The organism is Haloplanus salinarum (genome assembly GCF_009762275.1).
Taxonomy (GTDB): domain Archaea; phylum Halobacteriota; class Halobacteria; order Halobacteriales; family Haloferacaceae; genus Haloplanus; species Haloplanus salinarum.
Window position 1 is genome coordinate 3,118,955 of the sequence record NZ_CP034345.1, and the last position, 57,314, is coordinate 3,176,268.

General features: G+C 65.4%; 51 protein-coding genes (2 of these 51 running past the window's edge). 23 read left to right on the forward strand and 28 right to left on the reverse strand.

Annotated elements, in window-relative coordinates; all coding sequences use genetic code 11:
- A protein-coding gene (locus EI982_RS17350) for a nitrous oxide reductase accessory protein NosL (protein WP_157690883.1) crosses the window boundary here: on the reverse strand, positions 1-391 show its 5' portion. Its footprint begins 185 nt before the window's first position; only the first 391 of its 576 coding nucleotides appear in the window; it begins with the start codon at positions 389-391; the stop codon falls past the left edge of the window.
- A gap of 131 nt (positions 392-522) precedes the next feature.
- The gene (gene sod, locus EI982_RS17355) at positions 523-1,122 is read right to left on the reverse strand and encodes a superoxide dismutase [Mn] (protein WP_157690884.1); all 600 of its coding nucleotides are present in this window, start codon (positions 1,120-1,122) and stop codon (positions 523-525) included.
- 130 nt (positions 1,123-1,252) lie between these two features.
- Here sod and EI982_RS17360 point away from each other — a divergent pair, with 130 nt between their 5' ends.
- The gene (locus tag EI982_RS17360) at positions 1,253-2,422 is read left to right on the forward strand and encodes an MFS transporter (protein WP_157690885.1); all 1,170 of its coding nucleotides are present in this window, start codon (positions 1,253-1,255) and stop codon (positions 2,420-2,422) included.
- Positions 2,423-2,432: 10 nt separating this feature from the next.
- On the opposite strand, the gene EI982_RS17365 is transcribed toward EI982_RS17360, so the two are convergent.
- Complete coding sequence (locus EI982_RS17365; protein WP_157691271.1) at positions 2,433-3,038, reverse strand: DJ-1/PfpI family protein; 606 nt, start codon at positions 3,036-3,038, stop codon at positions 2,433-2,435.
- A 104-nt stretch (positions 3,039-3,142) separates the two neighbouring features.
- On the opposite strand from EI982_RS17365, the gene EI982_RS17370 reads away from it, so the two are divergent.
- Positions 3,143-4,366: an HD domain-containing protein gene (locus EI982_RS17370; protein ID WP_157690886.1), complete on the forward strand. Its 1,224-nt coding sequence runs from the start codon at positions 3,143-3,145 to the stop codon at positions 4,364-4,366.
- A 31-nt stretch (positions 4,367-4,397) separates the two neighbouring features.
- Entirely contained in the window at positions 4,398-5,411 is a 1,014-nt protein-coding gene (locus EI982_RS17375; RefSeq protein WP_157690887.1) for an amidohydrolase family protein, read from the forward strand.
- A gap of 38 nt (positions 5,412-5,449) precedes the next feature.
- Here EI982_RS17375 and EI982_RS17380 read toward each other — a convergent pair whose 3' ends face one another.
- Positions 5,450-6,232: a DUF7847 domain-containing protein gene (locus EI982_RS17380; protein WP_157690888.1), complete on the reverse strand. Its 783-nt coding sequence runs from the start codon at positions 6,230-6,232 to the stop codon at positions 5,450-5,452.
- 134 nt (positions 6,233-6,366) lie between these two features.
- Here EI982_RS17380 and EI982_RS17385 point away from each other — a divergent pair, with 134 nt between their 5' ends.
- A complete protein-coding gene (locus EI982_RS17385; protein ID WP_157690889.1) occupies positions 6,367-6,825 on the forward strand; it encodes a universal stress protein in 459 nt (152 codons plus the stop codon).
- Here the strand turns inward: EI982_RS17385 and EI982_RS17390 are convergent.
- Together EI982_RS17390 and EI982_RS17395 are read right to left on the reverse strand one after the other, a co-directional pair.
- Positions 6,822-7,754 (reverse strand): biotin--[acetyl-CoA-carboxylase] ligase, encoded by a 933-nt coding sequence (locus tag EI982_RS17390; RefSeq protein WP_157690890.1) that lies wholly within the window; start codon positions 7,752-7,754, stop codon positions 6,822-6,824. The two genes, EI982_RS17385 and EI982_RS17390, sit on opposite strands and share 4 nt — an antisense overlap.
- Entirely contained in the window at positions 7,751-9,589 is a 1,839-nt protein-coding gene (locus EI982_RS17395) for an acetyl-CoA carboxylase biotin carboxylase subunit (protein ID WP_157690891.1), read from the reverse strand. The genes EI982_RS17390 and EI982_RS17395 overlap by 4 nt, the downstream gene beginning before the upstream one ends.
- Before the next feature lie 235 nt (positions 9,590-9,824).
- Here EI982_RS17395 and asd point away from each other — a divergent pair, with 235 nt between their 5' ends.
- Positions 9,825-10,859, forward strand: coding sequence for an aspartate-semialdehyde dehydrogenase (gene asd / locus EI982_RS17400; protein WP_157690892.1), 1,035 nt, complete (start codon positions 9,825-9,827; stop codon positions 10,857-10,859).
- On the opposite strand, the gene EI982_RS17405 is transcribed toward asd, so the two are convergent.
- Positions 10,860-11,045: a hypothetical protein gene (locus EI982_RS17405; RefSeq protein ID WP_233255255.1), complete on the reverse strand. Its 186-nt coding sequence runs from the start codon at positions 11,043-11,045 to the stop codon at positions 10,860-10,862.
- 77 nt (positions 11,046-11,122) lie between these two features.
- Between EI982_RS17405 and EI982_RS17410 the strand changes: the two genes are divergently transcribed.
- On the forward strand, positions 11,123-11,740 hold the full coding sequence (locus EI982_RS17410; RefSeq protein WP_157690894.1) for a CFI-box extended C-terminal domain-containing protein: 618 nt from the start codon (positions 11,123-11,125) through the stop codon (positions 11,738-11,740).
- Here EI982_RS17410 and EI982_RS17415 read toward each other — a convergent pair.
- From EI982_RS17415 to EI982_RS17435, 5 genes are all read right to left on the reverse strand, one after another.
- Positions 11,733-12,302, reverse strand: a complete 570-nt coding sequence (locus EI982_RS17415) for a hypothetical protein (protein WP_157690895.1) — start codon at positions 12,300-12,302, stop codon at positions 11,733-11,735. The genes EI982_RS17410 and EI982_RS17415 overlap by 8 nt on opposite strands.
- The gene (locus tag EI982_RS17420) at positions 12,292-12,729 is read right to left on the reverse strand and encodes a hypothetical protein (RefSeq protein WP_157690896.1); all 438 of its coding nucleotides are present in this window, start codon (positions 12,727-12,729) and stop codon (positions 12,292-12,294) included. The genes EI982_RS17415 and EI982_RS17420 overlap by 11 nt, the downstream gene beginning before the upstream one ends.
- A gap of 54 nt (positions 12,730-12,783) precedes the next feature.
- On the reverse strand, positions 12,784-14,517 hold the full coding sequence (locus EI982_RS17425) for an Nramp family divalent metal transporter (RefSeq protein WP_157690897.1): 1,734 nt from the start codon (positions 14,515-14,517) through the stop codon (positions 12,784-12,786).
- A 213-nt stretch (positions 14,518-14,730) separates the two neighbouring features.
- Positions 14,731-15,114: a cyclophilin-like fold protein gene (locus tag EI982_RS17430; protein WP_157690898.1), complete on the reverse strand. Its 384-nt coding sequence runs from the start codon at positions 15,112-15,114 to the stop codon at positions 14,731-14,733.
- Positions 15,114-18,122, reverse strand: a complete 3,009-nt coding sequence (locus EI982_RS17435) for an FAD-binding and (Fe-S)-binding domain-containing protein (RefSeq protein WP_157690899.1) — start codon at positions 18,120-18,122, stop codon at positions 15,114-15,116. Before EI982_RS17435 ends, EI982_RS17430 begins: the two co-directional genes overlap by 1 nt.
- A 242-nt stretch (positions 18,123-18,364) precedes the next feature.
- Here EI982_RS17435 and EI982_RS17440 point away from each other — a divergent pair, with 242 nt between their 5' ends.
- The 3 genes from EI982_RS17440 to EI982_RS17450 all read left to right on the forward strand — a co-directional run bounded on the left by EI982_RS17440 (position 18,365) and on the right by EI982_RS17450 (position 20,072).
- Positions 18,365-18,733, forward strand: a complete 369-nt coding sequence (locus EI982_RS17440) for a VOC family protein (RefSeq protein ID WP_157690900.1) — start codon at positions 18,365-18,367, stop codon at positions 18,731-18,733.
- Positions 18,734-18,798: 65 nt separating this feature from the next.
- Entirely contained in the window at positions 18,799-19,491 is a 693-nt protein-coding gene (locus EI982_RS17445) for a DsbA family protein (RefSeq protein ID WP_157690901.1), read from the forward strand.
- 44 nt (positions 19,492-19,535) lie between these two features.
- A complete protein-coding gene (locus tag EI982_RS17450; RefSeq protein WP_199243830.1) occupies positions 19,536-20,072 on the forward strand; it encodes a hypothetical protein in 537 nt (178 codons plus the stop codon).
- Between the two features lie 108 nt (positions 20,073-20,180).
- Here EI982_RS17450 and EI982_RS17455 read toward each other — a convergent pair whose 3' ends face one another.
- On the reverse strand, positions 20,181-21,095 hold the full coding sequence (locus EI982_RS17455; RefSeq protein ID WP_157690903.1) for an HpcH/HpaI aldolase/citrate lyase family protein: 915 nt from the start codon (positions 21,093-21,095) through the stop codon (positions 20,181-20,183).
- Positions 21,096-21,277: 182 nt separating this feature from the next.
- Between EI982_RS17455 and gatE the strand changes: the two genes are divergently transcribed.
- Positions 21,278-23,146 carry a Glu-tRNA(Gln) amidotransferase subunit GatE gene (gatE, locus tag EI982_RS17460; RefSeq protein WP_157690904.1) on the forward strand — a complete coding sequence of 623 codons (1,869 nt, stop codon included), beginning with the start codon at positions 21,278-21,280 and terminating at the stop codon, positions 23,144-23,146.
- A 21-nt stretch (positions 23,147-23,167) separates the two neighbouring features.
- Here gatE and EI982_RS17465 read toward each other — a convergent pair whose 3' ends face one another.
- From EI982_RS17465 to EI982_RS17475, 3 genes are all read right to left on the reverse strand, one after another.
- Entirely contained in the window at positions 23,168-25,381 is a 2,214-nt protein-coding gene (locus tag EI982_RS17465) for a PAS domain-containing protein (RefSeq protein ID WP_157690905.1), read from the reverse strand.
- Between the two features lie 71 nt (positions 25,382-25,452).
- Positions 25,453-26,091, reverse strand: a complete 639-nt coding sequence (locus tag EI982_RS17470) for a DUF7504 family protein (protein WP_157690906.1) — start codon at positions 26,089-26,091, stop codon at positions 25,453-25,455.
- The gene (locus EI982_RS17475) at positions 26,084-26,965 is read right to left on the reverse strand and encodes a GAF domain-containing protein (RefSeq protein WP_157690907.1); all 882 of its coding nucleotides are present in this window, start codon (positions 26,963-26,965) and stop codon (positions 26,084-26,086) included. Before EI982_RS17475 ends, EI982_RS17470 begins: the two co-directional genes overlap by 8 nt.
- 234 nt (positions 26,966-27,199) lie before the next feature.
- On the opposite strand from EI982_RS17475, the gene fabG reads away from it, so the two are divergent.
- Genes fabG through EI982_RS17510 form a run of 7 tightly spaced genes read left to right on the forward strand, consistent with a single transcriptional unit; the run spans position 27,200 to position 33,820 of the window.
- Positions 27,200-27,982: a 3-oxoacyl-[acyl-carrier-protein] reductase gene (gene fabG, locus EI982_RS17480; RefSeq protein WP_157690908.1), complete on the forward strand. Its 783-nt coding sequence runs from the start codon at positions 27,200-27,202 to the stop codon at positions 27,980-27,982.
- Positions 27,983-28,024: 42 nt separating this feature from the next.
- A complete protein-coding gene (locus tag EI982_RS17485; protein WP_157690909.1) occupies positions 28,025-28,591 on the forward strand; it encodes an NADPH-dependent FMN reductase in 567 nt (188 codons plus the stop codon).
- Positions 28,592-28,630: 39 nt separating this feature from the next.
- Positions 28,631-29,224 (forward strand): YIP1 family protein, encoded by a 594-nt coding sequence (locus EI982_RS17490; protein WP_157690910.1) that lies wholly within the window; start codon positions 28,631-28,633, stop codon positions 29,222-29,224.
- 53 nt (positions 29,225-29,277) lie between these two features.
- Positions 29,278-31,329: a DHH family phosphoesterase gene (locus tag EI982_RS17495; protein ID WP_157690911.1), complete on the forward strand. Its 2,052-nt coding sequence runs from the start codon at positions 29,278-29,280 to the stop codon at positions 31,327-31,329.
- A gap of 48 nt (positions 31,330-31,377) precedes the next feature.
- Positions 31,378-33,057, forward strand: a complete 1,680-nt coding sequence (locus EI982_RS17500; RefSeq protein ID WP_157690912.1) for a tRNA uridine(34) 5-carboxymethylaminomethyl modification radical SAM/GNAT enzyme Elp3 — start codon at positions 31,378-31,380, stop codon at positions 33,055-33,057.
- Positions 33,058-33,249: a hypothetical protein gene (locus EI982_RS17505; protein WP_157690913.1), complete on the forward strand. Its 192-nt coding sequence runs from the start codon at positions 33,058-33,060 to the stop codon at positions 33,247-33,249.
- A 34-nt stretch (positions 33,250-33,283) separates the two neighbouring features.
- Positions 33,284-33,820: an acyltransferase gene (locus EI982_RS17510; RefSeq protein WP_157690914.1), complete on the forward strand. Its 537-nt coding sequence runs from the start codon at positions 33,284-33,286 to the stop codon at positions 33,818-33,820.
- A gap of 61 nt (positions 33,821-33,881) precedes the next feature.
- On the opposite strand, the gene EI982_RS17515 is transcribed toward EI982_RS17510, so the two are convergent.
- The 7 genes from EI982_RS17515 to aglJ all read right to left on the reverse strand — a co-directional run bounded on the left by EI982_RS17515 (position 33,882) and on the right by aglJ (position 40,308).
- Complete coding sequence (locus EI982_RS17515) at positions 33,882-34,664, reverse strand: mechanosensitive ion channel domain-containing protein (RefSeq protein WP_157690915.1); 783 nt, start codon at positions 34,662-34,664, stop codon at positions 33,882-33,884.
- Position 34,665: 1 nt separating this feature from the next.
- Entirely contained in the window at positions 34,666-35,475 is an 810-nt protein-coding gene (gene dacZ, locus EI982_RS17520) for a diadenylate cyclase DacZ (RefSeq protein ID WP_157690916.1), read from the reverse strand.
- Between the two features lie 118 nt (positions 35,476-35,593).
- Complete coding sequence (gene purD / locus EI982_RS17525; protein WP_157690917.1) at positions 35,594-36,910, reverse strand: phosphoribosylamine--glycine ligase; 1,317 nt, start codon at positions 36,908-36,910, stop codon at positions 35,594-35,596.
- A 56-nt stretch (positions 36,911-36,966) separates the two neighbouring features.
- Positions 36,967-38,175 (reverse strand): MFS transporter, encoded by a 1,209-nt coding sequence (locus tag EI982_RS17530; protein ID WP_157690918.1) that lies wholly within the window; start codon positions 38,173-38,175, stop codon positions 36,967-36,969.
- Between the two features lie 43 nt (positions 38,176-38,218).
- Positions 38,219-38,824 (reverse strand): winged helix-turn-helix transcriptional regulator, encoded by a 606-nt coding sequence (locus tag EI982_RS17535; RefSeq protein WP_157690919.1) that lies wholly within the window; start codon positions 38,822-38,824, stop codon positions 38,219-38,221.
- A 67-nt stretch (positions 38,825-38,891) separates the two neighbouring features.
- Positions 38,892-39,242, reverse strand: a complete 351-nt coding sequence (locus EI982_RS17540; protein WP_157690920.1) for a hypothetical protein — start codon at positions 39,240-39,242, stop codon at positions 38,892-38,894.
- Between the two features lie 154 nt (positions 39,243-39,396).
- Positions 39,397-40,308, reverse strand: coding sequence for an S-layer glycoprotein N-glycosyltransferase AglJ (gene aglJ, locus EI982_RS17545; RefSeq protein ID WP_394352054.1), 912 nt, complete (start codon positions 40,306-40,308; stop codon positions 39,397-39,399).
- 1,562 nt (positions 40,309-41,870) lie between these two features.
- Between aglJ and EI982_RS19195 the strand changes: the two genes are divergently transcribed.
- Together EI982_RS19195 and EI982_RS17555 are read left to right on the forward strand one after the other, a co-directional pair.
- Positions 41,871-42,284 carry a helix-turn-helix domain-containing protein gene (locus EI982_RS19195; protein WP_394352067.1) on the forward strand — a complete coding sequence of 138 codons (414 nt, stop codon included), beginning with the start codon at positions 41,871-41,873 and terminating at the stop codon, positions 42,282-42,284.
- 2,612 nt (positions 42,285-44,896) lie between these two features.
- Positions 44,897-46,069 (forward strand): hypothetical protein, encoded by a 1,173-nt coding sequence (locus EI982_RS17555; RefSeq protein ID WP_157690922.1) that lies wholly within the window; start codon positions 44,897-44,899, stop codon positions 46,067-46,069.
- A gap of 682 nt (positions 46,070-46,751) precedes the next feature.
- Here the strand turns inward: EI982_RS17555 and EI982_RS17560 are convergent.
- Together EI982_RS17560 and EI982_RS17565 are read right to left on the reverse strand one after the other, a co-directional pair.
- Complete coding sequence (locus EI982_RS17560; protein WP_157690923.1) at positions 46,752-47,870, reverse strand: transposase; 1,119 nt, start codon at positions 47,868-47,870, stop codon at positions 46,752-46,754.
- Between the two features lie 125 nt (positions 47,871-47,995).
- On the reverse strand, positions 47,996-48,340 hold the full coding sequence (locus EI982_RS17565) for a helix-turn-helix domain-containing protein (RefSeq protein ID WP_157690924.1): 345 nt from the start codon (positions 48,338-48,340) through the stop codon (positions 47,996-47,998).
- A 93-nt stretch (positions 48,341-48,433) separates the two neighbouring features.
- Here EI982_RS17565 and EI982_RS17570 point away from each other — a divergent pair, with 93 nt between their 5' ends.
- Positions 48,434-48,751 carry a hypothetical protein gene (locus tag EI982_RS17570; protein WP_157690925.1) on the forward strand — a complete coding sequence of 106 codons (318 nt, stop codon included), beginning with the start codon at positions 48,434-48,436 and terminating at the stop codon, positions 48,749-48,751.
- A gap of 185 nt (positions 48,752-48,936) precedes the next feature.
- The gene (locus EI982_RS17575; protein ID WP_157690926.1) at positions 48,937-49,635 is read left to right on the forward strand and encodes a flagellin; all 699 of its coding nucleotides are present in this window, start codon (positions 48,937-48,939) and stop codon (positions 49,633-49,635) included.
- Positions 49,636-50,213: 578 nt separating this feature from the next.
- Here the strand turns inward: EI982_RS17575 and EI982_RS18855 are convergent.
- Complete coding sequence (locus EI982_RS18855; protein WP_233255257.1) at positions 50,214-50,906, reverse strand: hypothetical protein; 693 nt, start codon at positions 50,904-50,906, stop codon at positions 50,214-50,216.
- Positions 50,907-52,602: 1,696 nt separating this feature from the next.
- Between EI982_RS18855 and EI982_RS17590 the strand changes: the two genes are divergently transcribed.
- The gene (locus EI982_RS17590) at positions 52,603-53,823 is read left to right on the forward strand and encodes an orc1/cdc6 family replication initiation protein (protein ID WP_157690928.1); all 1,221 of its coding nucleotides are present in this window, start codon (positions 52,603-52,605) and stop codon (positions 53,821-53,823) included.
- 947 nt (positions 53,824-54,770) lie between these two features.
- Here the strand turns inward: EI982_RS17590 and aglF are convergent.
- Both aglF and EI982_RS17600 read right to left on the reverse strand, forming a co-directional pair.
- Entirely contained in the window at positions 54,771-55,574 is an 804-nt protein-coding gene (gene aglF / locus EI982_RS17595; protein ID WP_157690929.1) for a UTP--glucose-1-phosphate uridylyltransferase AglF, read from the reverse strand.
- 39 nt (positions 55,575-55,613) lie between these two features.
- Positions 55,614-56,999 (reverse strand): oligosaccharide flippase family protein, encoded by a 1,386-nt coding sequence (locus tag EI982_RS17600; RefSeq protein WP_233255258.1) that lies wholly within the window; start codon positions 56,997-56,999, stop codon positions 55,614-55,616.
- Positions 57,000-57,312: 313 nt separating this feature from the next.
- Here EI982_RS17600 and EI982_RS17605 point away from each other — a divergent pair, with 313 nt between their 5' ends.
- Positions 57,313-57,314, forward strand: a 2-nt sliver of a protein-coding gene (locus tag EI982_RS17605) for a hypothetical protein (RefSeq protein ID WP_157690930.1). 829 nt of this gene lie beyond the right edge of the window; a 2-nt sliver of its 831-nt coding sequence is all that appears in the window; only part of the start codon is in view: it crosses the right edge, with 2 bases visible at positions 57,313-57,314; its stop codon lies beyond the right edge, outside the window.

Below are 57,314 nucleotides of genomic sequence, written 5' to 3' on the forward strand. Positions count from 1 at the left end.
CGAACCACGCCGACCGTGCGCCGATCAACTCCGTCGTCTCGTGGTCGTGGACCCAGAGCCCCGCGAACGTCGCGCCCTCGTGGGCCGGCTCGAAGTTGCCGGGGTCGACGTAGTAGGCAGCCAGACAGCCCGACGAGCAGAAGAAGACGCGGTCGCCAGCCTCGACGGTCAACTGGGCGTTGTAGTCCGGGAACTTCGCGGGCATCATGTTACAGACGCCACACGACGCGTCCTCGGGAACGGGCGCGGAATCGGTGAGGGCGGCCGTCGAGTCCGTCGTCGTGGGCGTCGGTTCGGCTGTGTCGTCCGTCCCGCCGGTACAGCCGGCGAGAGCCGCTGTCAGCGTGCCTGCGGTGACGACGAGGCGCCGTCGCGTAACCGATCGTGTCATACTGGTTCGAACGTTGTCATCCGGCTTGTGCTGTTTGGTTAGGTCGTCGAAACTGACGGCGTGGTATCGCCACTGGCTGGGTGGGGGCGAAAAAAATCGGATCGGCCGAGTCGTCGCGTTGCGGCTACCGCTTACTCGAACAGTTCGACGGCCTGCTCGAAGCGGGCGCTCGGTTCCTCCCAGTCGACGACCTCGAAGAAGTTGTCGACGAAGTCGCCGCGGGCCGGGCCGTAGTCGTGGTAGTAGGAGTGCTCCCAGACGTCGAGCGCGAGGATGGGATGGGAACCCCAGAGGGCGCCCTCGTCGTGGTTGTCGACCACGACGTTGCGAAGCTGGTTCGAGAAGCTGTCGTATACGAGCAGGGCCCAACCACTGGCGTTGCCGGCGGCGGCCTCGAATTCGCCCTTCCAGGCCTCGTAGGAGCCGAAGTCCTCCTCGATCCGGTCGGCGAGGGCGCCGCTCGGCTCGTCGCCTCCCTCCGGCGACATGCTGTTCCAGAACAGGTCGTGGAGGATGTGCCCCGACCCGTTGTGGGTGACGTTCCGGATGGCGCCCGCCGAGGAGCCGAAGTCGCCCGCCTCGCGGTTCTCCTCGAGGGTCTCCTCGGCGCTGTTCCAGCCGTTGACGTAGCCCTGATGGTGGGTGTCGTGATGCCAGGTCAGCACCTGTTCGGAGATGTGCGGCTCCAGTGCGTCGTAATCGTACGGAAGTGGGTCGAGTTCGTAGCTCATTGGAATAACCTCCACACAGATGATGTATCGGGACGCTGTTAAGCTTTGAGGAAACGCACGCTAACACGCCACACGGGCGTTCGAGCGGATGAACAGACCCTTGTAACGGGGTGGTCGACGGGGGAGTACGATGCGTGGTTGGCGTGGCGTCGGACTGGTGAGCGGGTGGCAGACGGTCGCTAGCCTCTGTTTCTACGCCATCTTCGCCGCGACGGCCTTCCTCCGGACGGAGTTCACGCTCTCGCGAACCCTCGTCGGCGTCACCATCACCGCGACGATGCTCGGCTACACCCTCCTGTTGTTCGTGATGGGGGCGCTGGTCGACGGCTACGGCGAGCGGCCGGTCATGATCGCCGGCCTCCTCGCGCTCGGCGCCGGCGCGGTCGGGGTGGGGGTCGCGCCCACCTATCCGGCGCTCCTGGTCGCGTTGCTGGTGATCGGCGGCGCCTACGCGGCCGCCATGCCCGCGACCAACCGCGCCATCCTCGCCGTCGCGCCGCCCGGTCGCCGGAACCTGGCCATGAGCCTCAAACAGGTCGGCGTGACCGTCGGGAGCGGGCTGGGGGCCGTGCTGGTGACGTGGGTGGCCGCCACGCGCTTCGGGTGGCGCGGGGGCTTTTTCGTCGCCGCCGCTGCGGCCGCCCTCGTCGCCGTCGCCTTCGGCTACTGGTATCGCGGCGACGGCGGTCACGGCTCGCCCGGCCTCCCCGACGTCCGTGGGCTGCTCGCCCGCCCCGACTACCGCACGCTCGCGGCGGCCGGCTTCTTCTACGGCGGCACCATCTTCACCACCACCGCCTACGTCGTCCTCTATCTCACCGAATCGGTGGCCGTCGCCGCCGGCCTCGCGGGGACGACCCTCGCGCTGGTCCAGTTGACCGGGAGCGTCGGCCGGATCGGCGGCGGCGTCCTCGTCGACCGCCTCCCCGCCGGCGACGCCCGGGCGAGCGCGCTCGTCCTCTGTGGCCAGTCGCTCGCCGGCGCGGCCTGTCTCGTCGCCGTCACCCTCGTCGAGGGGCCGCTCGTCGCCGCCGCCGGCTTCGCCGCCCTCGGTCTCTTCCTGTTCGGGATCCCCGCCACCTACTACGCCTGCATGACTGCGCTCGTTCCCGCTGACCGGGTTGGCGAGGCGACCGCCGGCGGCCAGCTCACGATCAACGTCGGCGGACTGGTCGCCCCGCCGGCGTTCGGCTACCTGGTCGACACCGCCGGCTACGCCGCCGGGTGGTACGCGCTCGCGGCCGGGGGCGGTCTCGCCGCGCTCCTGATCGGGTGGTTGCTCCGGTTGACCGAGGCCTGACGGGGCCGACTCACGACGTCCAGCGCTCGCCCCGTCGCTCGTACTCCAGTCCCTCCGCGACCCCCTCGGCCGTCTCGCGGTCCGCGAACCGCTCGATCAGGTGGAGCGCCAGATCCAACCCCGAAGTGATCCCGCCGGCGGTCACCACGTCGCCGTCGTCGACGACGCGGGCGTCGACGACGCGCGCCTCGGTCGCCCGCAGGTCGTCGAGCGCGCCGCTGTGGGTGACGGCCGGCCGCCCGTCGAGCAGGCCGGCGCGGGCGAGCAACATTCCGCCGGTACAGACGGCCGCCAGCGTCGCGCCCGCGTCGTGGGCCCGGGCGAGCGCGTCCGGAATGGCGCCGCGTTCGGCCTCCGCCCACGCCCCCTGCTCGCGGCGGTCGTTCCACCCGCCACCGGGGACGACGACCAGATCCGGCGGGTCGTCGACGGCCAGTCGCCCGTCGGGCTCGATCCGGAGGCCGTGGGACGCCGTGATCCGCTCCCGTTCGTCCAGCGTCACGAGCGACGTCTCGAAGGGTGCGCCCGCGTCGGCCGCCATCCCGAAGGCCTCGAAGGGACCGACCCCGTCCAGTTCGTCGAACCCGTCGTAGACGAGTATCGCCACGGTCGTCATGGCCGGATGGACGCGCTGAACGACCATAGAGTCCCGGGCCGGTTCGTCCGCCTCCGTCGGCGTCCGGCCCCGAGTATATATCCGAGGCCGCCGAACCCGTCGGTATGGCGACGATCAAGGATAGCGTCCACGACCACATCGAGGTGACGGGCGTGGCCGAGGACCTGCTGGACACGCCGGCCATGCAACGGCTCCGGCGGGTCCGCCAGCTCGGGACCGTCTCCCTGGTCTATCCGTCGGCCAACCACACCCGCTTCGAACACAGCCTCGGCGTCTACCACCTCGCGAGCGAGGCGCTCGGTCACCTCGGGGTCGCGGGGCGCACGGCCGAACGGGTGCGTGCCGCCGCCCTCCTGCACGACGTGGGACATCCCCCGTTCAGCCACAACGTCGAACGCCTCCTCTACCGGCGGACGGGCAAGCTCCACGACGACGTGGACGACCTCGTCACGAGCGGCCGGGTGGGGGCCGTCCTCCGGGACCACGACCTCGAGCCCGCCGCCGTCGCCGACCTGATCGCCGGCGACGGCCGGTACGGCCAACTCGTCTCCGGCGAACTCGACGTCGACCGCATGGACTACCTCGTCCGCGACGCCCACCACACGGGTGTGCCGTACGGCACTATCGACCACGGCCGGCTGGTCCGGGAGCTCACCTTCCGGGACGGCGAACTCGTCATCGCGGAGGGGAACGTCCAGACCGCCGAGAGCCTCCTGCTCGCCCGGGCGCTGATGAACCCGACGGTGTACCAGCACCACGTCGCGCGCATCGGGAAGGCGATGCTCCGGCGGGCGACCGAACGACTCCTCGACGACACCGGCCACGACCCGGAGCGCGTGCGCCGCTTCGACGACGCCGACCTGCTGGTGACGCTCCGGCGGACCGACGCGACGGCCGACCTGGCCGACCGCCTCTCGACTCGCGACCTCTACAAGCGGGCCGTGTGGGCCGAACTCGACGACGTGCCCGCGTCGCTCCGCGAGGCGGACCACGATCGGATCCGGGACCTGGAGCGCGAGATGGCGACCGACGCCGACCTGGATCCGGACGCGGTGATCCTCGACGTACCGCCGCCGCCGGGGATCCGCGAATCCTCGTCGCGGGTCGTCGTCAACGGCGAGATCCGGCGACTCGACCGGCAGTCGCCGCTCGTCTCCGCGCTCCGGACCGCGGGTCGCAACCAGTGGCGCCTCGGCGTCTACGCGCCTCCCGGCGCCGTCGACCGGGTCGGCCGGACCGCCGTCCGGACCCTCGGACTCGACATCGACGGCGCGCTCGTCTCGACGGTTCGCCGCGGCCTCGACGCCACGCTCGACGAGTTCGGATAGCTTCAAGGCCCGCGCCCGCCCCACTTCGCACATGCAGGTCGAGGGCACCATCCTCCGGGGGCGCGCGTTCGATCCGGTCGAGGGCCGGATCGTCGTCGAGGATGGCGAAATCGCCGCCGTCGAGGAGTCGGACGTCGAGAGCGACGCCATCGTCTGTCCGGCCTTCGTCAACGCGCACACGCACATCGGCGACTCCATCGCCAAGGAGGCCGGCGCCGGCCTCTCGCTCGACGAACTGGTCGCCCCGCCGGACGGCCTCAAACACCGCCTCCTGCGGGCGGCGAGCGACGCGGAGAAGGTCGCGGCCATGCGCCGCTCCCTCCGGTTCATGGAGCGTTCGGGAACGGCGGCGACCGTCGAGTTCCGGGAGGGCGGCGTCGACGGCGTGCGGGCCGTCCGGGCGGCGCTCGACGGCCTCGACGTCGCGGCGGTCGTCCTCGGCCGGGAGACGGTCGCGGCGATGCACGAGGCCGACGGCTTCGGCGCCAGCGGTGCCCGCGACGCCGACTTCACCGACGAACGGGCCGCCACACGCGAGGCCGGCAAGCCGTTCGGCATCCACGCGGGCGAGCGGGACCCCACCGATCTCGACCCCGCGCTCGACCTCGATCCCACGTTCCTCGTCCACGTCGTCCACCCCGAACCCCACCACCTCGACCGGATCGAACACGCGGGCGTCCCCGTCGTGGTCTGTCCCCGATCGAACCTCGTCACCGGCGTCGGCACCCCGCCCGTCGCCGACCTGCTCGATCGGACGACCGTCGCGCTCGGGACGGACAACGTCATGCTCAACAGCCCGTCGATGTTCCGCGAGATGGCGTTCGCGGCGAAAGTGGGGACCGTCGACGCCCGCGACGTGTTGCGGATGGCGACCGTCAACGGCGCCGAACTCGTGGGCCTGGACTGCGGCCTGATCGAGCCGGGACGCCCGGCGAAACTGCTCGTCCTCGACGGCGACTCCGACAACCTCGCCGGGGCCCGCGATCCGGTTCGGGCCGTCGTCCGGCGCGCGGGCGTCGACGACGTCGACCGGGTCGTGCTGTAGGTCGGGGAGCACCGTCACGGCGGTTTCGCGCCGTTCCGTTACCCGTCCAGGGCGTCGACGCTTCCCGTCGGATCGGTCGCCCCGGATCGCCCGCTCCCGCCGGCGCGTTCGTCACGCACCCGGAGATACGCGGACGCCATGATCCCGTAGAGGAAGACGAAGAGGACGCTACTGAGGGTGTTCGAGACGAGTTCGGCGACGACCGGCGAGCGGGCGAGATCGAGCACCGTTCCGACCGTCCCGACCGCGCCACCGATCAGGCCCGCGAGGATCACGACGACGGCGAGTTTCAGTCGGTGGCCCCGCGAGAGCGCCCAGCTCCGCTTGAGGGCGCCGATCCAGCTCCGATCCTCGACGCCGACCGCGAAGATGAAAAACAGGAAGCAGACCGCGAGGAAGATTCCGGGCAGTAAAAGCAGGATCGACCCGAGCGTCACGGCGACCCCGACGACCAGCCCCCCGACGAGCATCGACAGCGTCGCGCGGCCGAGCCGCCGCGTGCACAGCGTCGGCGGGAACGTCGAAAGCTCCGCCGTCGGACGAGTGAGCGCTCGCGACAGCACGACGAAGTACGCGGAACTGAGGACGATGACGCAGACGAAAAGGACGCCGGCGACGGCTCCGGGGATCGGCAGGGTCAAGCCGAGCAGCGCTTCGAGCTCCCCCGCCGGTCCGGCCGGGAAGATATCCACCACCGCCGTGTTGATTAGCGACTGAGTTAGCAACTGGATGCCGATCAGACCGACGAGCAGGAGGGCGCCGGTCCGGGTCAACACCCGTTCGATACCGTCGATACACGTTCGGCCGAGTTGGAGGGCCATGTGGACGACTCGATTACACGACGACATAACGGTACACTAAGCTCAGACCGCGATTTAACCATCCGGCTCAGGGGTCGTCGCCACGTCCGCGACCGGTGTCAAGAGTTATGTATCGAGGTGTGGTATCAGTGCACATGGTCGCGTACGAACGCATCCTCGTCCCGACCGACGGATCGGACGGCGTCGAGCGAGCCATCGAACACGCCATCGAGGTGGCGACGATCCACGACGCGACCGTTCACGGACTCTACGTGCTCAACTCCGACGCCTACGCGGGGCTGGCGATGGAGTCCTCGTGGGAGAGCGTCGACGGCCTGCTCCGGGAGGATGCGGAGATGGCCGTGGCTCGGGTCCGAGAGATCGCCGTCGAGCGGTCGGAGGCGGACGAGCCGGTGGTCCCCGTCCAAACGGCGGTGGTCGAGGGCAAGCCGAGTCGGGAGATCGTCCGCTACGCGGAGGCGAACGACTGTGGCCTCGTGGTGATGGGCACCCACGGCCGCGGCGGTATCGACCGCCTCCTCCTCGGAAGCGTCGCCGAGGGGGTCATCCGCGCCTCGTCGGTCCCCGTGACGACCGTCCCCGTGGAGGACTAGGCGGGCCGCAGGTGTTCGCAGTCGCCCGCGTGGACGACGCGGTCGCCGTCGTCGGTTCGGACGACCAGCGCCCCTGGGAACTCGACGTCGACGGCCTCGCCCTCGACCGTCCCCCCGGGCGTCTCGACGCGGACCAGTCGGCCGAGCGTGACGGCGTTCTCGCGCCACGCCGGCAGCACGGCGTCGGGGGCGAGGCCGTGGACCGTCTCGACGACCCGCTGGCAGAACCGCCGGCGGTCGACGTCGCCGCCCGCCGCACGGACGCTCGTCGCCCCCGTGGGGAGCGTCGCCCCGTCGACGTCGACGTTCGCACCGATCCCGACGATCAGCCAGGAGATCCGGTCGGCCTCGCCCTCCATCTCGGTCAACACGCCGGCGAGCTTTCGCTCCGACCCGGCGACTAACACGTCGTTGGGCCACTTGATGACCGCGTCGACGCCGGCCTCCCGGCAGGCGCGAGTCACGGCCACCGCCGCCGCGAGGGTGAAGACGGGCGCGTGGGCCGGGGGTCGGTCGGGCCGCCGGAGGAGGCTCGCGTAGACGCCGCCGGGCGGCGAGTCCCAGGAGCGGTCGAGCCGTCCGCGCCCGCCGGTCTGTTCGTCCGCGACGACCAGTCGATCGCTCGCCCCCTCGGCGGCGAGTTCGCGCGCCCGGTCGTTCGTGCTCGGGAGCCGGTCGTGGAACTCGACGGCGTACGGGGTGTCGAGGCCGTAGGCGATGGCGTCGGCGCCGTAGTCGGGGATCGACCGGACGGCGTAGCCGTCGGCGCCGCTCGCCACCTCGAACCCCGCCTCGCGCAGCGCCTCGATCTGTTTCCAGACCGCCGCCCGCGAGACGTCGAGGCGGTCCGCGAGGGCCGGCCCCGACACCGGCCCCTCGGCGGCGGCGAGTTCGTCGAGCAGTCGTCGACGAGTGTCGCGCTCGCTCATTCGAGGACGACCAGCGGGTCGCCCATGTCGACGCTCTCGCCCGCCGAGACCAGCACCTCGGCGACCGTGCCGCCGCTCTCGGCGACCACGTCGTTTTCCATCTTCATCGCTTCGAGGACGAGCACCACGTCGCCGGCCGCCACCTCGTCGCCGGCCGCCACCTCGACCGAGAGGATCGTCCCCTGCATCTCGGCCTCGATGCGCTCGCCGTCGCCGGCGGCCACGCTCCCCTCGCCGTCGTCGGTGGCGGCGTCGGGGCGATCCATCCCACCGCCGCCCGCGGCGTCGCCCGTCCCGGCGTCCGTCGGGAGCGGTGGCGCCCCCCGCTCTTCGAGGTTCACCTCGAAGCGCTTGCCGTTGACCTCGACGGTGAACTCGCGTTCGGTCACCGTCTCGTCGGCGTCGTCCTCCGCGTCGGGGCCCCAGCGCTCGACCGCGCGGTCGATGCGCTCGGGGTCGAGTTCCTCGTCGAGGTAGTTCGTGGTGTGGGTCCCCTCGGTGAACCGCTCGTCGGTCACCATCAGCCGGTGGAAGGGGATGACGGTGTGGATGCCCTCGACGTCGAACTCGCGGAGGGCACGCTCCGAGCGGGCGAGACACTCCTCACGGTCGCCCGCGTGGACGATCAGTTTCGCGATCAGGGAGTCGTAGTCGCCGCCGATCTCGTCGTCCTGGCGCACGGCGTCGTCGACGCGGACGCCGATCCCGCCCGCAGGGTCGTAGGTGTCGAGTCGGCCGGTCGCGGGCGCGAAATCGTTGGCCGCGTTCTCGGTGTTGATGCGGAACTCGATGGCGTGACCGTCGATTTCGACGTCCTCCTGTGCGAAGCCGATCTCCTGGCCCGCGGCGACGCGGAGTTGTTCCTTGACGATGTCGATGCCCGTGATCATCTCGGTGACGGGGTGTTCGACCTGGATGCGCGTGTTGACCTCGAGGAAGTAGAACTCGCCGTCGACGACTTCGTCGTCTGCCCGCGGGTTCTTCGAACCCGCGCTGTCCTCGACGAGGAACTCGACGGTGCCGGCGTTCGTGTAGTCGGTCTCGGCGATGCCCCGGCGGGCGGCCGCCCCGATCCGCTCGCGCAGGTCGTCGGAGAGCGCCGGGCTGGGGCCCTCCTCGACGACCTTCTGGTGGCGACGCTGGAGCGAGCAGTCCCGCTCGCCGAGGTGGCGGACGTTGCCGTGGTGGTCGGCGACGATCTGTACCTCGATGTGCCGTGGCGCGTCGAGATAGCGCTCCAAGTAGATGGAGTCGTTGTCGAAGTAGGCCTCGCCCTCGCGTTTGGCGGCGTCGAACTGTGCCTGGATCTCGTCGGGCCCCTCGACGATCTTCATGCCGCGGCCACCGCCGCCGCCCTCGGCTTTGATCGCCACCGGGTAGCCGTGTTCCTCGGCGAAGGCTTCCACCTCGTCGGGGTCCTCGATGGGATCGGTCGTCCCCGGCACGACGGGGACGCCCGCGGCGTCCATCACGCGCCGGGCCTTCGTCTTCTCGCCCAACCGCTCCATCGCCGACGGCGGCGGTCCGATCCACGTACATTCGCTCTCGACGACCCGCTCCGCGAACGACGCGTTCTCGGCCATGAACCCGTATCCCGGGTGGATGGCGTCGGCGTCGGCCTTCCGGGCCGCCTCCAGCACCGCCTCCTGGTCGAGATACGAGTCCGCCGCCCGGGCCGGCCCCACGTTGTACGCCTCGTCGGCGTAGCGGACGTGCCCGGCGTGTCTGTCCGCCTCGCTGTAGACGGCCACCGTCCGGACCCCCAGCTCCTCGCAGGCGCGCATCACGCGCACCGCGATCTCGCCCCGGTTGGCGACGAGGACTTTGCGGAACATATCCCCCCTTTCAGGCGATTCCCCCGTTAGTGTATCGGTGAACTGACCCGATCGACCCGACACCCCGCCGTTCGCCCCGACGGTTCCGATCCGGAACCGAAACATCCGAAGGGTGGACGATCCGTTGGATCTCCGAGAGATACGTGGCGATAACCGACTGTTCGGTCGATTCGCCGCGTTGGCGCGGTGGCGCCGAATCCAAACGGCCTTATGCGAGTGAACCGCATGGGCTCGTATGTCAGTACGAGTCGGCATCCTCGGTGCGACCGGTGCGGTGGGACAGCGGTTCATCCAGCTTCTCGACGGGCACCCGACGTTCGAACTCGCAGCGCTCACCGCCAGCGAGGACAGCGCGGGCAGACCGTACCGGGAGGCGGCGAAGTGGCGGGTCGACTCCCCAATCCCCGTCGACGTGGCCGAGATGACCGTCCGCGAGACGACGCCCGAGGCGGTGCCGGACGACGTCGACCTTCTCTTTTCGTCGCTCCCCTCCAGCGTCGCCGTCGACGTCGAGGAGGACTTCGCGCGCGACGGCTACGTCATCTCCTCGAACTCCTCGAACGACCGGCTGGCCGAGGACGTCCCGCTGACGATTCCCGAGATCAACCCCGACCACCTCGACCTGATCGAGGTCCAGCGCGACGAGCGCGGCTGGGACGGCGCCCTCGTCAAGAACCCGAACTGCTCGACCATCACGATGATTCCGCCGCTCGCGGCGCTCGATCGGTTCGGCATCGAACGCGTCGACGTCTCCACCCTGCAGGCCGTCTCCGGCGCCGGCTACTCCGGGGTCACCTCCATGGAGATCATCGACAACGCCATCCCCCACATCGGCGGCGAGGAGGACAAGATGGAGACCGAGTCCCGGAAACTGCTCGGCGACTTCGACGGCGCGGCGGTCACCTGGCACGACATGGACGTCGCGGCCTCCTGTAACCGCATCCCAACGCTCGACGGCCACCTGGAGAACGCCTTCGTCGACCTCGCGGACGACCCCGACGTGGACGAAGTTGCGGACGCGATGCGGGAGTTCCCCGGCGTCGACTTGCCGAGCGCGCCGAACCAGCTCATCCACGTCTTCGACGACCCCGAGCGACCCCAGCCCCGGATGGACCGGATGCGCGGTCAGGGGATGCAGATCTGTGTCGGCGGCGTCCAGTCCACCGACCACGGCGTCAAGTTCAACTGCCTCGCTCACAACACCGTCCGCGGCGCCGCCGGCGCCAGCGTCCTGAACGGCGAGTTGCTGGTCGAGAACGGCTACCTCTGATCACTCCAGCAGCCGGGCCTCGGTAAAGGAGAGGTAGGCGAAAAAGGAGAGGGCGAGCAACAACATCCCCGCCTGCATGAACACGCCCTCGTAGATGAACTTCACGACCAGCAGGACGGCGCCGACGATGATCGTCCGAAAGAGGAGGGAACTCAGGAGGACGGTTATCGGCGGCGACACGCTCACGATTGGGCTTCGACCGGCAAAAGGTCGCCGGCCGGCCATCGGACAACGCTCATTACGGTGCCCGTTCGTGTACCCGTATGAGCACTGACGACGGGGCGGGGCCGCCGGCGGACGGGGACGAGGACCTGTCGGAGATGGGCGTCGGCGACGGGCGGGAGAAACACCTCTTGGTGGTGACCGCGGCCGGCAAGCAGTTCGACCACGAGAAGGTCTTCCTCCGGCACACGGAGACGGAGTATCTCGTCTGTGCCGATCCGGACTTCCCGCCCGCCGAGACGACGCGCTATCGGAAGAGCGACCTCCACCGCGCGGAGATCACACAGCACCACTCCAACTGCTTCATCACGACCGCCACCGCCGGCGAGGGGCCCACCCTCGACTCGCTGCGTGGCTTCCGCGCGGACGTGATGGCGCCGACCCGTTCCGGACGGGCGCTCCTCCGCGTCTACGAGGCCGTGAGTCCGCCCATCGCCGCGACGCTCGCTCGCCACCCCGACGCGGGACCGACCCGCGCCGTCCGGTGGCTGGTCGACGCCTGCGGATCGCTGGCCGACCGCCGGGACCGGACCGGTGCCGTCGGCCGGGCCCTGCTGTCCGTGGTCCTGATCGCGCTCTACGTCGTTGGCGTCGTCGTCGCCGCCGCGGGCCACGTCTGGCTCCGCGGCCGGGAACGCGTCGGATCGACGCCTAACTGAAGAACCGCTGGACGTTCTCGCGCGGGGCGAACCCCCAGCCGGATTCGACGACTACCTCGAAGGGTCGGCCCTCGGCGACCTCGCGCAACTCGGCGGCGAGGGCGTCCGTGTCGTCGTTCTCGTGGAGTCGGTAGGCGTTCGATCGGGCCCCCTCGTCGGCCGGGTAGACGGTGAGCTTCGGCCGGCCGAAGCGGCCGCCGCGGTTGAGCACCACGCGGTCGATCCCCTCGTAGTTGAACCAGTAGACGGTGTCGGCCTGCAACAGCACCTCGTCGAGGCCGTGGACCTCGTAAATCTCCTGCATCGCGCTGGCCTCGCGGCGGTGTTTCTTCGTCCCCAGCCCGAACATGGGCGTGATGTAGCTGTACTCGGCGAGGTGAAGCCCGTCGCTCGCGAAGAAGATGTCGGCCATCCGCAGCGGGAAGGAGCCGGCCATCCCGAAGTGGACGTGAAGTTCGGTCTCGATGTCGGTCGTAGGGAGGTCGTCGAACTCGTCGAGGTCGACCTCCAGGTCCGACTCGTCGAGGTCGGCGTCGGGGGCGCCCCCGGCTTCAGACGCCATTCGCACCCTCCCGTTCGGTTCGGTACCCCATGTAGGCAAAGAGGAACGCACCGATGATAAAGAAGGCCCCCGTGAGCGGGTTGACTTCCATGACGACGTAGATGCCGATTGCGAGGCCGACGACGGCCGTCGCGATGGACGCCCGCAGACGCAGCGAGTACGACTCCGTCGACTCGCCGGTTTCGGCGTCGACGTGGTCGCGGCCCACGCGGCGTTCGCCGATGTACGTCGCGATCATCAGTCCGAGGCTCACGACGACGATGGCCGTGCGAGCGCCCGGAGAGAGCTCCGTGCCGTAGGCCCGCCGGAGGAAAAGCGGCACGCCGATGGCGATCAGCCCGCCGAGATAGATGAAGAGGCGATAGGTGACCAGCAACCGCAACAGGGTCCCGAGCGGACGGTCCGGGGACTGCGTCTGGGATGCCATGGTCTCACTTGGCGACGACGGCAATAAAAAACGGTTGGTCGGCGAAGCGGTGCGTTACGACAGGAAGCCGCGCGCGTCTTCCGACCCCTCGACGGTGCCGGAGGCGTTCATCTTCCCGGTCGCGGAGCGATACATCGTGTAGATCTGTACGACGAGCGCGAACACCCACAGCGCGTAGCCGGCCGGGCCGCTCCCGACGACACCGACCGTCGTCTCGAAGGCCGGGAAGTTCAGCCCGTAGGACTCCGGCGAGGTGAGCACGCCACCGATGAGCAGCACGGTGAAGTACCCGAAGAAGCCGGTCGCCCACCACATCGCGATGATGCGGCCCCAGCCGGGCTGGGTGTGTTCGGGCAGTCGCGTCGTGTTCAGGATGGTCACCAAGGCGTTGTACGGCCACATCATCGCGCCGGCGATGGCGGCACCGATGACCAGCAGGATCCACGGCTGCTGGAACTGGGCGACGATGATGAGGATGCCCCACAGCGTGAAGAGCGTGAGCAGGGCGAGGAAGACCCGCGAGAGGTCCCACCCGGCACCGCGGCCGTACCCCTCGAAGATGATGTCCACGCTGTTGCGGACGAAGGCCTCGAGGATGGCGTACTGGGTGCTGAACAGGGCGATGAAGATCACCGCGTACATCAGCTGGGCCTGCAGCGCGCCGAGCTGCGGAATGATCACGTCGAGCCACATGTTGATGGCGCCCTGATCCGTCCCGCTGGCGTACTCGGCGGAGATAGTCATCGCGACCGTCGCGACGATGAGCAGACCGAGGACGAAGGTGAGGAAGTGCTCCTGCTGGGTGACCTTCCACCACTGCTTCCAGCGGAGGAGGTTCTTCTTCGTCGGCTCGAAGGTGAAGCCGCCGTGGACCTCCTCGGGCTCGGAGCCGCGGAGGGGATTCTTGATCCGGCCCTGGTAGGTACCCATGCCGTACCCCTTCTCGCGGGCCCAGATGCCCTGTGCGAGGTTGATATACCCGCCGGCGCCCGCGTACGCGAGGCCGCCGAGGAAGGTTGCGATGTCCATGTCCTGCGGGAGCGCGCCGAAGTTGACGGCCCCGGCAGGGATGTTGGCGAACTGGCCGACCGAGCCGGCGATGAAGGCCAGGATCACCGCGCCGAAGATGGCGACGAACATCAATATCAGTTGGGCCTTCTCGATGGCGTTGTACAGGATCGGTCCGGCCTGGTAGCTGAGCCAGATCAGGATCATCGTCGCGACGCCGATGACGGCCCAGTTCCCGCGGGGAACGATCCCGGTCCAGACGGCCAGTACTTCCGACGCGCCGGCCGCCCAGCCGGGCCACCCGACGTGGAAGAAGCCGGCCACGAGGAAGAACCACGGCCAGAAGCTGTTCATCCGGTCGAACGCCCGGAAGATGCTCTCGCCCGTGGCGATCGTCCAGCGCTGGATCTCCGTGTTGATGAAGAACTGGGTGATGACGCCGACCCAGAAGGCCCAGTACAGGCCCCACCCGTTCTGGGCGACCAGCGTCGGCCAGAACATCGTCTCGCCGCTCCCGAGCGACGCACCGAGCATGATGGCGCTCGGTCCGACGAGGTGGGACACTTTCGGGACCTTCGGCATGTCGTATTTCCGGAAGCCCCATTTGCCGTCCGTACTCGGGTACTCACTCGTCTCGGGTGCCACCTCGAGGTCGTCGTAGTCGACGTCCCGGTACACCGTCGCACGATACTGTTCACCGACTTCGGCGGTCGTGTGGACGTCGTCCTCCGTCAGACCACCGTCGGTTTCGACTCGTTTTTCGTCGTGGGTATCTGTCATTGTCTCCCCTGGTTGGATGGGATCATACTTCGTGGGTCATGCTACCATCGTCTGTGCGATCCATGTTATCCAGGCTTGTCATATCATAAATAATCATCGATGCATGACAGCGGAGTAATGGTTCTATTCGGCAGCCACGCGCAGAAGCCACTCAACGGAGTGTGAGCGGCTCTCGAAGAGGAATATGTGAGACGGGAGGAAGTCGGATTCCTGTCAGTCGTCGGCGACGCGAACCGTCGCGCCGGCACCGCTCGGGAGGACCGACAAGGGAGCGATATCGTCGAGGTGGGCGACGACGTTCACCGGCGACGCGGCCCGCGGCGTCGAATCCGTACTCGCCGGCGTCGGTCCCCAGAACAGACAGAGCGCCGACCCCTGTGGCCAGTAGGCTATCGCTCCGGGTTCGACCGCCACCCGCGGGTCCTCGGCGCCGACGTCGGCCGGGACGCGAAAGTAGAGCTCGTCGCCCCAGCGGGTGGCCCCACCTTCGAGCGGGAACGCGTCGGCCAGCGCTCGGCGCGTCTCGGGGCTCTCGTCGGCCCACGTGGCCCCGACCGCCGTGCCGTCGACCGTGACGGTGAACGTTCCCTCGCTCATCACAGCGCGTCCGCGAGCTTCTCGACCGGGTGTGGCGGATGGTCGTCGTACTCGTCGCCGAGCTGGGAGCGACACGACGCCCCGGGTGCAGTCACCTGATCGCCCGGGCTCTCCTCGACTTCCTCGAACAGCAGGTTCCCCATGGCCTGCGAGATGTCGTAGTGTTCCTCGTGGTAGCCGAAGGAGCCCGCCATCCCACAGCAGGTCGTGTTGAGCGGGTCGACGTCGTAGCCCGCACCCTGCAGGACGCCGAGGGCGTGGTGGTCCTTGTTCGTCGCCTTCTGGTTGCAGTGGCCGTGGTAGGACAGCGACTGCTCGGGCGTGGCGAACTCGACCGACTCGGGCAGTCCGGCCACGTCGGCGTACTCCATGACCCCGTAGGCGGCGTCGGCGACGGCCTCGACGGCCGATCCCGAGAGCAGGTCGCGGTACTCGTCCTGGAACATGACGGCGTCCGAGGGCTCGATGAACACGACCGACCAGCCGTCGTCGACGGCCTCCCGCAGCGCCGAGACGTTCCGCTCGGCGCGCTCGCGGCACAGATCGAGCATCCCCGACGAGAAGGCCGCACGCCCGGAGGGAGCAACGTCCTCGGGGATGCGGACGAAGACGTCCGCCGCCTCGAGCACCTCGATGGCCGCCTTCCCGGCGTCGGGGTAGATGTAGTTCGTGTAGGTGTCGGGGAAGAGCAACACCTGATCCTCCGCGTCGCTCGGGGCCACCTGACAGCGGCCGCGGCGCTCGAACCAGGCTTCGAGGCTCTCGCTCGCGAAGGTGGGCAGTTCGCGCTCGCTCGAGATGCCGATGGCCTCCTCCATCACCTTGCGCGCGCCCGGAATCTTGGGCGCGATGTTGGAGACGGGCGCGAGCATCGAGCCGACCTTCGAGAGCGTGTCGATGTTCGCGAACACCCGCTCGCGGAGGCTGACACCCTCCTCCTGGTGGTACTGGTGTTTGACCTCCGTCTTCAGTTTCGCCATGTCGACGCCGGTCGGGCAGTCGCTCTTACAGCCCTTACAGCCGACACAGAGGTCCATGACCTCCTCCTGGAAGCGATCGGAGTAGATCTCGTCCTCGTCGAGTTCGCCGCTGATCGCCGCCCGGAGCATGTTCGCACGGCCGCGGGTGGTCTGGATCTCCTCCTTGCTGGCCCGGTAGGTCGGACACATGACTTCCGAGTCCGTCTGCCGGCAGGTGCCACAGCCGTTACACAGTTCGACGAGATGGGAGAAGCCACCCTCGTCCTCGAAGTCGAGCGCGGTCTGGGGCTCGACCGACTGGTAGTCCGCGCCGTAGCGCAGGTTCTCGCGCATGTCGGCGTTGACGCCCCGCTCCGAATCGGGACCGATATCCTCCGGCCCCTCGCGGTAGACGACGTTACCCGGGTGCATATGCCAGTCGGGGTCGAACGCCGTCTTCAGTTCCTTGAACGCGGTCCAGAGTTCGTCCCCGTACATCTTGGGGTTGAACTCCGTCCGCGCCATCCCGTCGCCGTGTTCGCCCGAGAACGACCCGTAGTGGTCGAGCACCAGGTCGGTAACGTCCTCGGTGATCGAGTGCATCTTCTCGATGCCCTCCCCGTCCTTGAGGTTGAGGATGGGTCGGATGTGGAGCGTCCCGCTCCCGGCGTGGGCGAAGTAGGCCGCGGAGGTGCCGTGATCCTCCAGGACCTCCTCGAACTCGAAGACGTACTCCGACAGTTCCTCGGGCGGCACCGTCGCGTCCTCGATGAACGGGTACGGCTTGGGGTCGCCTTTCATCCCCATGAGCAGGGGAATAGCGGCCTTGCGGAGTTTCCAGATGTCGGCCTGGTCTTCCTCGGTGTAGGCCTCGATGGCGTGGAAGGCGTCGCCGTTCTCGACGAAGTAGTCGTTCGTCTCCGCGATGGCCGCCTCGAAGTCGTCGACGAGTTCGGAGTCGAACTCCAGCATCAGCGCCGCCTTCGTCCCCTCGGGAATCATCTCGACGTACTGGGCGTACTCCGTCGAGTCGGCGGCGAGTTGGAACACCTCGTCGTCCATCAACTCCACGGCGCCGACGTCGAACTCGAGTGCCTCGGGAACGGCCTGCATCGTCTCGACGAGGTCGTCGAAGCAGTAGAGGACGAGCGCTGTCTCCTCGGGCAGGGTGACCAGCGACACCTCGGCCTCCACGATGACGCCGAGGGTCCCCTCCGCGCCGACGAAGAGCTTCGAGAGGTTGATGACCTCCTCGCCCGCGTCGTTCTCGTAGATGACCTTCTGGAGGTTGTACCCCGACACGGACCGTTTGAGGTCGGGATACTTCTCCTCGATCTCTTCCTCGTGTTCCTCGACGAGGCGGCGAGTCGTCTCGTAGATCCGGGCCTCCAGACCGTCACCGGAAACCTTCTCCTCCCACTCCTCGCCGTCGAGGACGACCTCCTCGGTGTGGATCAGCGACCCGTCCGCCAGCACGACGTCGAGTTCCTCGGTGTAGGCGTCGGTGATGCCGTACCGCACCGAGTGTGCTCCCGTGGAGTTGTTGCCGATGCCGCCGACGACCGTCGAACGGTTCGAGGACGCCGGATCCGGTGCGAACTTCAGACCGTGGTCTTCCAGCCGGTTGTCGAGGTGGTCCTGGACGACGCCGGGCTGGACGACCGCGCGCTGCCCCTCGGGGTCGACGTCGACGATGTCGTCCATGTACCGCGTGAAGTCGACGACGACACAACCCGGCCCGACCGTCTGCCCCCCGAGCGAGGACCCCCCGCCTCGGGGCAGGATCGGCACGCCGTGTTCGGCCGCCGTCTCGACGGTGTGTTGCACGTCGTCGACCGTTTGTGGCAACACGACTCCCGCGGGCTTGGCCTGGTAGATGCTCCCGTCCGTCGCGTAGAGTACCTGCGCGTACTCGTCGAAGGAGACGTCCCCCTGCACGCCTTCGCGGAGGTCTTCGGCCAGTGCCCGATACTCCTCGGCGTCGGGGTGGTCGTGTCCCAGGGAGTCCGCCGAGGTCTCTAATTCCGTTGATCGTTCATCAATGGCCATGCGTCTCACACCGTACTGAGTTGGTATAACTCCTACGCTACGGTCTCTGAGCGCCCCGTCGCCGTCTTGCAGTCTATCTGAACGTGATGTCTGAATAATTGCCGCGACCGACAGAATCCTACACGAACGACCACGCACGATTCCGCGAATCGACACACTGCTTGGGGGCGCGTGGCGGACCCCCGGGTGGTCTGCCCCGTTCAGACATCTTTTTGTCCGCGGCGGGGCGTGTCGGAGACGCGATGAACCTGATTCACGTCTGTCTGAACGTCGCCGACGCGGACGAGTCGATCGAGTTCTACGAGCAGTTCGGCTTCGAGGAGTCGTGGTCGTTCGAGACGCCCGACGGCGAGACGGAGAACCGGTACGTCGCCGACCCCGACGGCGTCGAGATCCAGCTCTCCGAGACCGACGGCGAGACGGAGTTCGAGGCGGGGACCGCCTGGGACCACCTCGCCCTCGGCGTCGACGACGTGGACGAGGTTTTCGAGACGGTCGATCACTACGGCGTCGTCGAGGAACCGGGCGACCAGCCCGCGGCCGGCGCGCGCACCGCCTTCATCGAGGATCCGGACGGGCACGTCGTCGAACTCGTCGCACCGCTGGAATAAGGGGTCGTGCGCCCGCCGCTCACACCCGGCGAAACGTCTTTTCCGCCCGGCGGGTCCGTCCCTGCATGAACGGTTCGGTCCCGGAACGGCTCACGCGTCGTGGCGCCCTCGGAGCGGGACTCTCGCTTTTCGGTGCCGGCTGTCTGGGAACGGGCGGCGGGGCCGGGAACGGAAACGGGGACGAAGCACGTTCGCTCTCCACCCATCCGGTCGGGGCGGATCTGGCCGCCCAGCCCCGTCTCGGCCCCGACCCCGGGTCCGCGACGGCCACCATCGTCGCCTTCGAGGATCCGTCCTGTCCCCGGTGTGCCACCTTCGAGCGGAACACGGTCCCGAAGATCCGGTCGGAGCTCGTCGACCCCGGCGAGGCGACGTTCGTCGCCCGGACCATCCCGGTCGTCTACCCGTGGGGTGAGCCGGCCATCTACGCCCTCGAGGCGACGTTCGCCCGGGACGCGGACGCGTTCTGGACGCTCGCCGCCCACTACTTCGACCGGCAGGACGCCTTCGGCCCGGATAACGTCCTCGACCGGACCGAAGCGTTTCTCGACGCCGAGACCGACGTGGACGCCGCGGGGGTCGTCGCCGACGCCGAGAGCGAGGCCCACGCCGACGCCGTCGAGACGGACCTCGACGCGAGCGAGGCGGCCGACGTGAGCGGGACGCCGACGGTCTTTCTGTTCCGGGACGGCGAGTACCGGACGCGCGCTACCGGCTCCGTCAGCTTCGAGTTCGTGACCGGCGCGCTGGAGCTGTGAGCGTGGCGGTTCGCCTGCCCCTCCGCGCCGACGACTGGCGGCTGATGGGCCGGACGGCACGGCTCGTCCTCGGGGGGCCTCGCTACGCCGCCGTCGCCTTCGGCGCCGCCGCCGTCGCGCTCGTCGGGTTCGTCCTCTCGGGGAACCTCGCGACCGTCCGCGACGCCCTCGTCGGACGGGTGCCGGTCCCGATCCTCGCCGAACTCTTCCCCTTCGTCGGCACCTCGTACGGACCGCTGACGGGGTCGGTCGTCGTGTTGGTCGCCGTCCTCGTCGGCGTCGACGTCGCCCTCGTGGCCTACCACGTGCGCGAACACCGGCTCTCGGCGGAAGGCGGGGGCGGGAGCCTGCTTGGGGTCGTCCTCGGCACCCTCGGGGCCGGGTGTGCGGCCTGTGGCTCGGCCGTGATCGCCGGTCTCCTGTCGCTGTTCGGTGCCGCGGGGCTGGTGACGCTCCTGCCGCTGGACGGCCTGGAGTTCGCCCTGCTCGCGCTGGTGGCGCTGGTGCTCTCGATCCACTGGCTCGCCGAAGGGATGCGCGGCGGCGAGATCCGCGGCTGTCCGGTGGGTGCGAAAGAATAGGCGACGGGACGGGTTCGCAGCCGAGTTATACTGTTTATTGTAAGTCAGTACCGGTGGTTCGCCGAGACGGTCCGGCGAACCACCGGCAACCAGTTACAATAATCCGTATTAGAGGATGCCGGCGGCGCGGGCCTTGGCGACGATCTCCTGAGCCATCTTGTTGGTGGCCTCGTCGACCATCTGGCCGTCGACGGAGACGGCACCCTTGCCCTCCTCCATCGCCTCGGCGTAGGCGTCGACGATGCGCTCGGCGCGTTCGGCGACCTCCGGATCGGGCGCGAACACTTCGTTGCCGAGTTCGATCTGACTCGGGTGGATGGCCCACTTGCCGTCACAGCCGATCATGTTGGCGCGCTCCGCCGACGTCCGGAAGCCCTCGGGGTCGTCGATGTCGGCGTACGGACCGTCCATGCACGGCAGGCCGGCGCTCTTCGCGGCGGCGTTACACTCCGAGAGCGCGTGGTGCCAGTAGTGGCCGGGGTAGTCCGGGAACTGCCCGATGTCGAGGCCGGGCGTCCCCATCGCGGCGGAGTAGTCGCCGGGGCCGAAGATGATCGAGCTGAGGCGGTCGGAGGCGTGGGCGATGTCGTGGACGTTGTGCATCCCCTCGCCGTCCTCGATCTGGGGCTCCAGACCGATCCCCCCGACTTCCAGCCCGTTGTTCTCCTCGACCTGCGCGAGGAGGTTCTCGACGGTGTGGATGTCGCTCGGGCCGGCGACCTTCGGGACGATGATGTCGTCGATGTACTCGCCCGCGCGGCCGACGACCTCGATGATGTCGTCGTACCACCACTTGGTGTCGATGCCGTTCATTCGGAAGGACAGGATCTTGTCCGACCAGTCGTGTTCCTGGGCCGCCTCGATGAGCGGCTCCCGAGCCTCGGCCTTCGCGTTCGGCGCCACGGAGTCCTCCAGATCGAGGAAGACTTCGTCGGCGTCGCTCCGCGAGGCACTCTCCATGAAGTCGGGATCGCTGGCCGGTGTCGCGAGTTGCGTACGACGGAGTTCGACGTCTTCGGACATGTTTTGCGCATATAAAGGCCGCTCGCTTCCCAATAAAGATTCCTTAGTATACGCGTTTTCGGGAGCTGACGTATCCGTTTTCGTCCGTTGTCGACAATGGTCGAACCGAAAGCGACGGCTCCGGCCCCGGCGGCGACTCGCAGACTGAACGCTTTTAGGCTCGCCGGGTAGAGATACCGACGATGAGCGAGTACGACTACGAGGCGCTCGGGCTGGTCGCGGGGCTGGAGATTCACCAGCAACTCGACACCGCGACGAAACTGTTCTGTGCGTGTCCGACCGAGCGTCGGGAACCCGAGGAGGCGGTCCGGACGTTCTCCCGGTATCTCCACCCGACCACGAGCGAACTCGGGGAACTCGACGAGGCGGCGGTCGAGGAGAGCCGCGTCGACCGCGAGTTCGAGTATCTGGCCTTCGAGACCACCTGTCTCGTCGAGGAGGACGACGAACCGCCCCACAGGATCGACGACGAGGCCCTTGAGGTGGCCCTGCAGATCGCCGACCTCCTCGATATGACGGTCGTCGATCAGGCCCACGTCATGCGAAAGATCGTCGTCGACGGCTCGAACACCTCCGGTTTCCAGCGGAGCGCCCTGGTCGGACAGGACGGGCAGATCGAGACGGCGGCCGGCCCCGTGGGCGTCGAGGACCTCCTCCTCGAGGAGGAGAGCGCCGGCCGCGTCGAGGAGACCGACGCGGGCGTCCGCTACAGTCTCGACCGACTCGGCATCCCGCTGGTCGAGATCGGTACCCGCCCGGACATCAGCACGCCCGAACAGGCCCGGGAGGCCGCGGAGCGGATCGGCATGCTCCTCCGCTCGACCGGCGCCGTCAAGCGCGGCCTCGGCACCATCCGGCAGGACGTCAACGTCTCCATCGCCGAGGGCGCCCGCGTCGAGATCAAGGGCGTCCAGGCGCTCGATCAGATCGACGAGATCGTTCGGCTGGAGGTGCGTCGCCAGGTGGAACTGCTCGACGTCGCGGCCGAACTCGACGACCGCGACGCCGCGGTCGGCGACCCGCGGGACGTGACCGACGTCTTCGCCGACACCGACAGCGGCGTGCTCCGGAGCGCGCTCGAGGACGGCGGGGCGGTGCGGGCCGTCCCGCTCCACGGCTTCGACGGCCTCGTCGGGCGCGAACTCCAGCCCGACCGCCGGTTCGGGACCGAACTCTCCGACCACGCCAAGCGCCACGGCGCGGGCGGGATCTTCCACACCGACGAACTCCCCGCCTACGGCGTCACCGAGGCGGAGGTCGCGTCGCTCCGCGAGGCCGTCGATGCCGGCCCCGACGACGCCGTCGCCATCGTCGCCGACGACCCCGAGACCGCCGAGTTGGCCATCGAGGCCGTCGCCGACCGTGCCCGGACGGGGATCGAGGGCGTCCCCGAGGAGACCCGGGACGCCACCGAGGAGGGGACGACCCGCTATCTCCGGCCCCTGCCCGGCGCGGCGCGGATGTACCCCGAGACGGACGTGCCGCCGGTCGAACTCGACCCGAGCGACGTCGAGCGCCCGGAACTGCTGACCGAGAAAGTCGAGCGGTACCGGCGCGAGTACGACCTCGACGCCGGCTTGGCCGAGCAGGTAGCCTACGGCCGGCGTATGCCCCTGTTCGAGCGGGCGGTCGAGGCCGGCGTCGACGCCACCTTCGCCGCCGGCGTGCTGGAGGGTACCTTGACCGAGCTCCGCCGCGACGACGTGGCCGTCGACCGCCTCACCGACGCCCACCTGCTCGGTACCCTCCGGCTGGTCGCGGACGGCGACCTGGCGAAGGAGGGCGTCGACGAGGTGCTCGGGACGCTCGCCGCGGACCCCGATCTCGACCCCGAGGCGGCCGTCGAGGCGGCCGGTCTCGCCGGCGTCTCCGAGGACGAGGTTCGCGCGGCCGTCGCGGACGTCGTCGAGCGCAACGCCGACCAGGTCGAGCAGGAGGGCATGGGCGCGTTCTCCGCGCTCATGGGCGAGTGTATGGGCGCCCTCCGCGGCAAGGCCGACGGCGAAGTCGTCAGCGACGTGTTGCGCGAGGAGATCGGCAAACGGACCTGACCGCTCGACGCGACGGCACCGTCACGCCGCCGACTGGCGCTCGCTCGGACGCGTGACGCCGGTGATCTCGACCCTCGTTCCGCCGCCATCGCTCTCGACGACGTCGACCGTCCAGTCGTGGGTCTCGACGATCTTCGACACGATCGAGAGGCCGAAGCCCGTCCCGTCGGTCGACGTGGAGTAACCGCTCTCGAAGACCCGCTCTCGCTCCTCCTCCGGAATCCCCGGTCCGTCGTCGGCGACGTAGAACCCGCCGGGCAGCTCGCCGACGGTGACGTTCGTCGATCCGTCGTCGGTCTCCGACCGGCCGTTCGTCGAACCGTGTTCGACGGTGTCGCCGGACTGCGTCCGGCTGCTCGTGGAGCCGTGCTCCACGCTGTTCCGAAACAGGTTCTCGAAGAGCTGCTGGAGTTGGCTCCGGTCCGCGCGGATCGCCCCCTCCGCCTCGACGTGGAGGCTCGTGTCCGGCGACGAGACGTTTCGCCAGCAGTCCCGCGCCGCCGCCGCGAGGTCGACCGTCTCGAAGTCGCCCACCCGGTCGTCCGTCTTCGCGAGCGTCAGTAGGTCCTCGATCAGGTCGTCCATCCGCTCCAGCGCGTGGGCCGTCTCGTCGAGGTGGTCGCTCTCGACCTCCCGTCGAGCCACGGCTAGGTGGCCGCTGGCGACGTTCAGCGGGTTTCGGAGGTCGTGGGAGACGACGCTCGCGAACTCGTCGAGCCGCTCGTTCCGGCGGCTGAGCGCCCGCTCGTGTTCCCGCCGTTCGGTGATGTCCCGTGCCGAGACGATGAGCGAGACGACCGTCCCCGACTCGTCGGTGACCGGACGGATCGTCCCGCTCACGCTCCGGTTCTCGGTCCCGGAGTCGACGTTGTCGGCCTCGAACTCGACGTACTCCCCGTCGGCGGCGCGCTCGATCCACTCCCGGACGTCCGCACGGCTCTCCTCGGGCCACCACGGCGTCTCCGGGAACGGGACGCCGACCACGTCCTCGTGGTCCGCGTCGAGCAGCTCCATCGCCGTCCGGTTCGCCTTGCGCAGTCGGCCGTCCGTGGAGAGCACCCCGACGAGCATCTTGGGGTCCTCGAAGACGGCTTCGAGGCGCCGTTCGCTCCGCTGGAGCTCCCGTTCGCGTCGCTTGCGCTCCGTGATCTCTCGGCCCTCGGGGACGAGCGAGGTCACCTCGCCACGCTCGTCGGTGATCGGGCGAACCGAGAAGTCGATGATCGCCTCGCGGTCCGTTCCCTGGACGCGGACCTCGTCGCGGAACAGGTCGCCGGAGCGAGCCTGCCGCACCGCCTCGCGGACCGTCGCTCGGGCCCGTTCGCCCGTCGCGAACCAGCACGTTTCCCAGAGTGGCTTGCCCACGACCGTCTCGCGGTCGACGCCGCCGAACTCCAGGGCCGTCCGGTTGGCCTCCCGGACCGTCCCGTCGGGGTCGAGGAGGCCGACGAAGGTGTAGGCGTTGTCGAAGACGGCCTCGAACTGCCGGGTTCGCTCCCGCCGGTCGCTCACGTCCCGGACGGAGCAGATCAACTCCCCCCTGTCCGTCGTGGCGAGGCGATGGTCCTCGACGAACGTGCTGCCGTCGGCCCGGAGTCCCGTGGTCTCGCCGTGCCACTTCCCCTCCGCCCTGACCGTCGGGAGCACCTCCTCGCGGATCATCTCCGTCTCGTCGTCGGGGTAGATCCGCTCCCATCCCTCCCCCACCAGGTCGTCCGGGTCGTACCCGTACAGCGACGCGTACGCCTCGTTGACGTAGACGAACTCCCCGTCGTCCAGGATAGCGATGCCTTCCTGTGCCGTCTCGATGGCGTCCAGGTGCCGGCGTCGCTCCCGGTCGACTCGGTACCGATCGACGGCGTTGTCGATCCGGTTCGCCAGGATGGCGTAGCCGTCGGCGTGGGCGCCCTTCTGGAGGTAGTCGGTGACGCCCGCGGAGATGGCCTCGCTGGCGACCGACTCGCTCCCCTTCCCGGTGAACAGGACGAACGGCAGGTCGGGGTAGCGGTCGCGGACGGTTTCGAGGAGCTCGATCCCGGTCCCATCCGGCATCTCGTAGTCCGAGACCACACAGTCGACCCCGTCGTCGAGGCGGTCGAGAGCCGTCCCCGTGTCGTGGGCCGTCTCGACCACGAACCGCTCGTCCTGGCGTTCGAGGGAAATCGCCGTCAGATCGGCCACGTCCGGGTCGTCGTCGACGTGCAGCACGCGGATTTCGTCACCCGACTCTGACATCGACCGCACATCGGACCCCCGAACCTAAGCCCTTCGGTGACGCGTATCAGCGCTGAGATTTTCGGCCGGCGTCACTCCGCCAGGGTGTCGAACGGGATCCACTCGGAGTCGCCGTCGAGAAAGCCCTGCGACCGGAGTTCCGGCCCCTCGCGCACGTCGATCCGGCCGTCACAGAACTGCGAGATGGTCCTGAGTTCGCGTTCGTCGTGCATCGCCGGATCGACGAGGAACACGCCGAGGCCGTCGACCTTGCTCACCCGGCCGACGAGGGTGTGGACGAACCGGGAGACGGTCTGGAGTTCCGTCAGCGACAGGACGGTCGAAATCGAGAACAGTCCGGTCCGGACGGCCTCGATCCCCTCCTCGTGGAACTCCCGGTAGAGTTTGGAGTAGCGCATTCCGATGCCCGTCAGGTCCTGTGCGCTCGACACCGTCAGCACCCGGGCGGGGACGCCGCTCTCGTCGCTGTCCAGACAGTCGACGATGCCCATCCGGTCGGGTGTCGCCTCGATGCCGACCGTCTCGCACTCGGCCGCGATGTCGGCCGCCGTCGTGTTCGTCGTCAGGACGATGACGCCCTCCTCGTCGCCGCCGACCAGCATCCGGTAGGCCAGTTCCCTGGTCCCGCCGTGTGCCGGCCCGGCGACGAGGATGCTCGTCCCGCCGCGGACGGGGTCGAGCGGCAACCCCTCGAAGCGGTACTCACTCATCGCCCTCACCCGTCGCCGCGCGGAGACGCCGTCTGAGTTCGAGGTTCGCCATCACCTCGTCGGCGAGCGTCGACAGCAACTCCCGGTCCGCCGCGTCGAAGGTGCGCGGTTCCGGATCGAACAGACAGAAGACGCCGATGGCCTCCCCCTCGTCGGTCCGGAGGGGTGCACCGGCGTAAAACCGGATCTCGGCGTCGTCAAGGGCGTCGTTCGTGTCGAACCGCGGGTCGTCGTGCGTATCGGGGATCACCATCACCCCATCGTCGAGGATGGCGTAGGTACAGACGGTGTCCTCGCGGTCCAGGCTGTCGACGTCGGTGCCGTGACAGGCGACGAACCGTTCCTGTCGGGCCTCGATGAATCCGACCGTGGCCGCCTCGACGTCGAACAGCGCCGCGGCGACGGTCGTGAGTCGTTCGAGCGACGCGTCCAGGGCGTCCGGGTCGGACACGTACCGCTCGATGGCGTCGAGACGGGCCTCCTCGTTCGGGGGCAGGGGGTAGGCCGTCTGGCTTCGGTTGTCGATGCTGAACGTGAGCAGGTCGACCAGTTCGTCGTGGGCGTCCGGCGATCCCTTGTCGACGTACTCGACGACGGTGGTCCCGAGTGCGGCCGTGTCCAGGTCGTCGAAGACCGCGTCGGTGAAGAGGACACACGTCGCGTCGGGGACGACGTCGCGGGCCGCGTCGACGAGTTCGAGGCCGGTCCCGTCGGGAAGGTCGTACTCGGTGACGACGCCGTCGACGGTGTCGTCGAGCGCCTCGCGGGCCTCGCGGAGAGTACCACAGACCGTGGCGTCGATACCGGCGTCACGGATGGCGGCCCCCGTGGCGCGTCCCGCGTCGGTGTCCGGGTCGACACACAGGACCCTCATACACTACCCCTGAGTGGCCCCCGTCATAAGTTCCCGACATCGGATCGTCGACAGGCCCGGCGCGTTACGGGACCCACGACGTGTCACTCGAGAGGCGACGGCCCCTCGGCGCGTGGCGCTCCGTGCGGCTGCCCACACGTTACCATCCCTCATCACGAATCGGTTACTGCGCAGCGCTCCCTCCGCCCACCCATCGGGAATAGTTAACACGCATTACGAACCATAAGGGAACGTATGTCCGAAACGGCTCAACGGTTGGAACCGCTCGATCCGCGCCCCCTCGACGGGCGAACCTGTCTCGTCACCGGTGCCTCCCGGGGGATCGGTCGGGCCATCGCGTACGAACTCGCACGGGCGGGTGGCGAAGTCGTCGTGAACTACCGGAGTTCCGACGACGAGGCACGGGCGGTCGTGGATCGGATCGAAGAGGTAGGCGAGACGGCGATGTGTGCACAGGGCGACGTCTCCGACCCGGTCGACGTCGAGGCGATGGCCGCGAACGTCCACGACGAACTCGGCTCGGTCGACGTCCTCGTCAACAACGCCGGCATCACCATCGACCGGAAGTTCGAGAAGATGACCCACGACGACTGGCAGCAGGTGATCGACGTCAACCTCGGCGGGACGTTCAACTGCACCAAAGCCTTCTTCGAGGATATCCGCGACGCGGACCACGGGCGCCTGATCAACATCTCCAGCGTCGTCGGCCAGCAGGGGAACTACGGGCAGGCGAACTACGCCGCCTCGAAGGGCGGCCTGTTCGCGTTCACGCGGACGCTCGCGCTCGAACTCGCCTCCCACGGCTCGACGGCCAACTGCGTCGCGCCCGGGTTCGTCAAGACGGACATGCTGGAGAAGGTGCCCGAACGCGTCCAGGACAACATCCGGGAGAAGATCCCGCTGGACCGCTTCGCCGACCCCGAGGACATCGTGGGCATGGTCCGCTTTCTCGCCAGCGACCACGCGAACTACATGACCGGGCAGGTCCTGGGGGTCAACGGCGGACTGGAGTGGTGAGCCGGCCGCGGGACCTTTGCCCGTGGCGGTCCACCCCCACGTATGGTCACCGTCGCCGCAGTCCCCGGTAGCCTCCGGACGGAGAGCTACACCCGGCTCGCGCTCGACCGTGCCCTCGACGCCGCCGAGGCGACCGGCGCCGACACCGAACTACTCGACCTTCGGGCCTTCGACCTCCCGCCGTTGGACCCCGACGTCGACGGCCAGGGCGACGCCGCCGCGTTCACCCGTCGCGTCCGCGAGGCGGACGCCGTGTTGCTCGGCTCGCCCATGTATCACGGCTCGTACTCCGGCGTGTTGAAAAACGCCCTCGATCACTGCGGGTTCGACGAGTTCGAGGGCAAGACGGTCGGCCTCCTCGGCGTCGCGGGCGGTGCCTTCCCGATCACGACGCTCGAACATCTACGGTCGGTGTGTCGCGCGCTCGACGCGTGGGTGCTCCCGCACCAGGCGGCCATCCCGCGGGCGTCGGCGGCGTTCGAGGACGGTCGGCTCGTGGACGACACGTTGGCGGCGCGGGTCGACACCCTCGGCCGACGGATCGTCGAGTACGCCACCATCGAACCCGATCCGTCGACCTTCGAGAGCAACCAGAACGTCGGTGGGTGAATCAGAACCCCTTTGCCGACCGGCGTCACAGACACGTCCGTGACGACGTGGGTCGAGAACCCCCGCGGTGGCCGGGACCGCGGACCGCGCGGCGTCGCCCGCGCGTGGGCGGAGGTGTTGGTTCGCCCCCGACGGTTCTTCAGTCACGGGGTGGCGCCCGGCGACCAGGCGCCCGGCCTCGTGTTCGCCGTCGTGATGGCGGTGGCGTACGCGCTCGGCCTCGCCTTGCTCGATCCGGGCCGGTTCCCGGCGGCCGGGCCGCTCCGGGCCGCCGTGGCCGTCCTCCTCGTGGCCGTGCTCGTCGCGCCCGCCGTCCTCCACCTCCTGGCGGCGCTCCAGACCCTCGCGCTGATGGCGACGGTCCGGGACCGGGCGGGCGTGAGCGAGACGGTCCAAGTCATCGCCTACGCGACGGCGCCCTGTCCGCTGGCGGCGGCGCCCGTCCCCGGGCTCCGGGTCGCGTGCTGTCTCTACGGGGCGGCGCTGCTCGTCGTCGGCCTCGCCGTCGTCCACGACACCTCGACCGGCCGGGCCACCCTCGCGAGCGCACTTCCCGCCGCGCTCCTCTTCGGCTACGGCTTCGGCGGGTTCGACGCGCTCCACGCCCTCTTGCGGGCCTGGTACATCATCTAAGGTTCCGAGTCGTTTCGACAATCGTTTTAGGTTGCGGCTGTTCGATTCCCTCAATGGATTGGATCACCCACGAAGAGGACGTCTGGTTTGATTTCCGCGGCTCCGCCCCGGACCAACTCGTCTCGGAACGGTACTACAAGGGAACGGTCGACGGCTTCGCCGACTTCGGCGTGTTCGTCGACCTCTCGCCCGGCGTGACCGGGCTGCTCCACCGGAGCGAGCTGGACCGCCGACTCGAGAGTCTGGACTGGGAGCCGGGCGACACCGTGTTCGTCCAGGTGAAGAACGTCCGCGACAACGGCAACGTCGACCTCGCGTGGTCGAAACGACAGTCCGGCGGCGAGTTCCGCGGCGCCCGGATTCACGACCCCGAGGGCGACGCCGACGGCGACCCCATCGACGAGTCGACCGCCGACGAGGACGAGGACGCCGGCCCGGTCCGGAAGCGGCCGACTCCGAGCGACGACGAGGACGAGGACGAAGACAGCGAGGACGACGCCGAAAGCGAGCGGGACGCGGGATCGTCGACGACGGAGACCCCGTCGGGGTCAGAACAGGAACCCACCCCCCAGACGAACGGCCGCCAGGCCGTCGCGGGGACGGGCACCCCCGACCGTGTCGACGTGTCGTCGCTCGACGACCGCGTCGGCGAGACGGTTCGCCTCGAAGGCGAGATCGTCGGCGTCCGCCAGACCAGCGGTCCGACGGTGTTCGAGCTTCGCGACGGCACCGGCGTCGTCGACTGTGCGGCCTTCGTCGAGGCCGGCGTCCGCGCTTACCCCGACGCCGAGGTCGGCAGCGTCGTTCGCCTCGACGGCGAGGTCGAGCGTCGCTACGACGAACTCCAGGTCGAGACCGAGGAGCTCACGATCCTGACCGACGACGAGGCGGCGACGGTCGAGGAGCGCCTGGCCGACGCGCTGACGGCCGAGGCCCGACCGGACGCGGTCGCCTCGCTGGTCGAGCACGACGCCGTCGACGCCGTGGCCGAGTCCCTGCAGGACGCCGCGGAGACGATCCGCCGGGCCGTCCTCGAGTCCCGTCCCGTGGTCGTTCGCCACGTCGCGTCGGCCGACGGCTACGTCGCCGGCGCGGCCATCGAGCGGGCGGTCCTCCCGCTGATCCGTGAGGAGCACGCCGCCGCCGACGCCGAGTACCACTACTTCACTCGGCGGCCGCTGGAGGGCTCCGTCTACGACATGGACGACGCCACCAACGACGTGACCCGGATGCTCCAGGACCGCGACCGACACGACGAGAAACTCCCGCTGGTCCTGCTGGTCGGCACGGGGAGCACGGTCGAATCCAGCGACGGGCTGGGCCTGCTCGGCATCTACGGCGCCCGACGGGTCGTCGTCGACGCCGAGGTGGCCGACGCCGCCGTCGCCGACGACTGCGACGCCATCGTCAACCCCGGCCTCGCCGGGGCGGCCGCCGCCGACCTCTCGACGGGCGCGCTCGCCGCCACCCTCGCCGCGACGGTCAACCCCGAGGTCCGCGACGGCATCGCTCACCTTCCGGCCGTCTCCTACTGGGGCGACGCTCCCGAGAGCGCCCTCGACCTCGCCGCCGAGGCCGGCTACGACGCCGACCGCACGCGCGAACTCCGCGAGGCCATCGCGCTGGAGGCGTACTACCAGTCCTACGAGGACAAGCGCGAACTCATCACGGACCTGCTGTTCGACGACGCGGGCGGCCTCGCCGGCCACATCAGCGAGCAGTTCCGCCAGAAGCTCGACGCCGAGGTCGACACCGCCACGGCCAACATCGACCGCCGCGAGACGGACGGCGTCACCGTCGACGTCCTCGACACCGACGCCTACACCCACCGGTTCGACTTCCCGCCGACGAGCCTCCTGCTCGACGAACTCCACCGTCGCCACGACGACGACGCACGCCTGATCGTCGGCGTCGGCACGGACGAACTCTACCTGCGGAGCGACGCCGACCTTGACCTGCGGGGCGTCGCCGGCGACGCCGCGGACAGTGCGCCCGACGCGGGCATCGTCGCCGCGAGCGTCCGCGACGGCCGCCTCGAATTCCTCTCGGGTCGCCGCGACGCCGCGGTCGACGCCGTCGTCGACGCCGCGGTCGACCGGCTCTGAGTCGGCCGAGCGATACCCTTAACCTCGCGAGCCGACGACACGGTGACGATGACCGACAGCGTTGGCGTCGACGCCCCGAGCGAGGCGTTCGACCGGGTGTGTGCGGACCTCGTCGAGCGCATCCTCGACGGCGACCTCGAGCGCGACGACCTCGAGTCGGCGAAGCTCGACGCCTGTTCCGAACACGGCGCCGCGAAGGTGCCGAAGAACGCCCACATCCTCCAGTACGCGCCCGAGGAGCGACGCGACGAGGTGCAGGCGGTCGTCCGCCGCAAGCCCGTCCGCACCGCCTCCGGCGTCTCGCCCGTCGCGATCATGACCTCGCCGCACATGTGCCCCCACGGGAAGTGCCTCTACTGTCCCGGCGGCCCCGCCTCCGAGTTCGGGAGCGCCCAGAGCTACACGGGCCACGAACCGGCCGCGGCGCGGGGCGAACAGAACGACTACGACCCGTACGGACAGGTGACCCTTCGGCTCGAACAGCTCAGACACATCGGTCACCCGGTCGACAAGGTCGAACTCATCCTGATGGGCGGAACGATGACCGCCCGGAGCCACGACTACCAGGAGTGGTTCGTCAAGCGGGCGCTGGAGGCGCTGAACGACTACGACGTCGACGCGACACCGAACCCCGCGGAGGGGCGGAGCTTCGCGGAGGACGACCCCGACTTTCGATACCTGGCGGACGTCATCGCCGAGAACGAGACGGCCGACGTGCGCAACGTCGGCACCACCTTCGAGACCAAGCCCGACTGGTGTGGCCCCGAACAGATCGACCGGATGCTCCGACTCGGGGGCACGAAGGTGGAGGTGGGCGTCCAGACCACCTACGAGCGGATCAACCGCGAGATGCACCGCGGCCACGGCGTGCAGGCTTCCATCGACGCCAACCGTCGCCTGCGCGACGCCGCGTTCAAGGTCGGGTTCCACATGATGCCGGGCCAGCCGGGCATGACCGAGGCGATGTGTCTGGAGGACTTCCGACAGCTCTTCGAGGACCCGCGCTGGCGCCCCGACTACCTGAAGATCTACCCCACGTTGGTCGTCCGCGGCACCCGCACGTACGACATGTGGCGCCGCGACGACTTCGAGCCACTGGACAACGACACGGCCGCGGACCTCGTCGCCGAGGTGATGGATCTGATCCCCGAGTACACTCGCCTCCAGCGGGTGCAACGGGACATCCCCGCCGACCACATCGACGCCGGCGTCTGGAAATCGAACCTCCGACAGCTGGCGACCCAGCGGGCCGAGGAGCGGGGCATCACGCCACGGGACATCCGCGCCCGCGAGGTCGGACACAACGACGCCGACCCGGATCCGGAGCGGGTGGAACTCCGAACGCTGACCTACGAGGCCGGCGGCGGGACCGAACACTTCCTCAGCTTCGAGGACCCCGCAGCGGACCTGCTGATCGGCTTCTGCCGCCTGCGCTTCCCGAACGACCCGGTGCGGCCAGAACTCGACGACGCCGCCCTCGTGCGCGAACTCCACGTCTACGGGAGCGAGGCGGGCATCCGCGACGAGGGGGACGGCGACTGGCAACACCGCGGCTACGGCCGCCGACTCCTCGAACGCGCCGAGGAACTGGCCGCCGAGGCCGGCTACGACAAGGTGAGCGTCATCAGCGGCATCGGCGTTCGCCGCTACTACCGCGACAAGCTTGGCTACCACCAGGACGGGCCGTACGTCTCGAAGACGCTCGGCCGGGACGCCGCGGTCAGATAGATGGCGTCGGCCGAACGGCTGACGCTGGCGCTGGTGGTAGCGGGCGTCCCCACCGCCGTCGCGCTCGTTCTCACCCCACCGAACCGCTACGCCTGGCTGGTAGTCGGCGTCGGTACCCTCCTCGGCTGTCTCCCGGCCGCCTACCTCGTCGTCGGGACGGTCGCTTCGGACCGATCGGTCGCCCGGCGGTAACGGGATTCAAGACGGCGGCTCCCGAAGTGGGGGCGTGAGCGATTCGGACGCCGCCCGGCGACACGACCGCCTCGACCGGATCCCGACGGCCGGGCCGCGGAACTCGCTGTGGCACTGGACGGAGGCCAAGGGCCCGCTCCGGGTCGTTCTGAACTACCTCGCGGTCTGGGTGATCCGGATCGCCCCGAGCCTGCGGCTGAAAAACTGGGTCCTGCGACGCCTCGGCGCGACGGTCGAACCCGGGGTTGCCGTCGGCCTGGAGGCGACCCCCGACGTGTTCTGGCCCGAACTCCTGACGATCCGGGCCGACGCAGTCGTCGGCTACGACGCCACGCTCCTCTGTCACGAGTTCCTGCAGGCGGAGTACCGGACCGGCGAGGTGGTGATCGGCGAACGGGCGATGATCGGCGCGGGGGCCGTCGTCCTCCCCGGCGTCGAGGTCGGTGCGGACGCGAAGGTGGCGGCGAACTCCCTGGTGACCGGCGACGTGTCGCCGGGGACGACCGTCGCGGGGGTGCCGGCCCGGCCGGTCGACGGCGGCGTCGGTGACGGCGACGGCGACGGCGAGTGAGCCCGGCGGGCCGTCGTCGACACCCGTCCCCGCCATCGCGAACCCGGCACCGGCGGCGCGCTCAGGTCCGGATCCGTGCGAAGCCGTCGGCGAACACCTTGTCGTTCGGGAGGACGTACTCCTCGTCGTCGGCCTCGACGTGAGTGACGAAGAGGTCCATCTCCTGGACGATCCCCCGGACCTCGCCGACCCGGATCTCGTCGCCGATGGTGTAGGGCTGGTGCAGGAGGAGATACGCACCGACCGCGCCGGCCGAGAGCAACTGCCGGAACGCGAGGCCGCCGAGGAAGACGAGCGCGAAGACGTAGGCCGCGAGCAGGACGATCAGGGCGGCGGTCGCGACGCCGACCTGGCCGAGGGCGATCAGGGCCGCGAGATAGAAGACGCTGTATTTCGCCACCAGCGGGAGGACGTTCACCTGCGGGAGCTTCACCCCGCGGAACCGTTCGGAGACCACCAGCTCCACCTTGTCCCCGAGGACGACGCCGACGATGAGGACGATCACCGCCAGGAACAGCTGGGGCAGGAAGCCGGCGACGGCGTTCCAGAACTGGGCGACGTACTCGATTTCGGCGACGGCGATGGCGGCGAAGACCGCGATGCCGAAGACGAAGTAGCCGGCGATGGCCCCGAGGATCGCCACCGTCGAGGTGCCGAACTCGCGGGCGGTTCGCTCGAAGGTGGTCCCCTCGATGGCACCGGGGACGCCGGCCCGCCGGAGGAGTCGCCGGGTGACGATCCGGACCAGCCAGCCGAGGAGGACGCCGAGAACGAGCGTCCCGAGGGCCAGCCAGAACCGGAGCGGAACCGCCGACAGGGCCGCTCGAACCGACCCGCCTTGCATCTCAGTACTCCTCCGGATCGATCTCCAGGATCAGATCGCCGCGCTTGAACGCCCGGACCATCCCGTCGGACTCCGAGAGGACGATGGCGATGGCGTTGGTGTCCCGGGTGATCGCGCCGCCCGCCATGTGACGCGCCCCGAGTCCCTTCGGGATGTCGACGCCCTCGGCGGAGGGTTCCAGATAGCGGTACGCCGAGACGATCTTGCCCGCATCGGAGACGACGAAGGCCCCGTCGAGCCGCGAGAACTCCTTGAGCATCACGTTCACGATGGGGTCGCCGACGTGGACGTGGGACTTCTCGAAGGGGTTGTAGCTGAGCGGCCGGGACTTGTTCATCACCTTGCCCGCGTCGCCGACGACGAACAGCGCCCCCACGGGTTTGCCCTTCTGCCCCTTCTTGCCGAGGTCGATGGCCACCTCGAAGACGTCACGGACGACGCCCGGTTCGGCCCGCGAGTCGATGAACAGGTCGTAGACCCCCGACCGCACCGACTCGTCGACCCGTATCCGGACCACCGTGTCGGCGTCGTCGCCGAACATCGCCAGCGAGCAGGCGACGGTGTCTCCCTCGGCGACGAACCCCTGCTCCATCGCCCCCTCGATACCGAACTTGATCCGGTCGCGGACGTTCTCGAACCCCAGCGGGAGTTCGACGAACGCGTCAGCGTCGACACCGTTCTCGGCGGCGATCACCACCTGCGTCACGTCGACGTCGTCGAACCGCTCGTAGTGGGGGGCCGACGGGGAAAACAGGAACAGACCGTCGACGTCCGCCACGAGGTCACCCAGAGAATCCCGTAACGTCGCCATTGACGGAACGACGAGACGTGACGAAATAAAGGTTTGCAGACCGTCACACGTCCGTCATGCGCCTCTCGATTCGTCGGACCGTTGACCGTCTCGATCCCGCAGTCGACGCCCGGCAGCCTCACTCCCGAAGCCGCTCGACGTGGTCGATCCGCCGCTGTACGAGCGCGGGTTTGCCGATGTCCTCGCGCACCCGCAGCCCGTCGCCGGCGGCGTCCAGCGCCGCGTCGGCGATGGCCTCGGCGTCGCCGATGGTCCCGTCGACACCGACGACCGCGAAGGCCCGGGAGGTGGTGGTGTAGAGGCCGTCCTCGCGGGCGTCGACGCTCGCGTAGAAGAGGAGCGCCTCGCCGGCGTCGGTGCCGTGTTCGGCCGCCGCGCGCGCGACGCTGTCCTCGTCGACGTCGATCCGGGCGCCGGACTCGGGGTCGGTCGGGTAGCCCGCGGGGACGGCGTATTTACAGACCGTGGCCCGCGGCGAGAACTCGAGGTCGGGGAGGGCGTCGCCGTCCCGGGCGGCCGTGAGCACGTCGAGGAAGGGCGTCTCCATGACCGGCAGGGTGTTCATCGCCTCGGGGTCGCCGAAGCGGGCGTTGAACTCCACGACGCGGACGCCGTCGGCGGTGAGCATGAACTGGCCGTAGAGGACGCCCTTGTACTCGGGGAGGGCGTCGACCGTCGCCGTCAGGACGTCGACGGCGGCCTCGTAGTCCGTCGCGTCCATGAACGGGAGCGTGGGGTCGGCGTCGCTGTAGCTCCCCATGCCGCCGGTGTTCGGCCCCTCGTCGCCCTCGTAGGCACGCTTGTGGTCCTGGACGGCCGGCGTTACCCGCACCGACCCGTTCGCTACGAACGCTTGGACGGTGAACTCCTCGCCCACCAGCCGTTCCTCGAGGACAACGCGGTCGTAGTCCGACGCACGGAGGTACTCCTTGGCCTCGGCTTTCGTCACCTGGTCGCCGGTGACGCGGACGCCCTTGCCGCCGGTGAGGCCGGCGGGCTTCACGGCCAAGTGACCGTCGTAGTCGTCGATGTACTCGCAGGCGGCTTCCGTGTCCTCGAACGTCTCGAAGTCGGGACAGCCGGGGACGTCGTTCTCCCGCATGAACCGCCGCTGGTAGGCCTTGTCCGTCTCGATGCGTGCCGCCTCGGCCCCCGGCCCGAAGGCGTAGACGCCGGCGGCGTCGAGGGCGTCGGCGACCCCCGCCGCGAGGGCGGACTCGGGGCCGATCACCGCGAGCGTGGCGTCGACGTCCGTCGCGAAGTCGACGACGGCGTCGGCGTCGGTCTCGTCGATCGATCGGACCTCCGCGGCCAGGTCGGCGATGCCGGGGTTGCGGTTGCTCGCACAGGCATAGAGGTCACAGTCCGGCGCGACGGCGCGGGCGATGGCGTGTTCGCGCCCGCCGCCGCCGACGAGGAGCACTGTCTCGGACATGCGTGACTCACCCCGCGGAGGCGGCCTAAACGTTGCCCTTTGGCGCCCGCCCGGATTCACTCCGGGGCGACGCGGACGCCCGCTCGGCCGCCGGCGGCGACGAACAGGGCGAGGGCGCCGACGCCGGCGGCCACCCCGGCGACCCCGAGCGGGAGTTCGTACCCCACACCGAGTTCCGTCGCGGGCAGCGTAAACAGCGGCGGCCCGACGGCCTGTGCCCCGAGGACGACGCTCGTTCGCAGGCTCATGACGCCCCCGCGGAACTCGGGGCCGGCGATCGATGACAACGCGGACGCGACCGACGGGAGGACGAGTCCGTGGCCGGCGCCGAACACGCAGAGCGCGAGGAGGACGCCGGGCGCGGAGGGCGCCGCCCAGACGCCCAGGAGCCCGGCGGCGTAACAGACGAACCCGAGGGTGACGATCCCCAGATCCGAGAGGTGGCGGGCGATCCGGCCGTTGCACACCGCCACCACCGCCGCGAGCAACATCGCGCCCGTCACCAGCGCGCCGATCCGCCCCGATTCGAGGCCGTAGGTTCCCTCCAGCAGGAACGGGACGGCGGTGAGGACGCCGCCGAAGAAGAGCGCGAAACTCGCGAGCGTCGCGCCGTAGAGCGTCAGCGCCTCCCGCGTCGGCAGCGACGCCACCGCGTCGCGCAGGTACGAGCCGTCGTGCCGACCCTCGCCGCCGGCCGTCGGCGGGTCGAGATACCGGACGACGAGGACGGCGACGACGACGCTCGACCCGTAGAGGAGAAACGGGGCGTCCCAGGACCGGGTCGCCAGCGTCCCGCCGAGGACGGGACCGCCGGCGGCGCTGAAGGAGATCCCCGCGCTGACGGCGCCCATCACGGCGTTGCGGCGCGTGCCCTCGTAGTAGTCGCCGACGAGCGCAAGCGTCAGCGAGGCGAGGATGCTCCCGCCGACGCTCCCCTGTATCGCCCGGAGGGCGAGCACCATCCAGAACTCCGTCGCCAGCGTCACGGCCACGCCCGCGACGCCGAAGATCAGCAGACAGGGAACGATCACCCGGCGGCGTCCGAGGCGGTCTGCGTACATCCCCACCACCGGCGCGAGGACGGCTCCCGGGACGGCGAAGGCGGTGATGACGAGGCCGCTCCGCGTGCTCGAGACGCCGAAGGCGTCGGCGATGGCGGGGAGCGCCGGCCCCACGATGTTCACGTCGAGCGGTGCCACCGCGGCCGTCGCCAGGAGGAGATAGAGCCGCCCGGATCGCCACGGGACGCCGCCCTCGTCCGACATCGCCCGGCACGACGGCCGGCACCCTAATCAACGGTTCGGACGATCACTCGGCGCCGTCGCCGGCGCCCTCGTCGAACCGCTCGTATCGCTCCGCGAACCGGCGCTCGCAGGACGGACAGCAGAACTGGTGGCGTTCCCCGCCGATCCGGGCGGTCGTCCCCTCGCTCGTCACGGTGTTGCCACACTCGGCACACGAGAGGGCGAACCCGGTGCCGCCGACCGTCGGCGTCCACTCCCCCTCGGTCAGGAGCGTCACCGTGTAGTCATCGACGGCGTCCGCCGCGAGCGTCGCGTCGAGCCACCGGGGGACGTCCCCGTCCGGGATGCGGGCATAACAGATCAGGTCGCGCTCCGCGGTCGTGAACAGGTGTTCGACCGCCTCGGCCTCCCGCAGACTCGCCCGGGCGTCGTCGACGGCGGCCGTCGGCGTCTCGACGCGGACCAGCACCGGCACCCCCTCGCGGAGTTTCGAGCGGTCGATGTCGACGGTGAACCGGCGGACGATGCCCATCTCCTGGAGGCGGTCGACGCGGTCCGACACCGCGGGCGGCGAGAGGTCGACCGTCTCCGCGATCTCCGCCCACGGTTTCCGGGCGTTCCCCATCAGGGCCTGCAGTATCGCCAGATCCGTCTCGTCGAGGTCGCGCATACCCGAAAGACGGGCGGCGGCGGGTTTGTACCTTCTCCCGAAGGCGACCGTTCCCGAGGCGCCACGGTCACGACCCGTCCGAGTCGGTGTCCTCGTCCGACGGCAGCAGATCCTCCGGCTGTCGGCGCGCCCGAGGTTTGTTCAGGTGCCTGCGCATCCGTTCGCGGTCGTCCTCGGTGATCCGACCGGGGGCGCGGTCGCGGCCGTTCTCGGCCGTTCGGGCGCGGTCGCGGGCGTCCGAACTCCTCGTGGCGGCGCCCGCGGTGTCCGGATCGCCGTCGGACGCGTCGTCCGTCCCCTCGTCGCCCGTCCCCCCGCGGGTCCCGACCCTCCCCAGACGACCGGCCACGACGACCGCGCCCAGGGACGCGATCAGGAGCAGCCCCACGACGAGCGCCAGAACCGTGTACTGATCCATGCGTTGGCCGTCGAGGTGGTACTCCCCTCGTCGTAATCAACCGTGCAGACGTGTAAACCACGAGACCGATTTAACCCGGCTTTATTCAGTTTCATCGACACGTGTGATCCTCGGTTCGTCGGCGGATCCGAATCGAAGCGACCCGCCGTCGGCCTCACCGGCCGTCCCCGTCCCGAATCCGCTCGCGGTGCAGGGAGAGGATCAGGTCCGCGAGCACGCCGAACATCAGCAGTTGGACGCCGACGAGGATGGCGAAGGCGGCGACGACGGCGAGCACCTCGTGGGAGACCTGTCGGGTGACCCACTCCACGCCGACGTACGCGGCGATCACCCCGCCCGAGACCGTCGAGACGGCGCCGATGCTCCCGAAGTAGAACAGGGGATTGTTCGTCTTGGCCCGGCGGTAGAGTTCGAGGATGATGATTCCGCCGTCGCGGATGGGGTGGAGGTTGGTGTTCGACCCCGCGGGCCGCGGGAGGTAGGTGATCGGTACCACCGTCGTCTGGATGCCGCGTTTGGCACACTCGACGGCCATCTCCGTCTCGATGCCGAACCCGTCGGCGGTGAGGTGCATCCGGTCGAAGGACTCCCGGGTGAAGGCCCGATACCCCGAGAGGATGTCCCCGAAGGACTTGCCGTGGATGTGTCCGAAGGCCCCGTTGATGAGGCGGTTGCCGATGCGGTTGAGCGCCGTCATCGCCCCCGAGCGCATGTCGGCAAAGCGGTTCCCGATCACGTGTTCGGCCTCGCCCGAGCGGAGGGGTTCGAGCATCGCGTCCGCGTCGGCGGCGCGGTAGGTTCCGTCGCCGTCGAGCATGAGGACGTACGCCGCGTCGATGTGGCGTTCGACGGCCTCGCGGACCGCCTGTCCCTTCCCCGATCCCGATTGCTCGACCACCCGGGCGCCGGCCTCGCGGGCCACCTCCCGGGTGTCGTCGGTCGATCCCCCGTCGATCACGAGGACGTTCTCGTAGCCCTCGTCGCGGAAGTCCGCAACCACGTCGCCGATAGTCTCGGCCTCGTCGAGGGTTGGGACGAGAATGCAGACGTTGTCGGGAGCCATCATCGAAACATCGGGCAGGGAACAATCAAAATAGTTCCGGAGGAACCTCGAATGAAACGAAAATCGAGGGAGACTCCAAGCCTACGGAACCACGTGTAATGATTTTCTCTCACTACACTTGATGGCGACTGAACTAGTTAGAAATGAAATGAATCCTTGTTTCATCACACTACCGGTGCGAAGTACTCCTTCTGTGAAGGAACATGGCTATTGGATGGCCAGTCCGGACGCATATGGTAGCTGAAGAAGGCCAGAGTACATCGAGGAATGGCTGCGTTTCCGGCAGGCCTTCGCCGGCGTCTAGAGACATCGAATCGGGCAACGAACGCCGGAGGACAGCCGATGAAGCGAACTACCTGTCGAAATCATTTATCAGCGCGAAGGAATCTTCGACGACTTCGAGCCCGTTGATATCGGTGAGACGAATGCTGTCGAAGGCGAAAATCGGTTCGGGATGGACAACGAGTCCGACAACTGGCGGCGTGAATACGAGAATGACGTGAGTCGCTCCAATAGTGCGGGACGCTGGGCGCACGCAAATAGTTAGTCAGAGAGAAAGGAAGGGTGGGTCAAGGACTGGACGACCGTCGACCGACACCGAGACCATCCTGAGAGATTCGCGGGCGAGACACCGCCATTCGGTACCGGTCCACTCGTCTTCGTAGCGCCACCAGCCTGTCGTATCGCGTTTGGGCTCGAAGCGGTAGCGCCGACGAGCCTCGTCACTGGGGTCGAATTCGATCGTGAAACACGGTGCAGGTTGTGTCTTGACGACATCACTCTCGCTACTGGCGGTTGTCGTTGCTGTCGTCGGTACGGGATCAACTGGAGTTGGTGGTTGGGTTTGCATGGCTGTCTTCGGTCGCATTTCTCTCGACCTTCAGTTCCACTGGGAGATACAAACAGATCGTTTCGAACCGCCTTCCAATATTATTCTATAGATGAGTGACTGAGTAGTGGCCGATCATTGTATTCGGTTGTTTGTACTATATCTCACAGATCGCCCCGGCGCGTAGCTCACACTGGACGAGAGGGCTCCATTTCTATCATGGAGTCATGTTCGAGTTGTAGGGCACGGTGTGAAGCACGGTGTGGGGCATTGATAACACTGGGCGGCAGGCACCCGTCAAATCGGCCGACAGCGGTAGGTGTGGGGCATTCACCACCGACTGATATAATAGTAATAGTGTAGATGTCACGAGGTCTGCCGGTTGACTGTGACGACGGAGCAGGAGGGCCCCGATAAGAGGCCCAAAAATGCCGAACGGGATAAGAAGGAACACCGATGTTGGGGAGGCAGGCCTGCTGGGTCCGTGCTTGCGGATATCTAGACTGGAACGGCGGCCACTGCGAGCGGATAGCGATGTGTCGGTGGCAGATCCCGACCGACAGTAATTAGAAAAGGTTTGAGAATACATCGCTGTATGAGCGAATCGGTGACAGTTGTGCGGCGGATCCCCGAAACGGAGTTAGACGATTGACTCCAAGCGGCAGATGAGGGGCCACGAATCCGCCGGCTTGGATTTATCAAGAACCTCTATTGCGGTGATTCGGTTCAGGAAGCAATCAGTCGAGAGGGATTATCCAGATCGACTGGCTATCGGTGGCTCAAGGCATGGAATGCAGGCGGGATTACAGCGATGATGCCCGACTATGACGGTGGCCGGCCTCCAAAACTGTCCGAGGAGAATCGCGAGCGATTTCGAGCGATCATCGAACGGGAGCAACCCTGTACAACGGCTGAGGTCGTATCGATTCTTGAGACCACGTTTGGGGTAACGTACGCGCCGGTGTATTTACCACGGGTACTGAAAGAAATTGGACTCGAATACGAGCCACCAGACCGCGAGATAGCGACGCGCAAGGACGTATCGGAAGCCATTGAGTGGGACAAAAAAGAACCAGTCCCAACAACGGGACGCCACCCATATGATAGCCGCAAGCAACGCTCCAACGTGGGATGGGTCCTGCAAGAATAAAGACGGCAGCTCGTATGGCGGCATAACATATCACTATCGACCACAGTGTGTCCCATTTAATCTCTATCGTACTCATTCTACTCTGACTAGTAATCAGACTGGTGAAATGATTATTAATTTATGTATCAGAGAATTCACCAATGCAGATCTGAGTAACTCATTCCAGCAGAGCACGTAGAGCAACCGGGAGCTTTTTTGAGCATCGAGCCGGGTAGCATGAAAAGGTCTGACATAGAGGCAACGAGTGGTGATGCGAAGCTCACCAGTTCGTGTTGGGGACGTCGAAGCAAAGGTTCGTCGGCGTAGTGATGCAGACTACTCGTCGGGAGTCACGTGGAACACGCGAGACGTTGCGTTGGTCCCCACCACGGACAGGATGATTTCCTCCGATAGTGACACCGGATTCCTTCGCGCAGACAGACAGCTATTTCTCCAGGTGGGCATGCCAAGCGGGACAGGACCCCGCCACGAGTTGGGAGCGACGCCAGTCACCCAAGGGCTCTCGTTGGTCCGAGTCGACTAACGTTCGATCACTCCGAACCGATCGATTGCGACCCACGGACAGGCGAGACGACAGGGCTGGCCCAACTGACTCTCGTGGTGGCCCAGCACCGACTCGATATCCTGCCTACTACCAGCGGGATGTGGGGCAAGTCGGTGGCGCCGTCGCTCACCAAGCGATCGAGCGGGGCGGACACAGCGACGGCCACCACCGGAACGACAGATTGCCAGCCGATCGATGACCGCTACCATCCCCATCCTCACCTAGAACGTGTTCGGCACTCGGGGATGGTGTAATCGGTGGTGTTCTCCAAGACAGTGCTGAGTGAGATTTGGGGCGGCCGTCCGTGCGGAGCTCGCTTCGGATCGCGGACTCAGAAGACATGCGTCCTGACCGATCGCTGGTGTCTCACCGGTGGCGGCACGGTGTTGCTTGTCGAACCTAGGTGTGTAGTCCAGTCGCGTGTGTCGTGTTCACCGATACGGGTCGGTTGGCACGACCCCAAGAGACAACCTCGGTTTGCGATGCGGTCCACGGATGGTTGTCTTCAAAAGAGTGGACTGTCACTCCTGAGTTTCCAGCCAGGATCTGCCGGTGGCGAGAAGTACATCTGGGTCCCTCCTGGAGGGACTGAGAGTATGCGATACATCACTGGTGTATGGCCCGGCTATTAGTATTATATCAGTCGGAGATGAGTGCCACACACCTGCCGCCATCTGTCGATTCGTCGGGTGCCTGCCGCTCAGTGTTATCGATGCCACACACCGTGCTTCACACCGTGTCCCCCCGTCTGTATCGGGGGTTACACCAACGGGATAAGTATGGACTAAGACGTACCTGTCGCATGGCGAATCCGTCTCTCGTTTGTCGTTTGTTCGAATAGCCAAGTAGGGAGAGAGCCCCTCAGTGAAGCGCCCGCTCCCTATCCAAGAAACTCTTGAGCAATCTCCGAGCAACCTCCGAGCAACCTTCGAGCAATCTCCGAGCAACCTCCGAGCAACCTCCGAACGCTCCATGAAGCATTCTTGAGTCCCCCACGAGACTCATCTATATCCCTCCAACATGGCCAACTAACGCCAACGACGATCGAAGAACACACTAGTCATCGTCACCGCTTCAGAGATATCTGTAGTGATGCCACAGATAACATGCACCCACGCGAATCGACAGGATCGCTACTGGTAGCAGCCTGCGACTGGCTGGAAGAGCTACTGCAGACACCAAGGATGTCATCGAGGATCCAGCGAACAGGAGTGGAACCATCTATCACAGCGGGCCTCACAGGAGGACCACAAGTCCCATGAATCCATATCAGGACTGTAACGAGAGGAACACTCAGCAAGTTCTCGCTCCCTGTTGTAGAGTGGACAAGTCTGGAAGAAGTTCATCCAGAGTATCCTTTTGCCTGATTGTCGACGGGTAGAACGAGTGGAGGAGTTGTGCTTGGCTCAATCAATAGTAGGGCCGGGTAGAGATCTCGATGAACTCTTGTCTCTGTCCTTGTGGAATCTCGATGTACCCTCGTCGCTATCTTGATGAAGGGTTGTCGCTGTCTCAATCGTGTCTTGATGAAGGGTCGTCGCTGTCCCAATTGTGTCTTGGTGAATGTTTGTCTCGTTGGAGTCCAAGCGAAGCCGTCTCATCTCGGTCTCGCAACACACTCACGATGGAACATGGCTGGACTCACAGTCGAATGTAGAGCGAGACTGAGTCGAGGTTGACGGCCCGAACACACGGACTCTGTGGCAAGATAGCGAGTGCAAATGCTGCTCTTTTTCGACCTGATCCACTGAGGATATGCTGTCTTTTTCGTGGACTTCTGGAGTACGTCCCGATATTCGGGGTAGCATTGCTAACTCTAACAATTTGTTTTATATGTCCCCCCAATTACCACGATAGAAGTCAGCCAGAACCACCAAACCGATTGACAGCGCCATCCCGCGATATGGAGACCTCTCAGCAATGCAGACACCACACCGACACACGCTGGTGAGTGTCTCACTGCCAGCTGGACTGAGGCGACGTCGCCCAACGCGGACCAATCCAGTGAGGACATGGCCAGCAACTTGTCGCGAACGGCTCGCTAAACACACTCACCACACAGCATACCATGGCAACAACCGACGGTTCGGGCTCTAATCCCGGCATCGCCGTTAGCCCACCGCCCGTAGAGGAGACCAACTTCGACCGCGAAAAGGTCGTGTTCGTCAAAGTCCCTGCGTCGATGGAAACGACCTTCGACACCGGGCCAACGAAAGGCACGATCGCACTCGCCGACATCTTCACGCAAAGCCGGATTGAGGTCGATGACGTTGAACAGTTTACGTGGCCCGTCGCTGATGGCCTGATGTATGCCTTCCGTGCATACGACCCGACGGTCCAATCGACGACACAGGCCAGAGTACAATCCCGTGGAGCAGACGATGACCCGCTTCCAGAGCCGCTACAGACAGTCTATGACACACTGAGCGCTGAGTTACCGGATGCACTCAAGATGCGTGCCGGGACGCTCCCGATCGGCGTCTTCGGCCGGAAACCTGCTGTTGGGAGCCGCCTCGTGATGGTCAATGACAACCAGAAAATCGCTGGCCGAAAGAAAGTATCCGGCGCGGATGCAAACGCGCTATTTGAGGATCTAGCCGACGAGCCGTTTCTCTATCATGTTATCTATCGGCGGCCGGAAAAGCTCCCTGAGAAGTATGAATATCAGGTGACAGTCCGGATCTTCCTGTTTGACCCGACCTACCGGATCCGCTCGGAAAGCGAGTATGCTCAGTGTCTCCGGATGGGACGGCGATGCGATCCGGCCGAATCTTTCGCTGAACTCGGCACGAGTTCGAGTCTTGCTGTCATCGACGACGCATATAATGTGCGCTGGTTAGATGATGATGAAGTTACACCAATCCGTGATAGTGGCCTCTCATGGTTTAGTAGTGACCGTGACCGAATCAGGGGAGAAACAGAGTTCGTCGGGATGTGCCGTGGCCAATATGGCGCTTCCGATATACTCGAAGATCTCTGTTCGTATACGAGTCTCCTCGCACGTGAAGTCGACCTCGAGCACTTCGTCGGGCTCGGGACCATCGATCCGCCCGAGAACCCATGGCAGGATGTCCGGGGGCCGTTGGACTCGACATCGACGATGTCGGGGTTGACCCTGCTGAGCTCACCCCCGAACAGGCCACAATCACCGCCGATGAACCTATCGAGAACACAGAATTCGATCAAACTCGATCTACCGCCAATGACGGGACTCTGGAACACTGGCGTGCGGTCAAACTGACCGGTATCTGTCTCGAAAGCGAAGGGTATGATGCCTACCTCGTCCGCCAAGATGGCGGCTCACGGCCCGATCTGTGGGTCCGTCGGCCTGACGGCGAAATCCTAGCCGTAGAAGTCGAATATCGGACGAGATCGAAGGCCGGAAGCTTCTATACGAACATCGTTCGGCAAGCTCTCTGGGGGTATAAAACTATCACAGTGATGGTCCCCCAAACTGACGATGACGGTCGGACCGAATCGCTCTCAACACTCGTTCAGTGGGCACTTGACAGCCTTTCGGTCCCGATGAAGAATCGCGACCGTCATGAGCGAGCGAATCAGCTAATGGACGGAGGCATAATAGGGATGAAGGAAGTGAATACGGCCGTACTGACGCTTTAGAGCATATAATACGGCCGTACTGTCGTTTTGAATCGGAGCATACGGTCGTATTATTCTCTGAGCTATCTTCTATCCCCCTTCGGGGAATCCCACGGATTTACAGTAGTTGCTGATTCAACCGTGAGAGCTGCTGAAAAGGAGTCGTATCTTCAGGTTCATTCACGATCGGCGTTACCATCTGAGGAGAGTGGTTGCTGATTGCCGGCCAAGAACCGCTGACGAGGGATGTTCTGGCAGTCTCGCCAGTAGCCAGCGGCGTCCTGACTCGGGCAGACGACCCGAGTCAGCCGCCGAGTGACACGCTATCCGTCCGGAATTGGACCGAGAAACGCTCGAAACAGGGCGGTCGGGAGGACTGGAGTGCTCCCGACCGCCCGATCCGGTGTGAGTAGAAGGTTCGTCAACACCCACAGATTGTAGAGAGCCACGGCAAACAGAAAGTAGAACAACCGGACAGAGAACGTCGGTGAGGACGTTTTCGGGAGAAACTCCGTGACCTTTCGGTAGGATGTTTCGATACCCCACCGACGGCGGTAGGCCTCTGCCAGCGGGTGAGCGAGGTCGCGCGTGACCTCGCGGTTGGTGACCAGGCAGAAGTGATCGTCCTCACGGGAGCGATGTGGAACGACGACGAGCCGGACTGTCGTCCGGCCCGTCGGTGGATTCGACCGTGCCATCTCGTACTCTGTAACGAATGTGTCTTCATCGTGGTCAGCGATGAACTGCTGTACCTTCCGTGTCTGTGGCGCACGCATCACGAACTCCACGTTGAGATCTTCCAGCGTCAACGCGAGATGGACGCGGTAGAAGCCACGATCGAGGTAGACACGATTGATATCGACGTACTCTCGCGCTTGGGAGACGAGTTGGCGGAGTACGTCCGCCAACTCGTCGGTCTTCTCACCATTGAGTGGCACCCATCCAAGGGTAAATCGGACGCTCGGATCAACGATACAGATGGTGGCGAACTTGTAGGCACAGTCGGTTCCTTGGTCGGGATCAGTCCGGGAGACCTGCGGTGTGTCGCTGTCACCATAGTAGAGCCAGTCGTGAACGTCGATCGCAACGTCGACGGGACGTGTGAACAGGCGGTTGCGGGCTGCTTCGGCGAGGACAGCATCGCGGACGCGGTCGAACTGATCGTCGACCGCGTCCGCGTCAAGTCCACGAAGATGATACAGCAGCGCTCTTGCTAGTGGATTCCGTGACTCGGCTCCAACATCTACATCGTCGCCACGGGCGAGTTGGTAGGCTTTCGCGCCAGCGTTGGCAAACTCGTTGTCGAAGGCAATCCGAGCGAGGACTCGCTGGAAGTCCTCGCTCGGATACGTGCCGTTGTCCGCAACATCGAACTCAAGCTCCGGAAACAGCATCGACGAGGCGGCACGACTCACCTGTTTTGCTTCAGCTGTCTCAACCATACCGAGACAACGAACCCGACGACAATCGGCTCTCTCCTACTTCAGCAACTACTGTTTAGCCGTGGGAGGAGGTCAAAGACTACCTCGTCTCCACGGAGTTTAGTAGATCTGTTCGTCGGCCATCGTCACTCGTCGGCGGCGTTCAGGGCACTGTTCAATTCGAAGAGCTCCTGGACGACGTCGCTCTTCGCGACGCGATACCGGCGCGGGGACGTGTTCGGAACCTCCTCAACCACATCGGTCTCCAAGAGGACGTCGATGTAGTTGCTCACGGTTTGCCGGGTGACGCCGGCGTGATCGGCGAGCTCGGTCCTGTTGAACTCCCGTCCCGGAGGCAGCGTGAGGATGGCGTCGATGAGGATCGGGACACTCTCGTGCTGGAAGAGATAGAGGACGCCACTCGGATTCTCCAAGCGGGCCTCCTTGGTGTCTTTCTCCGCCGCCGGGTGGTTCTGCGGTGACTCGCTCATACTGTCAGTTTACCCGCCTACGCATGTGACTGTTTCCTTGAGCGTAAACGCGTATTAACATACGCTTATCAGATAGAGTGAAAATAGAGGCATATGCGAAAGCCGTCAGTGAAATGCGCGCTCCTCGCAGCGATGATAGCCGAACATCGCTGGGGGGCACCTATCGTTGAGGAAAATCGTCTTTCTATCTCTGCTATCGATACGAGCGACTACCCTGCCGCCAGCGACGTCTTCGACGATCTGCGTTCCGCGCCCTACATCACGAATCGAGGGGACCGGGGAATCGAACTCGACAATGGGGAGTTCGGCCAACTGGCCGATGTCCTCTATCAGGAATGTGAGTGGGAACCATTCGAGATCAAGAGCCAGCTGAAGCACGACGAGGGCTGGGAGAACCACAATTGGGCGTGACCGTTACGACCCAACACATCGATAAGAGTTTTAGGCCCCCATTGCTCATATCCTGTTTCGGGGTTCAAATTGTTGTCTTCAGTTTCATAACCCGGAGCTCCGAGTCCCACATCCTGATTTTTCGATGTGATAACTGGGTCCTGAGAGTTAAGAGGACTTCCCAGACATCTGCACACGAAGCAACAATGTTCGAAGAACGAACTGACCGAGGCCAAGTCGGTATCGGGACGCTCATCGTGTTCATCGCGATGGTTCTGGTCGCAGCGATTGCGGCCGGTGTCCTGATTAACACGGCTGGCTTCCTCCAGACGCAGTCTGAACAGACCGGACAACAAAGCAGCGCACAGGTCACCGACCGCCTCGAACCCGTCTCCAAAACCGGGAACGTCTCGTACTACAACACCAGCGACAACGTCACCCTGACCGAGTCGGAGGCGAACACGTCGCTCAGTAACACGTCTCTGGCGGTGAACGAGGTGTCGATGGTGGTCCAGAAGGCACCGGGCGCGAGCGACATCAACATGAGCGCGACCACCTTCGAACTGATCGCGCCGAACGGCACCGACCGCTTCGCGTTCACGAACGAGACGGCGATCAACCGAAGCGAGGCGACCGGTCCCGACGACCGGACGCGGGCGCTTCAGGACGACGACAACTCGCTCAACGAGAGCCGCGGATCCGGGTTGATCCTCAACAGTCGGACCGACCGACTGGTCGTCACGATCAACATGACCGCACTCGACTACAACGACGCGTTCAGCAACGGCCCGCTGGAGCCGGGTGAGACGGCCACCCTCCGGATCAACACCGAGAGCGGTGCCACGAGCATCATCCGCATCCAGGTGCCACAGTCCCTCTCCGGCGAGGAATCGGTCGAACTCTAACACGGCCGGTTCGCCACCATTCGCTGACGATTCCCTATCTTTCGTATACCGGTAATCGTGAGCGACAACCACAACTCTTGGAGTGGCAACTCTACACAACGGGAAACGAGACAATACTCATCAAAGGGGGACAAGTCGGATTGCTCCGAAGAACGTGATGAGTATTGTCTCTAATAAGAGTTTTTTTTCAAGTATTATAAAAACAGCGGGTGGCGATTCTGTTGAACTACATCGAGTACAACTCACGACGCAGACATCGATGTGGAGTTGATCGACGAATACGACACATCGCAGACGTGCAACCGCTGTGCTGCGAGGGCGCCCGAGCAACGCAGGGACGCTTCGAGTGTCCCGAGTGGGGACTAGACGACAACGCATGCGCTGAACATCGACAAACGAGCCTTGGGCAAGTTCTCGAAACCGCTGTCCGAGGCGGGGGCTGTACTAGCACAGCCCGAAACGCAGGTCATCGTCCACCGTGACGACGAACCTGCGAACCTCTCCGTGTCCGTGGATTCGACCCCCAGTGGGGGGACCCACCGTTTTAACCGCGAGAGGATGTCCGGGCGGGAAGACTGTCACTGGTCGTCGTCTTGTGTGTCTCGTTTGCGATGTTCGCGTCGTCGATATCGGGTGAAGTACGTGTCGGCGTAGTCCTCGTGGCCAGTCCGATCGGGCACATAACACGGTGCGCTCTTGATGGGAGAGAAGACTGCCGCTTCGAGATCGGCATCAGGCTGGTCGTGCGGGGGGCGACACAGTGTGATTGGGAGGATTTGTCGAAGGGTCTCCGGGTCAACCGAGTCCCGATGGATATCAGCTGCCTGAGGTGGCCGCTTGCGGATCAGTGGTGGGAACTCGTCGCCATCGAGATCTTGGAGGGTAAGTAGGCGGACATCAAACGCTTGGGCCAGCCGCCACGCCCGATCCGTGAGTCTGGAGGTGTGACACAGGACCGGCATGGCACGACCAAGGAACGCCAGCAGACACAGCCGGATGATCACGGTCTCGTCGATGGGGCGATCTTGCCAGTCTTTGCATTCGGCAACGAGGTAGTCGGCGGGCTCGTCCCGGGGCTCTTGGCGACAGGCAACGACGTCTGCGGTGAGTGCCACGAGGGGCTCGCGACGGGCAGTCGCATATCCCCAGTCTTCGAGGGCCTGTTGCAGTTGGATCTCCAGCCACACGCCTTGCCCCTGGCCGCGTCCAGGGGTGGTGTCGCGTGGGGGATCGTGTGGGTCCGCGTCGGCATCGTCGTCACCGGGATCCATCGGTATCCCCCGTCTGTTTGAGTGGGTCGTCCGGTGTCGTCCGCCATTCTTTAGTGTCCGTTTCGGTGGACATGGTTGAGGACTGACCGTCTACTGGGGCCGTCGTCGTTGCTTCGAGATGGCTGGCCGCCTTCTCGAGAGCACTGGCGAGCTCACGAGCCTGAGAGGGGGTGAGCTCGGTAGTAGTGGTACCCCAGTGGCCACCGAATCCGACAAGGAGCGTCTGGTCTGTCGTTGCCTTGGGCGTGACCTCAAGGGTGGCTCTGGAGTGTTCGTCTTCGAGGCGGCGAGTGATGCCGGTCTCGACGGCGAAACGAGAGCCAGCGGTGGATGGGTCGTCGTCTGGTCGGTGTGTCATTGGATCAAGGAAGTCGTTAGCGGGGTGTTGAAGTGGCACTGGTTGCAGACTCTTCGAGCGGTGGACAGACCGCTTCGAGGACCCACGACTGGGGATGCTGCCGAGCCTGGAGCCCGTGGAGGCCACAGTGATGGGCCGCGAGGGTCCGCAGGATCCGGGGTGGTACGAGGTGGTAGTCCGGACCGACGACGACTTCCACGACGGGATACTCAAGGTGGGGGTTGTCGGTACAGACGTCTGTAGCCTGAACGCCGGTGATGACTTGGAGTGCCTCCGCACACCGATGGATCGTTACGGTTCGGATGTCACGCGGCTCGGCTCGGGCTGGAACAGGAGTGAGACGGGGTTTCTGTGGGTGTGTACTCAATCGGGCGTTGGCGTATCTGGACAGCGATGGACCGCGAGTCGTTCCGGGAGTCCGATGGCTCCGCAGGCGGGACAGCGCTGTAGCGGTGGGCAGGCTGAATCGTAGTCGGGAAACTGTACGACAGGTTCTTTGTTCGGTGGATCGGAATCGTTCATGCTTCGTTGGCCAGCAGCGGAGCACAGGGGTCGGTGGTTCCAGCACCGGCCTCGCTTTCTCCGAGGCATCTGTGCTCATCCCATGGTTGATATTCTATCTACATAATTCTAACGGAGTATTATACTTAGGAATATTCAAAGTGAAATCATGGAGTTACAACTATCACACTGCCAGCGGACATCGCACATGAGCATGGTCAATAGGGATTATACCCCAACCGACAACGAAGAACAGATATTAGATATTTTTAAAGAAGGATATGGAGAAGATATACCATGGGGGCGTGTAAACCCGCTATATTTGCGGAAACGAACGGATCTAAACAAACAACAGGTTAATTATGCTCTTAGTCAGCTGACTGCGGCAGGATGGATAAAAAAGCTCACCGAGGGCCTCTATGAATTTGTTACTGACCCTCGAACAGAACCGCGATTAAATCACGAGTAGAATTATAATTTCGTATATTTATGACGGTACTCTGGAGTGAGAAAAGTGGGGGGTAGCCATAAGGCCGTATGGGGATTTTTGCTTTGGGAGACGAGGAACGAACGGAATAGCCGCTATCATCTCAGCCTTGGGTACTCTCACACCCCACTACGTCGAATGTTCTCCGAATAGGGTAGGTATAATTTTCTCTGTTTTGGCCATGTATTTCATCAGTCACACCCCACTATGTCGAGTGTTCTAGCCACATCTAGAACCGTGTGAGATAGAGTATATTCCACTATAGCGCTAAATCTATCTCGCCTCTTTTTCATTCGCTACATTTGACGCGGTGGTTTTATTATCCCCGTATCAAGATATGTGAGCAACTGATGACAACGTTCACTCGTGACACCCATATCTTCCGTGACGAAGATATGCTACGGGATGATTACCAACCAGAATCAATTACGGCTCGAGAATCGGAGCTAGATACATACAAAACTGCACTTCAACCAGTGATAAACGGTGCCCAGCCACGGAATATCTTCCTGTACGGAAAAACAGGTGTCGGGAAGACAGCTGTCTCACGATATCTACTCAAACAACTACAAGAAGATTCGGTCAAGTACGATGATGTTTCTCTTTCAGTGTTCTGGCTTAATTGCACGAATCTTTCCTCTTCATACCAAGTGGCAGTCAATCTAGTTAATACACTGCGCCTGGCTGACGACCAGATCAGTACAACAGGATATCCACAACAACGTGTTTTTGATCTCCTATATGAGGAACTCAATTCTATTGGCGGGACAGTCCTGATAATTCTTGATGAAATTGACCATATTGGCAATGATGACGAGATTCTCTACGAAATCCCGCGAGCACGTTCAAACGGCTATCTTACAGAAACAAAGCCTGGAGTCATCGGAATTAGTAACGATTTCAGTTTTCGTGATAACCTCTCTCCAAAAGTGAAAGACACACTCTGTGAGGAAGAAATTCATTTTTCACCATACAATGCACCCGAGTTGGAAGCAATTCTTGATCGGCGTGCTGAGGGCGCACTCTATGATGATGCCACTGAATCAGGGGTACTCGCGCTGTGTGCTGCTATTGCCGCCCAAGACACAGGAAGTGCAAGGCAAGCACTTGATTTACTATATCAAGCTGGTGAAGTTGCACGAGCTGCGGCCCACGACCGAATTACTCAAAATGATGTACATGAAGCGCGCAATAAACTTGAACGGAGCCAAATCGAACATGGGATGCGCGAACTCACGCGACATGGCCATCTCTCACTCGTAGCGGTACTACAGTTGGCTCTTGAATCCAAGGAGCCATTCCGCGTACGTGATATTTATCCACAATATCGAACAATTGCCGAACGGTCAGATATTGATCCATTAGTTCGCCGCCGTATGCATGACCATCTTGCTGACCTTGCGATGCTTGGCATTCTTGACCGTCACTCCCGAAATGAAGGTCGTTCGGGGGGTCAATACTATGAGTATCAATTCTCTGTCGATTTGGAGATCGTTGTCAACGTTGTCAGCGACTTCGAAGGACTCACGCTACCGCGGCGCGTCGCAAAATTAATTCATTCAGTAGAATAAATCTTGACTGGAACATTCGACACAGTGGGGTGTGTAGTGGTGGAACGGGGTGATCGTTGGAAAGGGAATTCAACATAGTGAGGAACAGTAACCAAAATTACACAGATTCAGAGTACAGGAAAAGTTAATCAGAAAGTATGGTTTGCTGTGGAGAACATTCGACACAGTGGGGTGTGAGAAAGTTAGCACACTCTATCAATCACACGTCCCCTGATACGACAACTACATCTCGAAGTGACAACCCTCGCGGTAAACGGCGAGGGGCTCTCCTCGTAGAAAGATAGTGGGCTGTCCCGGGGTCACGTCACGAGGTACTCATCCTATAGATCTGCTCTACATCTGTATTCCCAGAATTCTCTCGGTAGAAGCGGTATCCGTCGTGAATGTCACTCGGTATGAGAGGTGTATCTATCTATAGGACCGAGAGAGATTCAGCAGGAGACTCTGGCCTAAAACATTCGACACAGTGGGGTGACAGTCTTACAAATACGAGTTCGTTGTTTAGTCTACAGCGTGATTTTTTATTTCGATTCTCTCGGCTCACATGAGTTAACTCACCCAATGACCTTCGTCTTTTTCTATTTTCTAAGACTTAGCTGACCGGGGTCGACAGCTTCATTTGGAGCTCATCGACGCCGTACTTCGAATGACTTCCGACCCGCGGATGTTGGCGAGAACGACAGTCATACCTTGGTTATATCGACAGGCTGCACTTCGAACTCACGACAGATACCGTTTCTCGGACCGGACGGCACAACGATGCGTAGCCCGTCGGATCACACGAGAACAACGCAGACAGCGGATACAGACCGAACCAAAGCGTGGAGCCTCAAATGTGCCACCGACTTCACTTCGCCGACCACAAAAGTTGTCACGAGTTCGTTTCCGAGTGACCCGCCACAAGTCAAGCTTCGAGGTACTCGAGCCAGGCCGCCTGTAGATCGGGATTACTCTGAGGGTGTGGACCCCGACTCCGCCATTGTTGCTGTGTCGCTTTCAGCGGTCGTATCATCAGTCGTCTCGGAAGACTCCGCAGTATCAGTAAGCCGGCGCTCGGCCTCATCACGGTCTTCCGGATACCCTACGTCGATCCGCCAGCCGTTCATCCGGATGGCGTCGATGGTGCGCCCGCTCTGAATCAACAGGTCGATGGCGTCGGGCAGTTCGTACTCGCCGCGATCCGACGGCTGGACGAGGTGACAGGCGTGGAAGATGGCCGGCGTGAAGGTGTAGAACCCGGTCATCACCAGGTTCGAGGGCGGGTCGTCGGGCTTCTCGACGACGCGGGTGATCTCGCCGTACTCGTTGGTATCACAGACGCCGTAGCGACTCGCCTCCTCCCACGGCACCTCCTCGACGAGGAAGGCGGCGTCCGCGCGCTCTTCGCCCTGCCGGTTGACCACGTCGCCCAGGTTCGCCTCGAAGACGTTGTCCCCGAGCATGAGCACGAAGTCGTCGTCGACGTACGGCTCCGCGGTGAGCAGTGCGTGGGCGAGCCCCAACTGCTCGCGCTGGTGGGCGTAGGTGATCGGCACGCCCCGGTACTCGTCGTCGTACCGCTCCATGATCTGCTCTTTCTTGTAGCCGACGACGACGACGAACTCCGAGACGTCGACGCCGACGTCGATCAGCGAGTCGAACGCGTACTCGATCAGCGGCTTGCCGTCGACTTCGACGAGGACCTTCGGTTTGTCCTCGGTGAGCGGGCGGAGACGGGTGCCCTTGCCGGCCGCGAGGATGACTGCCTTCATGGGCCTACCTGGCGGCCCGGGTTGCAAATACTTTCGGCTCTACCACGACAGGTACGGTTCGAGAGGCGGGAGGTTGCGCCGAACCGTCGAGCGAAACCGGGTGGAGAGGACGAGAAGGGTCGCGAAGTACACACCGGCGCCGAGCCCAACGAGGACGAGAACGGTCGCGAGGTTGTGGTTCAAGAGGTGGTACGTGTCCTCGACGGTCAGACCGATGTAGACGACGGCGGCCATGATCGTGCCCGCCCCTCCCTGTCGGAGTATCTCCCCGATCGGAAGGTCGAACGAGACGATTCCCGACAGGTACCAGTAGGCGAGGACGAGACTGATTGCGACGGAGCCCGCCGTCGCGACGGCGGCACCGAGCCACCCGTAGAGGTAGACAAGGAGAACGTTGAACGAGAGGTTCACGCCCACGAACGCCGTGTTGACGCGAAATGAGAGTTCGGGACGGTCGACGGCGTTGAGCGCGTTGAGCAGCTGGTTCTGGTATCCCATGAACAGGTTGGCGACGATAAGAACGAACAGTACGGCTGTCCCCTGTGTGAACTCCGGGCCGTAGAGTTGCAGGATTCGGTCTCCGAGGAGGGCCCCGCCGAACACACCGGGGATGAGGAACAGCCCCCCGTAGGCGAGCGACTCCTCGACGACGTTGGCCGCGGCCTGGGGGTCGTGCTGTGCCGACAGTTCGCTCATCTCGGGAAAAAGTGTCGAGGACAGCGCCCCTGAAAAGAGGATCAGGAACTGTGCGACGTTCCACGCGACGGAGTAGATCCCGATGAGCGACGACGAGACGAAAAACCCGAGAACGATGACGTCCGTGTAGTTGAACATCCGGGACTGCAGGCTGCCGAGCCACGAGAATTTCGCGAACTCCAGGAGGCTGTGGAAGTGTCGCTTTCGTGGCACACCGAGCGAGGGGAGGTTGCGGACGGCGATGAACAGACCGACCGCGAGGACGAGTCCGATACCGGCGAGATGTCCCCAGAACAGCCCCGCGACGCCCAGACTCGACACCACGGCGAGGATCTGCAGGAGGCTCCGGCCGCCGATCTTGACCGGCGAGAGGATCCCCGAAATGTGGACCAGATGAAGTCCCGTGAGTACCGACCGCACGACGCTGTATGCGAGCGTGGCGAAGAGGATCGCCACGACGAATCCGGCCGCCGGGTAGCCGACGTAGGCGTTGACCCGGGCCCGAAAGAGCAGAACGCCCGCCGCGACGACGACGAACAACGACCCGACCAGCACCGCCCCGGCTACCGTGTACTCGCCCTGTTCGTCCCCTTCGCTCACGCGCTTCGAGATGGCTCCCGAGACGCCGATCTTTCCCGCGATGGCGAGCCACGACACCAGCCCGATCCCGAGGTGGTAGATGCCGAGCGGTGCCGCCCCGAGGAGGCGGGCGATGTACAGCGTTGCCACGAATCCAATCGCCGACGCCAGCAAACGGGCGAGAAAGAAGACGACGGACGTTTGCCCGAGGCGCAGACGTGACATTGTGGCGTTACGGTGAGATGCTCCGTCGACCGGAATAACCCTTCTGTCCTCGTCCCGAGTCAGGAAGTTCTTAGACCGGAGCCCCGTACCGGCTGCTATGCGCCACCACCTGGATCGGGCCAGATCGGTCTACCGATCCCGAGGCCTCGCCAACCTCGTTCGGACCGCGGTGTCCTATGTCCCGATCGAGTTGAACAATCTATACTTTCATCTGCGGTACGGCACCGCGACTCGCGTCAT

Excerpts from the sequence above, each read along its gene's own strand:
- EI982_RS17385 (WP_157690889.1), top strand. The coding sequence starts at position 6,367 with ATGGTCGCGTACGAACGCATCCTCGTCCCGACCGACGGATCGGACGGC.
- EI982_RS17470 (WP_157690906.1), bottom strand. The coding sequence starts at position 26,091 with ATGAGTGAGTACCGCTTCGAGGGGTTGCCGCTCGACCCCGTCCGCGGC.
- EI982_RS17475 (WP_157690907.1), bottom strand. The coding sequence starts at position 26,965 with ATGAGGGTCCTGTGTGTCGACCCGGACACCGACGCGGGACGCGCCACG.
- fabG (WP_157690908.1), top strand. The coding sequence starts at position 27,200 with ATGTCCGAAACGGCTCAACGGTTGGAACCGCTCGATCCGCGCCCCCTC.
- dacZ (WP_157690916.1), bottom strand. The coding sequence starts at position 35,475 with ATGGCGACGTTACGGGATTCTCTGGGTGACCTCGTGGCGGACGTCGAC.
- EI982_RS17540 (WP_157690920.1), bottom strand. The coding sequence starts at position 39,242 with ATGGATCAGTACACGGTTCTGGCGCTCGTCGTGGGGCTGCTCCTGATC.
- EI982_RS17555 (WP_157690922.1), top strand. The coding sequence starts at position 44,897 with ATGGCAACAACCGACGGTTCGGGCTCTAATCCCGGCATCGCCGTTAGC.
- EI982_RS17395 (WP_157690891.1), bottom strand. The coding sequence starts at position 9,589 with ATGTTCCGCAAAGTCCTCGTCGCCAACCGGGGCGAGATCGCGGTGCGC.
- EI982_RS17560 (WP_157690923.1), bottom strand. The coding sequence starts at position 47,870 with ATGGTTGAGACAGCTGAAGCAAAACAGGTGAGTCGTGCCGCCTCGTCG.
- EI982_RS17420 (WP_157690896.1), bottom strand. The coding sequence starts at position 12,729 with ATGGCATCCCAGACGCAGTCCCCGGACCGTCCGCTCGGGACCCTGTTG.
- EI982_RS17565 (WP_157690924.1), bottom strand. The coding sequence starts at position 48,340 with ATGAGCGAGTCACCGCAGAACCACCCGGCGGCGGAGAAAGACACCAAG.
- EI982_RS17375 (WP_157690887.1), top strand. The coding sequence starts at position 4,398 with ATGCAGGTCGAGGGCACCATCCTCCGGGGGCGCGCGTTCGATCCGGTC.
- EI982_RS17410 (WP_157690894.1), top strand. The coding sequence starts at position 11,123 with ATGAGCACTGACGACGGGGCGGGGCCGCCGGCGGACGGGGACGAGGAC.
- EI982_RS17465 (WP_157690905.1), bottom strand. The coding sequence starts at position 25,381 with ATGTCAGAGTCGGGTGACGAAATCCGCGTGCTGCACGTCGACGACGAC.
- EI982_RS17575 (WP_157690926.1), top strand. The coding sequence starts at position 48,937 with ATGTTCGAAGAACGAACTGACCGAGGCCAAGTCGGTATCGGGACGCTC.
- EI982_RS17570 (WP_157690925.1), top strand. The coding sequence starts at position 48,434 with ATGCGAAAGCCGTCAGTGAAATGCGCGCTCCTCGCAGCGATGATAGCC.
- gatE (WP_157690904.1), top strand. The coding sequence starts at position 21,278 with ATGAGCGAGTACGACTACGAGGCGCTCGGGCTGGTCGCGGGGCTGGAG.
- aglF (WP_157690929.1), bottom strand. The coding sequence starts at position 55,574 with ATGAAGGCAGTCATCCTCGCGGCCGGCAAGGGCACCCGTCTCCGCCCG.
- EI982_RS17365 (WP_157691271.1), bottom strand. The coding sequence starts at position 3,038 with ATGACGACCGTGGCGATACTCGTCTACGACGGGTTCGACGAACTGGAC.
- EI982_RS17435 (WP_157690899.1), bottom strand. The coding sequence starts at position 18,122 with ATGGCCATTGATGAACGATCAACGGAATTAGAGACCTCGGCGGACTCC.
- EI982_RS17370 (WP_157690886.1), top strand. The coding sequence starts at position 3,143 with ATGGCGACGATCAAGGATAGCGTCCACGACCACATCGAGGTGACGGGC.
- EI982_RS17495 (WP_157690911.1), top strand. The coding sequence starts at position 29,278 with ATGGATTGGATCACCCACGAAGAGGACGTCTGGTTTGATTTCCGCGGC.
- EI982_RS17430 (WP_157690898.1), bottom strand. The coding sequence starts at position 15,114 with ATGAGCGAGGGAACGTTCACCGTCACGGTCGACGGCACGGCGGTCGGG.
- EI982_RS17485 (WP_157690909.1), top strand. The coding sequence starts at position 28,025 with ATGGTCACCGTCGCCGCAGTCCCCGGTAGCCTCCGGACGGAGAGCTAC.
- EI982_RS17445 (WP_157690901.1), top strand. The coding sequence starts at position 18,799 with ATGAACGGTTCGGTCCCGGAACGGCTCACGCGTCGTGGCGCCCTCGGA.
- EI982_RS17455 (WP_157690903.1), bottom strand. The coding sequence starts at position 21,095 with ATGTCCGAAGACGTCGAACTCCGTCGTACGCAACTCGCGACACCGGCC.
- EI982_RS17450 (WP_199243830.1), top strand. The coding sequence starts at position 19,536 with ATGGGCCGGACGGCACGGCTCGTCCTCGGGGGGCCTCGCTACGCCGCC.
- EI982_RS17425 (WP_157690897.1), bottom strand. The coding sequence starts at position 14,517 with ATGACAGATACCCACGACGAAAAACGAGTCGAAACCGACGGTGGTCTG.
- EI982_RS18855 (WP_233255257.1), bottom strand. The coding sequence starts at position 50,906 with ATGGATCCCGGTGACGACGATGCCGACGCGGACCCACACGATCCCCCA.
- purD (WP_157690917.1), bottom strand. The coding sequence starts at position 36,910 with ATGTCCGAGACAGTGCTCCTCGTCGGCGGCGGCGGGCGCGAACACGCC.
- EI982_RS17530 (WP_157690918.1), bottom strand. The coding sequence starts at position 38,175 with ATGTCGGACGAGGGCGGCGTCCCGTGGCGATCCGGGCGGCTCTATCTC.
- EI982_RS17380 (WP_157690888.1), bottom strand. The coding sequence starts at position 6,232 with ATGGCCCTCCAACTCGGCCGAACGTGTATCGACGGTATCGAACGGGTG.
- EI982_RS17390 (WP_157690890.1), bottom strand. The coding sequence starts at position 7,754 with ATGAGCGAGCGCGACACTCGTCGACGACTGCTCGACGAACTCGCCGCC.
- EI982_RS17500 (WP_157690912.1), top strand. The coding sequence starts at position 31,378 with ATGACCGACAGCGTTGGCGTCGACGCCCCGAGCGAGGCGTTCGACCGG.
- EI982_RS17360 (WP_157690885.1), top strand. The coding sequence starts at position 1,253 with ATGCGTGGTTGGCGTGGCGTCGGACTGGTGAGCGGGTGGCAGACGGTC.
- EI982_RS17505 (WP_157690913.1), top strand. The coding sequence starts at position 33,058 with ATGGCGTCGGCCGAACGGCTGACGCTGGCGCTGGTGGTAGCGGGCGTC.
- EI982_RS17515 (WP_157690915.1), bottom strand. The coding sequence starts at position 34,664 with ATGCAAGGCGGGTCGGTTCGAGCGGCCCTGTCGGCGGTTCCGCTCCGG.
- sod (WP_157690884.1), bottom strand. The coding sequence starts at position 1,122 with ATGAGCTACGAACTCGACCCACTTCCGTACGATTACGACGCACTGGAG.
- EI982_RS17440 (WP_157690900.1), top strand. The coding sequence starts at position 18,365 with ATGAACCTGATTCACGTCTGTCTGAACGTCGCCGACGCGGACGAGTCG.
- EI982_RS17590 (WP_157690928.1), top strand. The coding sequence starts at position 52,603 with ATGACAACGTTCACTCGTGACACCCATATCTTCCGTGACGAAGATATG.
- EI982_RS17415 (WP_157690895.1), bottom strand. The coding sequence starts at position 12,302 with ATGGCGTCTGAAGCCGGGGGCGCCCCCGACGCCGACCTCGACGAGTCG.
- asd (WP_157690892.1), top strand. The coding sequence starts at position 9,825 with ATGTCAGTACGAGTCGGCATCCTCGGTGCGACCGGTGCGGTGGGACAG.
- aglJ (WP_394352054.1), bottom strand. The coding sequence starts at position 40,308 with ATGATGGCTCCCGACAACGTCTGCATTCTCGTCCCAACCCTCGACGAG.
- EI982_RS17535 (WP_157690919.1), bottom strand. The coding sequence starts at position 38,824 with ATGCGCGACCTCGACGAGACGGATCTGGCGATACTGCAGGCCCTGATG.